Here is a 57,671-nt window from a genome sequence, read left to right as displayed (position 1 = left end):
CCCTAAGCCAAAAACAAAACCATTCCCCAATAATGTTTGCAAATACACCTGATTTACAAGGTCGTATGCTTCTACGTCCATACGGTTTAATTCAGAGCCTTCTATACGATAATTAGAGAGTCTATGTGCGTTTAGTTTACGTTCAAACTGCATAAACCTTGAGCGAACCCCATAGCTAATATAAAAACCTTTATCTACAAAATAATCAAATTGATAACGACTATTATCGCCTACTATAAGATCTAAAGATAAGAAATCACTACTTTGTAAGAAGTAATTACGGGTATAATTCATTAAAAAGCCCGTTTTTAACAAATTGTCATAATGTACGCCAAATTTTAGATAGGTGCGCTGAGGGCTTTCTTTTATAAAGAAATCTATGTATTCTCCCTGATCAGTATGTCTAAGTTGGTGACTAACAGAATGAAAGTTGTTAGTAGCCATTAGGTTATCTAATCCATCGTTTAACTCATCGAATGAAATCTTGCGGTCTAAATACTTCAGATGCATCTTACCGCGTAAGTAACTTCTCGAAAAGTGGTCATTGCCGTGAAAGTGTACTTCTTTCAGATAAAAAGAATCTATTTTTTGTATAGGTTCGCGTTTCTCTTCGTGTTTTTGATGGGCTGCTATTTCTTTTAAACGCGGGAAGAAAAGTGAGGCTGCTATTCGTCCATTATTGATAATTTCTTCTCCTTTATCAAAAGAAATAATATTAAAGCCGTCTATATTAGGCTTTATATAAATATCCGTCTCCTTTATTTTTCTGGGCATATTATCCGTCATCGGAAAAGTTGTTATCTGTGAAAAAATACTCAACACCGAATTTATTTCCTCACGTTTTGCTAACGGACTTTGCACATCTACCCCTATAATAATATCTACTCCTTTTTTCTTTATCTCATCTACAGGGTAATTATCCGCTATTCCCCCGTCTGTGAGTAGCTTACCATCTATTTCTACCAAATCAAACAATGAAGGAAAAGAACCACTAGCTTTAATAGCTTGTGGCAAAAATCCGTTTTCGAGCACTACTCCCTTCCCTGTCTCTATATCAGTAGCTACACAAAGAAAAGGAATAGGTAACTGCGAAAAATCATATATTTCATTTACAGGGTAAAGTAGCTTTACAAACTCATTATAAATACTTTGTCCTTTAGATACTGCACGAGGCAAACCTACTTTGAAGTTATTGAAAGGCAATGCCACCGCATATCGGTCGTAAAGATACCGCTCGTGAAGTGATTTCGAACGGCGTGATATTTTGTCTTGCAAAAGTTTATCAAAGTCTAAACTCCTAAAAATAGAGTCTAACTCATTAGCCGAATAGCCTGAGGCATACATAGCGCCTACCATTGCCCCCATACTAGTACCTCCTATGTAGTCTATGCGTATGCCTGCTTCCTCTAATACCTTTAGCACTCCTATATGTGCCAAACCTTTAGCCCCTCCCCCACTGAGTACCAAGCCTACTTTTAGGTCTTGCTTTACAGCAGGTTCTTGCGCTGATAGAAGGCTGCAAATCATACAAAATATGACAAAAAGATATAATTTCATTTAGTTATGAAGGCTTAAATTTGCTACAAAGATACAAAAGGTAATGGTAAATACAAAGAAATAATGTTTTTTTTTCAATACTAAAGTATCGTCTTGCTTATTAAGCTATTGGCTATCAACCAATCATTAGTGGGGGTCGGCTGATAGGTGTCACTGACTAAATCATCAGCTTGTGCAGCAAGAGCATAAAGTTCTTCTGAAATATTATGAACCCAGCAAGTGATAGGTATTTTTATTTCTTTCTGTTGAAGAATTCCTAAATGCGCCGAAATAGCTCTTAGGCTGCGTAGTTGTGCCATACTCTCAAATACATCTTGCTGAAAGTGCAATAATATACGCCATTGGTCACTAAAAGTAAAATGGGTGTATAACAGCTGCTGAGCTTCCTTTTCTAATAATGTTTCTGCTGCAAGATAAATATATTGTATATCAGCAAGTTTCACTATAGTAGGCAATAGATGCATATCACTGACAACAATTGATTTACAAGGCAGTGAAGCTAACTCAAAAGCCTCTATATCAGTAAAAAGCACTTCATTAGCTGCGGTTTCTATTTCCTTATTTGCGGCCCATACTACGATGCGCAAGAAAGGCGTATGTCGTAAATGCCCCATAGCGTGATAACCGCGCTCATAAGGAGGAAATCCTGCTATTGATTCGTCTTTTTCTGCCATTGTTGTCTTTGTTTTATCTCAAATGGTTCCCACAAGCGCTTAGGCATAAGGGTTCCTCTGTCAGCACTTTTCTTACTAAATGGATAAAGTTCCCATTCTTCTTTCTGATACCATTCTATCTTTCCTCTATTAGCCTCTAAAAAAGCTTCACATTGCTTATCAAAACGCTTTTGTGCTTCGTGAGCCTTAGCTATTATCCACTTTTGTAATATACACTGCTGCTTCATCATTTGTATTCCCCCTTCTTTTTCTATATAGCTAATAAAGCTCTGTGCCTTTTTGTACATCTCATAACTGAGTGCCTCAACAGCATATAGGTCATTTAGCAAAGAGGCTTTGCGTGTGGAACAAAGGGAACTAATGAGTGCTATTTGTGTCTTTTCACTATTTAAGTTGCTCTTCTTAAAGAAAAGGGGATTTTTAGGCAGTAGATAGTCGCTCCCCCCTAATATAGCCGCCTCGTATGCCAACTGCACATATTGCTCATTATGAAGCGTTTTCAGTAGTGATAATCCCCTATTTGACACTTCACTTATCAGTTGAAAAGTATGAGTAGGAAAAGTCTCATTCAGTAGCCAGCGAAGGGCTCTCAGCTTGGCTATTTCCAGCAGAAAAGCCTCACTTATAGCCATTTTCACACAGATAGAAGGCAATATTGTTGGCTGTTCTTTCAGCTCAGCTATTGTCAAAGCTATCTGTTGTGCCATCGTAGCACCTGCATTTTGGTAAAGTGTTGTATCTATCACTTCATCAGCAAATACAAATAGTGAGGTAGTAGGCAACCAACTCCTAACTTCTTCTTTTTTCAATTGTCTGTGCAGAGTAAGCAAGAAAAAACCTATATTTTTAGCTTGCCAAAAAGCGATACGCTTTAGGGTCTGCTCTTTATCCGACACAAATAAAGATATTGCAGCTTGCGTATCTGTAGTTATGTTAAAACTCCTTTTCACATTCTCAGCGGTATAGAAAGGCAATATGCTTATTTCTTCCTCTGTGGTGTAAATCAAGCTCTGATAGTCTTCTCCTTGTAGCTCATATTGTATTTGTTGTTTCCATCGTTTGGCTGCTGTGGGTATCATCCTTTTGCTTTTTCATTAGGGCGTAGCACCATTCGGTACGACTGGTCTTTGCTTATGTAGTAGCCTATCCAGTTGTATAGGGCTCTCATTTTATTGCGGAAATTCACAAGCGACATTATATGTATAAATGCCCAAATGGCCCACGCAAAAAATCCCTTTATAAATATATGCTTAGGTAGGTCTGCTACTGCTTGATTGCGTCCTATGATGGCCATAGAGCCTTTATCTACATAGCTAAAAGGCTGTGGATTTCTAAAGTCATTATTAAAATTTTTCCCTAAGTTAGCAGCTTGCTGTATTGCTACTTGTGCTAACTGAGGGTGTCCTTCTGGGTAGTTAGGATCTGTGGTCATAATCGAGGCATCTCCAATAGCATAGATATTATCAAATCCTTCCATTTTGTTATAAGCATCAGTTTTCATGCGCTTACCCCTTCCTAAGTAGGTTTTATCATCTATCCCTTTAAAAGTTTTAGCTGATACACCTGCCGCCCATATCAAGTTGCGTGCTTCCAAAGTAGTGCCATCTGATAAGTGTACCTCATCATTGATAAAGTTTGATACAAAAACACCCAATTTTAGCTTTACACCCTTTTTCAATAAACTTTTTTCAGTATATTCTTGCGCTTTTTTCGACATTGGTGCAAGCACTGTTTTTTGTCCGTCTATCAGATAAATATCGCCTAAATCATCATAGGTAAGCTCAGGATAGTCTTTGCGCATAATATTTTGCTTCATTTCCGCAAAAATTCCTGATAACTCTACTCCTGTAGGCCCTGCCCCTGCTATGGCGAATGATAGCAATTTACGGCGCTGTTCTTTATCTTGCGTACGGGTAGCACGTTCTAATCGGGTATAAACTAAGTTTCTGAGCATCAGTGCATCGCCCACTGTTTTCATTGGCATTGCTTTCTCTTCTACTTCTTTATTACCAAAAAAGTTTGATTCTGCTCCCGTAGCCATTACTAAAATATCGTACGAAAGTTCTCCATTGCTTAGTATAAGTTTGTTTTCTGCAGGTATTACTTCTTGCAGAGAAGCCATTCTGAAGCGTGCATTCTTATATTTGCGCAACAAACGGCGAAAAGGATAAGATATAGATGATGGCTCCATAAAGCCTGCTGCTAATTGGTATAAAAGAGGTGGAAAGAAGTTATAGTTGTTCATATCCACCAAGGTAATATGATATTTACCTAAGCGGTTTAACTCTTTTACAAGCTCCAACCCTGCAAAACCACCCCCTACTATTACGATATGTTTTTTATTTTCCACAATGATTATTTCTATTTTTTACTACTAATTTGCTAATTGACAAATTGACTAATTTTCTTCTTCTTTTGGGAAGATCTCTATTTGAGGTTCTTTAAAAGTTTCTTTATTTGAAATATGTCGCTCTAATGATAGTAATAAGCTCGGTAAAAGCAACAAGTTCGTCATCATAGCGAAGAGTAATGTAGCCGAGATAAGCCCTCCTAACGCTTTAGTGCCTCCAAAGCTAGAAAGCAAAAATACAGAGAAACCAGAAAGCAATACAATAGAAGTGTAGAACATACTCACACCTGTCTCCCTCAAAGCTGCATACACCGATTTGCTTATCTTCCAGTTGCGTGCTACAAGTTCCATTCGGTATTTAGCTAAGAAATGTATAGTATCATCTACCGAAATACCAAAGGCTATACTAAAAACTAATATAGTAGAAGGTTTAAGAGGTATACCCAAGTAGCCCATTAACCCTGCTGTGATAAGCAGTGGCAAAAGGTTAGGTATAAGCGAAATGATAATCATCTTCACTGAACGAAACATATAGGCCATTATAAGTGCGATAAGCACTATTGCCAAGGCAAGCGACCAAATTAGGTTGGTTGCCAAATAGCTCGTCCCTTTAGTAAACAAATAGGCTTTACCTGTTATTTTTAGCTCATATTTATCGCTGGGGAAAAGTTTTTGGGCTTTAGCATAGATATTCTCTTCTATCTGTTTGCATTTCTCAGTACCTATATCTTTCATAAAAGTAGTAATACGCGCCGTTTGGGCAGTACTATCTACATAGGCTGATAGCATACTCGCATTGCCTTTTGAATTTTTAATGTATGAAAGAATAAAATTCTGTTCCTGCGTAGTGGGCAGACTGTAGTATTTCGGATTACCATTGTAGTATGCCTGTTTAGCATACTTCACCAAATTCACTACTGATAGGGGCTTCGAAATCTCTGGTATCTCTTCTATATGCGCACAAAGCTCATCTATGCGTTTTAAGGTGGCAAGTTTGGTTACTCCGTTCTTTTGTTTAGTATCTACGGTTATTTCTAAAGGCATAATACCCCCGAAATTCTTCTCAAAATAACTTATATCATCAAAGAATGCCGCCGATTTAGGCATATCCTCTATCAAGCTACCCGATATTTTTATCTTATAAATACCTATAATACTGAGTATCAAGAGTACCAAAGCAGTGGTAAAAACAGCTATACGATGATGTTTTACGGTATTTTCAATAAATTTTATAAGCCCTCCTATCCAGTTGCGAGACAAATGGCGCAAGTGTTTTTCTTTAGGAATGCTCATATAACTATAGATAATAGGTATCAGCAGTAGTGAAATCAGAAATATAGAAAGCACATTAATAGAGGCTATAATACCAAACTGTTTCAGCAAAGTACTTTCTGTAAAAATAAAGGTAGCAAAACCGATAGCTGTAGTCAGATTTGTCAATAATGTAACATTGCCTACATTCCTAATCACTCTAATAAGCGATTTAGCTTGGTTGCCGTGTTTGCTAATTTCTTGTTGATATTTATTGATGAGGAATACGCAGTTGGGTATTCCTATCACTATCACCAAGGGTGGTATAAGCCCCGTAAGTATAGTGATTTCGTAGTCAAATAGCCCCAGAAAACCAAATACCCACATCACTGCTATCGACACCACTCCCATAGAGATAAACATCGCCCTAAAGGAACGGAAGAAAAAGAAGAATATAAGAGAGGTAGAAATTAGGGCAGCTGCTATAAAAAGCCCTATCTCATCCATTATATTTTGGGCACTTAGGGTGCGTATATATGGCATCCCTGAGGTGTGTACCTTTAGTCCTGTGCGTTGCTCAAATTTTTCAACTATCGGAATAAAGTCATTAAGAATGAAGTCTTTACGTGCTTTGGTATTTACAATTTTCTTGTTCATATACACCGCTGTCTGCAGTGTTTTGCTCTTAGCATTATAAATAAGTCTTTCGTAAAATGGCAGTTTTTCTATAAGTACTTGTCTTATGCTGTCTGCCTGTACTTGGTTTTTAACCTCTCCTTCTATAAGTTTATGAGTTACCAAGCGTTGTTGAGCAGTATCTTTAACTAATATAGGCAGATTGTTAATCGAAATAACTGCATCTATCTGCTTGTGTTTCTTAAGTTCATTACTGAGTTGTATCCACTCATTTAATATCTTTGGAGTATAAATTTTATCATCATCAATAGCCAATAATATCAAATTGCCTTCCTCTCCAAATTTAGATAGGAATCGCTTGTACTCCACATTCACAGGGTGGTCATCAGGCAACATGTTCGCTTCAGTAAATGTAAAGCGAATGTTTTTCCACTGTAATGCCAAAAAACCTGTAATTAAGGCTATTATGATTAAAAATGTGATTCTATTTCGCAATATTAAGCCAGCTACTGCATTCCAAAAGCTCGCTTTTACCCATTTAAACATTTATATTTTCACTTTAAATATTAGAGTGCAAAAGTACGAAATAATAAATAATTAACAAGAGAATATCTCACATTTTTTTATACCTTTCTATTCATCAATTCTAAAGCGAACTGCTTCAGATAAGCGCGGTTTTCATCACTTATAGTTATGTGCTCCAATAAGTTAAGAGCTTCATCAGTAGTGCGTGTTATCTCGTCTCTCACAGCCTCAGCAGCTCCTGTTTGCCTAAATAGTTGGGTCACTATAGCTATTTTTTCATCATTTTCTTCTGAGGTGGTATATTGTGCTATCAATGTGTTGCGTTGTGCCTCATCAGCTAAGGCTAAAGCTTTTAGATAGAGTATTGTTTTTTTATTTTCAAGTATATCTCCTCCTATTTTTTTACCAAAATCCTCATCACCAAAAGTATCTAAATAATCATCTTGCAGCTGAAAAGCAAGCCCTATAGTCACCCCAAAATCATATATAAGGCGCTGATTTTCGATAGAAGCTCCTGCTATAATAGCTCCCATCTGCAAAGCAGCTCCTACTAATACCGCTGTTTTATAACGTATCATTTGCAGGTATTGGGGTATACTCACTTGGGTTTGGGTCTCAAAATCCATATCCCATTGCTGCCCTTCACATACTTCTAAAGCTGTTTTAGAAAATAGTTTAGCGAGAGCTGCAAAGGTGTCTGGAGGATAACTTTCTAATAGACGGTAAGCACAAATCAGCATCGCATCGCCTGAGAGTATAGCTATATTGCTATTCCATTTTTGGTGTACAGTAGCCTTTCCTCTCCTCAGAGAAGCATTGTCCATTATATCATCGTGTACAAGCGAAAAATTGTGAAACACTTCTACCGCAGCAGCTGCCGGAAGTGCTTTGAGGTAATCGCTTCCAAAGAGGTCTGCTGCTATAAGTGTCAGTACAGGGCGCAAACGTTTTCCGCCTAATTGCAATATATAATCTATAGGTTCGTATAGATTTCGCGGTTCTTTTACAGCTATTGAAGTTTTCAGATGAGCTAAAAATTCTTCCCTATAATGATTGATACTGTTCATTTCTCGTCCTTTTTAAAGTTCTCCTACTTTTAGTTGTTGAATAACGGTTCTCACCGACACAAAACCTATCTGTTCTTCAGGTATTTCATTTAGTGGAAACCATTGCAGAGCTTTAATCTCATCAGGTGCCACTATACGCACTTGATCTCCAGCCAATCGGCATTCAAAAAATATATCCATTGTGCGGTAAGGCACTTCTTTATATAAATAATTATTAGGAAAAGTAGTAATAAAGCGCAATTGCGAAGGACTTATTTGCATTCCCATCTCTTCCAACACTTCCCGACAAGCAGCTTCTTGTGCAGTTTCATTAGGGTCTATAAAACCACCAGGTAAGTCTAATTTCCCTTTATCAGGCTCCATATTTCGTACTGTAAAAAGTACTTTATCCTCATACCTAAATACTACCGCAACAGCTGCAGCTATATTATGAAAGTAGGTAAACCCACAATCGTGACATAAAAATCGCACATTATTCGGGAATTCTGTATTTGTAGAAGTACAGTTAGGGCAATGCTTAAATATTTTTTCCATTGTATATTGTCTTTTTGATAATTTCTTCTATAGGAGTCTGGTAGTCAAACCATTGTATTCTCTCATCTCTATTAAACCACGTGTACTGACGCTTAGCAAAACGGCGTGTATTTTTCTTTATCTCTTCTATAGCAAATAGTAGAGAATGCTTTCCTTCCCAAAAATCAAATAGCTCTCGGTAACCTACTGTCTGTAGGGCATTCAAGTGTTTGTAAGGCAATAACTGCTGCGTCTCTATCAGCAGTCCTTCTGCTAACATTTGCTCTACCCTATCGTTTATTCGCTGATATACTATTTCTTTGTCAGCTGTTAGCCCTATCTGAAGAGTTTCAAAATCCCGACACACATTTTTCTGTTGCAAAAAAGATGAATAAGGCTTTCCGGTAGCTATACACACCTCCAAAGCACGTATCATACGGTGCGGATTTTGAGTATCTACCTTTGCGTAATGCTGTGGGTCTAATTCTTTTAACTGAGTCTGTAGTACCTCAATACCCTCTGACTGATACGCAGCGTTAAGCGTTTCTCTTATATGCTCATCTACTGTCGGAAAGTCATCTAATCCATCTATTACAGCCTTCACATACAAGCCGCTACCCCCGACCATCACTACCACCTCGTGTGTTTCAAAAAGGTTATGGAGAAGGGTAAGGGTATCTCGCTCAAAATCTCCTACCGAATAAGGCTCAAAAATACTCTTATGCTGAATAAAATGATGTTCAACCTGTGCTTGTTCTTCAGCTGTAGGCACTGCTGTACCTATTCGCATTTCTCTAAAAAACTGACGCGAGTCGCACGAAATAATTTCTGTGCCGAAATGCTGAGCTAAAGCTATAGCTAAGCGGGTTTTACCTATGGCAGTAGGTCCTACTATTGTCAGAAGTAATCGTTTTTTTCGGGACATTTGTCTATCTGTTTTTTTAATGGAGCTCCACAAGATGAACAGTAATTAGCTCCCTCTAAATGGCTCGAATTATTACATTGGTGGCAAATAACTTTTTCAGTATGCTTATCTGCTAAAAGTTCTTTTTGCTGACGGCACTGCTCTTCCTTTAGTATATTAGCTCTTGATACACTAGTATATTCTGCAGTCACTATACCCGTAGGCACAGCTATAATGCCATAACCCAATATCATTACTAACGAAGCTATCATTTGCCCCAAAGTAGTTGCAGGGCTTATATCACCATAACCTACCGTGGTAAGAGTTACTATACACCAGTAAATACTGCGTGGAATGCTAGTAAATCCGCTGTGTTCATTCTCTACCACATACATCAGCGAACCCAACAATATAGATATCACTGACACAAAATAGATAAAAACAATAATCTTCTTCCTGCTAGCACGAAGTGCCATTTTTAACTCTTCCCCTTGATTCATAAAGCTCACCAAATCTAATATCCTAAAAAGACGTAGTAATCTAAGGGCACGTACTACCGAAATAGCTTTAGTACTTGGGGTTATAAAAGATAAGTACATAGGCAAAATAGCTATCAAGTCTATAATGCCATACATACTGAATATGTAGCGATAAGGCTTTTTATTGCTAATAATACGCAATATATACTCCATTGTAAAGAATATTGTTATCACCCACTCCATAAATACTAATAATCCATGCAGTCGGTGGTCTATTCCTTTTACAGTTTCGAGCATTACCATCACTACACTTATAAAGATAAGTGCTAATAGTATAAGGTCAAAAAGCTTACCTAAGCGTGTGTTAGTACCATAAATAATAACATACGCTTTACGCTTAAAAAGCTCATACTTTTCCTTAAATTCTTTTTTATCCATAAATTACTGTTGGGTAAGCCACTCACGGAAAGAATAGAAATTTTGTGGCGAAACACCGTGCCCCACAGGGAACTCTTCATAACGGCACTTCACACCTATGCTATCAAGTATTACAGGGGTTTGTCGTGCCCATTCTACCGGAATTACTTGGTCACTTGAGCCGTGCGATATATAGAAATGAGTCATAGAGTGTTCTCTCTCATAACCTTCTTTTATAATATCTTTGTTCAGGTACCCACTTAAGGCTATTACATTGCGTATTTTTTTAGGATACGAAAGGGCTACCGCCATACTCAATATACTCCCCTGACTAAATCCTAATAGGGTAACATTGCGTGCATCTAAGTCATACACACGGCAGGCCTCTTCTATTGCTTGCATTATCAAATCTCTTGACTCTATTGCCTGCTGAGTATCACTCCAATTATTCTGATCTGCGTCAAAATTTATCATATACCAAGCATACCCAAAACTTGCTAAGTGATACGGAGCTCTAAACGAAATAATAGTGTATTCAGGTGGCAGTGCATTAGCAAACGAAAAAAGATCCTCTTCATTACTGCCATAACCGTGCAACATAAATATTACCGGAGAGCGTTTTATCTTTATCTGGGGTTCGCGAATGATGTATTCTAACGGAAGTTTCTTATTAGTGTCCATAACTACTATTTTTATTACTCATTCAATATCAATTGATTATTGGCTATTACCCCCAATACTTTCCCTTTCATAGTAGCTCCTATAAAGGCACTATTCTTAGAAGCCGAAAGTATGTCCTCTTTTGTGAATACTGAAGTACCTTCTGGGGTAAATAAGGTAAGGTCAGCCACTGTATTTACTGCTATAGGAGTAGTAGCTATACCGAAACGTTTACGGGCAGCTGTTAGCAGTGTTACCGCTCTTTCTACAGTAGTGTATTGGTTCAAAATACCCCATACGTTTTCCAGACCTATAGTACCAAAGTCAGCTAAGTCAAATTCTTTAAACTTAAGCTCTATATCTAACGGATTATGGTCTGAAGTCACAAAATCTATGACACCATTATCCACTGCTTTTCTCAGTGCAAGCACATTCTCTGCATCTCTTAGGGGGGGTAATACTTTATAATTAGTATCAAAACTATCGAGCACCTCATCTGTGAAGTGTAAATGGTGCATTGCTACACTGCAAGTTACATCTAAGCCTTTTGCCTTTGCTTCAGCTATAAGGGCTACCGACTTAGCTGTAGAAATGGTCGGAATATGCAATTTTCCTCCTGCATACTCTAATATCGATAAATCTCTCGCTACACATAATTCTTCTGCTAAAGCAGGAATACCTTTTAGCCCTAAGCGCGTACCCTCTATATGTTCGTTTACTACGCCTTTGCCCATTATCTTAGTATCGTTAGGAAACGAAATTACAATACCATCAAAGGGCTGAGTGTACTGTAGTGCTATTTTCAGCAGGTTGCTATTGCTTATAGGTTTCTTATAATCGCCAAAAGCCACTGCTCCAGCGCTTTGCATATCATATAACTCTGCCAAATATTCTCCTTTGCTCTCTACTGTCAGTGCCCCTATAGGGTAAGCTGTCGCTGCACAATAGCGTGTTTTATCTTTTATATAAGTTACGGCTGCCTTACTGTCAGTCACAGGGTGTGTAAGCGGATTAATAAGCAAATGTGTAAAGCCACTCTTCTCAGCAGTCAGCATACCATTAGCCAAGGTCTCTCTCTCTTCATAGCCTGGTTCGCCAAAGCATACACTACTGTCTGTCCAACCTTGCGACACATATGCATCGGCGATTACCTTATCTGCCTGCACTTCTCCAAGCTGGTCTGAAATATGTGTTATTGTTCCATCTGAAATCAATATGTCTTTCACTGTATTGTGAAATTCACTTTCTTTGTCAATAATTCTCGCTGACTTTAGGAGTATTTTCATAATGACTTTTACACTTTTAAATCTGAGGCAAATGTACAAAATAATTATGAATTACAACCCAAAAATTGCAATTAAAAATTATTTATTAAAAAAAGGCTCTCTGATTTTCTCAGAAAGCCCTTATCTTATCTCAAAAATTGACGTACTTCTTCTTTCAGATGGCTCAGTGCATTTGCCGAAGGGGTAGTCCTATCTATAAATTCCTTAAATACTGCCTCTACCATTTCAGGGGCATCTTTCACACTTTCATTATAAGCAGCCTTTCTTATCAGCTGTATGGTGGCTGCTTTAGCTGTGCGTATGATGTTCCACAAATTCGGACTTAAGTATATCTGCTGCGCCAAATTGTGCTCAAACTCTTGGTCTATAGTATTGGTGAGCAGTATTTCGTATTCTTTTTTAGTCAAATCACCAGGCGGAATACGCAAAAACAATTGTTGCGGAGTAATGCGCTCTAAGAATAGCGTCATTCGCTCATAGGCTTGCAGCTTAATAGGAAAAGTAAACTTATAAGTTTCCTGCTGAAGCAAAAACATCCGTTTGCGATCTTCATTCTCTATATGTATCCTGAAGAAGTAAAAAGCTACGGCTCCTACCACCAAGGCAGGAATACAATACATTACAAGAGTAATAATCTGGTCTATCATAGTTATGATTCTTTTGACAATAATATTTTTTCTAAGTTAGGACTAAAAATATCCTCAAATGCCGAGATAATACGTCCGTCTTTGTCTATTATTAGTGATTTATTGATGTTGTTTATCAAAATTTTCTGCGACAAGTCCATAAAGTTTATCGAATGATATTGGTCTGTCCAATCAGTATTCTGTACTTGTTTCTTCCACTGGGTCTTATCTTGCCCTATATCTATCCCTACAAACTTCACATCAGGAAAAAGTCGTTTGAGCTGCGAAATTCTATTAAATATTAAATTAGAAAGCTCTTGTTGGTTAACCGACCAAAAATAGTATATAGTGGTCACCTTAGGGTTCTGAATTTCCGAAAATTTAGTAGGTTCTCCTTTAGTGTTTATCAGGTCAAAATCTGGTGGCTGATTACCCGCTTGTAGAGCGATAACATTCCGAAATACTTTATCCAACTCTGCTTTGTGTTCGTTGTCTTTGTTGTACTTCGCAAATTTATTAAAGTAGTCTTTATATGCTCTATGTTCCTGTATATGAATATTAAAGATATAAGCGTATGCTGCATTGCGGTATAGGTTATCTCTCAAACTCCCTTTACTAAAAAGACTGTCTATAATTTTTATCTTCTCTAAATGAAAACCTAACTCTTGGCTTACATCTACTAAAGTATGTTTATTGTATGTATATTTAGTAAAAGCTAAGTTATTGATATACATTACCATATAGCGATAGTAGGGTCTGAAGTACTCTAAGAAAGTATCGTTATAATTAATACGCTTTCTGTAATCGTAAAAATCTTCTGGCAGTACACAATTCAGCGGTACATTATCTTCACTCTGATATACAAACGGATATATTTCCATTTCTTTGTAAAGAGGGAAAGTAGCACTCACTAAGGCTAAGTCTTTCGCTTTCTCCGAAAGTGTCGGATTCACTTTCACGAAAGCCTCATACTCATTTTTCTTTAGTTGGTACAGCGAATCAATTTTCTCTTTATAAAGGTTCGGCGGCAATGATTGGTATTTTTTAAAAAGATCTGCTTCTCTTCGTGCTTCGTTTGCTTGAACCAATATGAAGTTATTAATCGCTGCCCCTCTTCCTGAAAATGAGATACTCTCATCAAAATTATAAGCATTGGCATATACTACCAAGCTATCATTCGGCTCTATGAATACGTACTGAAATTTTCCTTTCGTTTCAAAATTGTACAGCTGACTCTCTTTTATTTTAAGATTAAAGATAAAATTCTTATCTTTATCTAAATAAACTGTGTCAATAGGTGTATCATTAGCATACAAAACGACAGAGGGATCTTTAGAGTTAGGAAAAAATCCTCTGAGCACAGTACATTCGATATTCTCTTCTTTACAAGAGATTACCACTAACATCGAGCTTAATATTAAGGGTAGTTTTCTAAACATCATTAATTTCAATTATCATTCACCGATGCAAAGGTACGAAAAAAATAATTCATATATGTTAAAATTTTGTTAAAAATATTCTGTTAGCAAAAAATTAACATTACATATCATTTTCTTTACTAGCTTCAAATAAGAATTTCTTCTCTTTATCAGTTAGGCTGGCATAGCCACTAGCATTTATTTTATCTAACAATTGGTTGATGCGGTGCTGCTTCACTTTTTGTCTTTCTGGTTTGTTAGGTTTCATTTCTGGCATCTCTACGCGCATACGCTTACGACTCCAAAGCTGGTATTTTGCGATTACTCCCACTATTATTCCTGCTATAATTCCTCCTAAATGAGCTATTTTTCCTCCCGAGTTAGCCGAAAAATCAAATAAGTCAAAAAGTATAATAGCCCCTAACAGATACAATACTTTTACTCTGAGCGTAAATATATACACTCCGTATGAAGGAGTTACGGTCGCTATAAAAGCAAAAACACTTATAATACCTGCTGAAGCGCCTAATAACATAGTATTACCAACTGAAGCGGACAAAAAATGACCTAAAACTAAAAAAGCAGCTCCTCCTACCAGTACCCCCCATATATAAGCAGCTAAAAATTGCTTTATATTGAATAGATTGAAGAATATGCGCCCCGTGAAAAACAGAAAAAGCATATTCCAAAATAGATGAGAGAGGCTTACGTGATAAAAAGCATATGAAAACAATGTCCAAGGGCGTTCTAAGTATAAACTTAGCGAATAAGGTACACATACCCAACTATTGAGTTCTGCCTCTTCTATCAACCCTGAAAGCGTGACGACTTTCGCTAAAGCAAATAACACCACATTTAGTAGGAGCAAAATATCTGCAATATTGATATAATAACCTTTCAGTCTCATTTCTTTACTATTAAGGCAGCGGTTTTTTCACTGGCTCCCTCTCCCCCTAATTTTTCACGCAGTAGTACATAGTCTTTAAATATCTCGTAGCGGCGCGTATAGGTAGAAAGTTTGTCAAGCTCTTTTTCTAAGTTCTTCTTAGTGAGGTCTCCTTGTATAAGCTCAGTAACTACAGGCTTATCCATTATTAGGTTTACTAACGAAATGTATTTCAGCTTAATAATCCGTTTAGCAATGTGGTAAGATAGCCAACTACCTTTGTAGCAAACTACTTCAGGCACGTTTAGTAAGGCTGTTTCTAAGGTGGCAGTACCGCTGGTTACTAAGGCAGCGTATGATACCGACAGCAGGTCGTAGGTCTTACCGCTTACGAAGTGTACATTTTCTTCTTTTATAAATTGCTGATAAAATTCATAATCTATTGAGGGGGCTCCTGCTATCACAAACTGATACTGATGATAATCATCTACTACCGAAAGCATTATTTTCAGCATCTTAGCTATCTCTTGCTTTCTACTACCGGGTAGCAAAGCTATAATAGGACGACTGTCTAAACCGTTTTCACTCTTAAATGTTTCTGCATCTACCTCTTCACGCTGCGCTATAGCATCTAATAGAGGGTGACCTACAAAATGTACAGGATATTGATGCTTTTGCTCGTAAAAGGCTTTTTCAAAAGGTAATATCACATACATAAAATCCACATCTCGTTTAATTGCCTTTATCCTATTCTCTTTCCAAGCCCATATTTGGGGCGATATATAGTAGTGGGTAGGGATATGCTGTTGCTTAGCCCATTTAGCTATGCGCATATTAAACCCTGGGTAATCTATAAAGATGAGTACATCGGGCTTAAAGTTAGCTATATCTTTTTTGCAGTAGTCTATATTCTTAAGTATGGTACGCAGATTAGTAAGCACCTCCCAAAACCCCATAAAAGCGAGTTCTCGATAGTGTTTTACCAATGTACCGCCTACCTTAGCCATTCGGTCACCTCCCCAAAAACGAAAATCAGCTGCTGGGTCTTTGTCAAGTAGGGCTTTCATAAGGTTTGCTCCGTGTAGGTCTCCCGATGCTTCTCCCGCTATAATATAATACTTCATAAGATATGCTATTTGTTAAGTATAATTACTTTCATCTTGATGTCTTTTTTAGGCCAGTCATCTCTGCCTTCAGTCTCTACCTGATTGATTTTATCAGCCACTTCCATACCCGCAATTACTCTTCCAAAAGCGGTATATTTACCATCTAAATGATAAGCACCTGGCTTCTGTACCACTATAAAAAATTCGTATGGCGAAGCAAACTGGTGTGGATTGTCTATATCACTGCTGGGCATCGACACAGTACCTCTGTGGTGCTTAAACCCTTTTTTAGTATCAGGGGGCAAAAGATAAGCCCCAATAGCGGCACGACGTCTGCTAATATCCCAACTTTCCGAATTACCTCCTTGTATTACAAAATTCTTTACCACTCGGTGAAAAACAGTCCCATCAAAGTATTTTTGCTTAGTTAGGAATATAAAATTCGCACGGTGATAAGGCGTTTCATTAAATAACTCAATATCAATATTGCCATAGTCAGTAATGATACGCACATAACGCTCTTTGTGTTGTTTTTCGTATTCGTACAAAAAGGGTATAGCCGTATCTGTGGTAAGGGTTTTAGTAAAAGTAGCAGCCTCTTCAGCAGCAGACTTTGCTTGAGTAGTATCCTTTTGTATAACGGCTGTAGTACTTTTTGCAGTCTGTGTCGATTGTTGGGTAGGCTCAGTACAAGCTATTATTAACACACTGATTAGTAATAAGAACGTTTTCATAATTAACTCATAAAGTGGCGCAAGGCCTCTAAGGTTTCTTGTTTGTTTTCTATATATGACAGATGTCCCCCTGACAGCAAACTATAGCTTGCCCCTACCCTATCGGCTATTGCTATCATAGCCTCATAAGGTATCAACGCATCATTTTCCCCCATAATAATATGCTTTTTAGCCTGCAATTGCTTAAAGACTTCTGTGCGGTCAGGACGTTCCTTCATTCCAAGCGAGGCAGCTGCTATACCCTCATTAGGGGTAGCCAAACCGATTGCCACCAATTTTTCTAAATCTGCTTGCATTGTTAGTCTATTGGTCTCGCTAAAAAGATTAGTTACAGCAGTGCGTACAAATAGGTCCTTCTGTTTCTCAATCACCTTTAGCACACGGTCTCTATTAGCTTTTTTCTCTTCTGAATCGGGTAGCGGAGTAGAGTTCATTAGTATCAAACCAGCTACTTTCTCAGCAAAAAGTTCTGCAAATGCAAGCGCTACATAACCTCCCATCGAGTGACCTACTAGCGTACAAGTACTTACGGCTTCCTTTTGCAGGATAGTATACACCTCTTCCGCCATACGCTCCATAGTATGTACTGGGGCGATAGTGGGCGTTTTGCCGTGCCCTAATAAGTCTATGGTTATCACACAATAATCATCTGATAGTCTATCAGCTAAATCTTTCCATATACTGTGGTCTTCTAAAAACCCGTGCAGAAAAACAATAACTTTAGCCTTACTATTTCCTTGCTTTGTATAAAAAAAATGTTCCTCTGTCATAACAAACCCAAATTACCTCCAATTTACATCCAAATCTTTGAAAAACATTTTAGTTCTAAATTTTCCATCTAATGAATAACTCTTGTCGCTATTATCAGCATTTATACGCACTAATTTAATCGTAGTAGGAGTTCCATTTTCAAAATTTTCATTATAAGTGAAAGCTATTTTCATTTTAGTTGGCACCTCAAAAGTTAGTTCTTTTTGTATTTCTGATTTAGTATAGTTTGTATTAATTGTATTTCCTTCTAAATCTACAATATTAGATTCGTGAACATAAAAACTTCTATCATTAACTTTAGCCTCAAACAAAAAAGTTACATAAATAGTCTTTTCTTCTAAAACACCTTCTATTTTAGTTATTTTTGCGTTAACACCATCTGCTTCTACTTCTTTTATAGGTTTGTTTACCTCTAAAACTTTTTTAAGGTAGTCTCTTTGCTCTTCTAAAGCTACTTTCTGAGCTTTTAAAGAACTATTCTCAGCCTTTACAGTTACCAATTCTTCCCTAACAGATAGAATTTCCTTTTTTAAATCATTACAATTCGTTTGTCCATAGCTTAAAGCTACACAAGATAGAGCTAAAGATAAAATTACTTTTTTCATTTCTAACTATTTTTTATTCCTATTTGTTTTTGACTTTTTAATCCGTGCATTCCGTGCTAGTATAAGACTTCTAAGACATCTTGCTGCCTTACCGCACAAAAAAGAAAAAAGACTAAAACAGGTATCCCCATTTTAGTCCATTTTTGCTATTCTGCGGAGAGAGAGGGATTCGAACCCCCGGAGGTGTTACCCTCAACGGTTTTCAAGACCGCCGCATTCAACCGCTCTGCCATCTCTCCAATTGCACAAACATATTGTTGTTTCATTTATGCGGGTGCAAAGGTACAACTATTTTTATTATCTGCAAATTTTTCAGCAATTATTTTTCAAATATTTTTTATAAAATTTTATAAACTACTGTATATCAATAATTTTTAATTATTCATTGTCGCCAAAAACTCTTGATTATTCCGCGTTTGTTTCATCTGTTTCTCCATAAACTCCATCGCTTCTATCGGATTCATCTCCGCCAAATACTTGCGCAACACCCACGTACGGTTCAGCGTATTTTCATCTAATAATAGGTCATCACGACGTGTAGAAGAAGCCATTAGGTCTATGGCAGGAAAAATACGGCGGTTAGCTATACGCCTATCTAACTGTAGTTCCATATTGCCAGTTCCTTTAAATTCTTCAAAAATCACCTCATCCATCTTCGAACCCGTATCCGTAAGAGCTGTAGCTATAATTGATAGCGACCCTCCGTTTTCTATATTACGCGCTGCCCCAAAAAAGCGTTTAGGTTTGTGTAGCGCATTGGCATCTACCCCTCCTGTAAGCACCTTACCCGAAGCCGGTTGCACCGTATTATAAGCACGTGCCAAGCGAGTTATCGAGTCGAGCAGAATTACCACATCGTGACCGCATTCTACCAATCGTTTTGCCTTTTCTAATACTATATTGGCTATTCTTACGTGTTCACTTGCCTCTTTATCAAAAGTTGATGAGATAATTTCTCCCCTTACACTGCGCTGCATATCAGTCACCTCCTCAGGGCGTTCGTCTATAAGGAGCACCATCAGGTACACTTCAGGGTGATTCTTACTGATAGCATTAGCGATGTCTTTTAGCAACATCGTTTTACCCGTTTTAGGTTGCGCCACTATCATACCGCGCTGCCCTTTTCCTATGGGGGCAAATAAGTCAATTAGGCGTGTTGAAATAGTTGAACCTCTACCTGCTAACTCAAATTTTTCATTAGGAAAAAGAGGCGTAAGATGCTCAAAAAGTACCCTATCACGCACCACTTGTGGGTCAAGACCGTTAATCTTAATCACTTTTAACAGCGGATAGTATTTTTCTCCTTCTTTAGGCGGACGTACCTCTCCGTGCACTGTATCACCGGTTTGCAACCCAAATAAGCGTATTTGCGAGGGCGAAACATAAATGTCATCTGGCGATGCTAAATAATTATAGTCCGAAGAACGCAAAAAGCCATACCCATCAGCTGTAATATCAAGTACTCCTTCGCAATCTACCACGCTATCAAACTCAAAATCAGGAGCTCTATAGCGATTTTTCTTCTCTTTGTCGAAGTTATCAGCATCAACTACATAATTATTGTTAGGATTGTAATTAGCAGCAGGAGCAGCTGCTTTAGGAGGGGTGTTAGTGTTTTGTGAAGTATTTTTCTTCTGAAAAGACGGTTTATAGTCCCCTTTATTTTCTTCTTCTGGTCTAACTGACTTACTAACAGTTGTTTTGACAAAATTCTCTTGATTAGAACTTCCTACTTTTTGCGGAACTTCTATTTTCTTTTTTCCACCTTTCTTTTTAGCTTCTGGTTGGGGTTTAGCCTCTGATTTAGGGGTAGGTTTAGATTCTGATTTGGCTTCCGGTTTGGCTTCTGATTTAGATGCTGACCTAGTTTCTGATTGACTATCAGCGGCTACTACAGTTTTCTTAGGGGTATCTTCCTGAGGAAAAGGCGTTTGTCCTCCTTTCTCCTGAAAGGCAATAATCTGATTTATAAGGTCTAACTTATTCAGATAGCGATACTTAGGTACATTTAGCTGCTGAGCTATAGCCTGTAGTTCAGGAAGCTTTTTTGTTTTTAACTCTACAAAGTTGAACATTTTATGTAAAAATAGTTGTTATTAAAGTAAATGATTTTTTAGTAGACATTTTTTATTTTGAAAGTATAAAGTAATGGTAAGAGGTATTAAAATCGGGCGCAAATATACAAATTAATTATGAAATAGCAACTAATAAGGCTATATTTTTCCACCATACCTTTACTTTAGATATACCTACACCGAAGGATGAGCGAAGGATAAGCGAAAAATAAGCGAAGGAAAGTCGGCGAGCAATATTTCTCAATTTACTAATTTGCTAATTTGCTAATTATATATTACCTTTGCGCCTAAATTGATTATCATTATTATAACAATGAAAAAATATATTGATACAGGAAAAAAAGATACCCGAAGTGGGTTCGGAGCTGGCTTAGCTGAGCTCGGTCGTACTAACCCCAATGTGGTAGCCCTCTGTGCCGACCTTATTGGCTCTCTCAAAATGGAAAAATTTATTGAAGAGAACCCTACACGCTTCTTCCAAATTGGCATTGCCGAAGCTAATATGATGGGCATTGCTGCCGGACTTACTATCGGAGGCAAAATCCCTTTCACAGGTACTTTTGCTGCCTTCTCTACCGGACGCGTATACGACCAAATACGCCAATCGATAGCCTATTCTAATAAAAATGTGAAAATATGTGCCTCTCACGCAGGTCTTACCTTGGGCGAAGACGGAGCTACTCACCAAATATTAGAAGACATCGGGCTGATGAAAATGCTTCCTAATATGGTGGTTATCAATCCTTGCGACTATAACCAAACCAAAGCAGCTACCCTTGCTATTGCCGATTATGTAGGGCCAGTTTACCTGCGTTTTGGCAGACCTGCAGTAGCCAACTTTACACCTGAAGACCAAAAGTTCGAAATAGGAAAAGGTATATTGCTCAATGAAGGTACTGATGTTACTATTATAGCTACCGGACACTTAGTGTGGGAGGCTCTATTAGCTTGTGAGGAGTTAGAGCAAAAAGGCATCTCTGCTGAAGTAATCAACATTCATACTATCAAGCCTTTAGATGAAGATATAATTCTTAAATCAGTAAAGAAAACCAAAGCAGTAGTTACCTGCGAAGAGCACAACTATTACGGAGGCTTAGGCGAAAGCGTAGCACGTGTACTCACCCAGCATTACCCTGTTCGTCAGGAGTTTGTTGCTGTAAACGATTCTTTCGGTGAAAGCGGCACCCCAGCTCAACTGATGCAAAAATACGGATTAGACAAAGATGGCATTATTAAAGCGGTACACAAAGTACTTCAAAAATAAGTATAAAAAAACGACAAACGATAAATCTTGAAGATTTATCGTTTGTCGTTTATCATTTGTTATCAATTATTACTCCTTGTTTTTCTGTTCTTTATTGAAATACACTAAGTAATAGTACATCTGCTTCTCTTCGTCCCAACCCTTCTCTATAAACTTATCTGCCGATTCAGGATTGATAAAATCCATACGTATCTGTATATTCGTATCCAAGTCTATCACATTTTTAATCTTCTTGCGCACATCCGATACGGCTTTATTAGCTATTGGAAAACTTGACACATCTTCTATCTGATACTTAGGCCCTTTCTCTACTTTATAGTGCTTAAACTCTGGTATAAACTCTGGATTGTCAAACACTTCATTTACAAATGAGGTTTCTTCAAAATCATCATTTTTAGCAAAGTAATTAATAGCCCTATTCATAAAAAGTACTTCTTCTTTCTTATCTTCTGCCGGTAGAATAACATCTTTAGCAAAATCCTGACTAAACTTCAAGTACTTTTTAGTATAAAAGTTATCATCGATTAGGGCATCTACATTCAGAAAGTTTTCAAGCCAATACTTAGTATCATAGCGATTACTATCTACTGATAGTATTTTATATCCTTCTTCCTTATTGGTGTTAAAAATAATACAGCCTTTGTCTAATTTCTGAATATTTACCCCTTCCTGAATAATAATTTCTAATTGGTTAGGTTGCTCTTCAAACTGAAAAAAGCTATTCTTCACTTCCGATTTGAAAATACCCACTGCTTTCACTTTTTCATTATCTAAGTAAGTATCGTGTAGTAGGGCTACATATACCTCTCCGCTCTTTATATGCGGGTGATTAGATTGGTTATAGAGGTGCTGTGCTATCTTTTTCGACTGCTGATGAATACAACTCTCATCTTCAAAAATAGGAGTCACCAACTGATAAAGTTCGTTAAACTCTACATCAGCATCGTGTACAAATCTAAAGTAATTTTCTTCTTTCTCTCTAAAAGGTTTAAAAAAATATTCTTTTAGCAAACCTATAATTTCATCATTCAGTGCATAAGGACTTTCTGATAAGAAAAGAGGTTCTCCCTTACTCTGATTACCTACTCTATGCACCGAAAGTGTTTCAATATTAGTGGTATATAAATTTAGCATAGTTTTTTACTTATTACCTATTAGCTTATTATCGATAGTAGTCATCTTCTGAAAAACTTTCGTAGTCTTCTTCGTCTATATCAAAGTCATTAAACTCATCGTCAAACTCATTAAAATCGTCAGCTACAAATGATTTTTCAGGAGCTTCAGCTGGAATAGTACCGTGGGCATACACTACTGTAGGGTATGATACCCCTGCTTCTTCTTCATCTACCTCTACTAATTCTACAAAAAATGTCCACATTTGCATAAAATCATAGACATATAGCAGTTTAGGTTCGTCTTCATTTACTACTGAATCAATAGTAGTCTCTTCCATTAAGCGTATTTCTCCACTCTCTGAAAGGTCAAAAAGGGTTATTTCCTCTCCTTGATTCCAATCCTCATCTGTAAGGTAAAAAGAAGCCATCTCATCTCCTGCAAAACCAAATGATTGGTTTATCACATTGTGAAAATCTTCTAAGGTAGCCTCTCCTTGAATCATAATGTCTCTAAAGACATCTTCTTTTACATCGAGTATTACTCTAAATTTGTATACCATTTTCTTCTTTTTTAGATAATTATATGGTTGATATATTAATTGTCAGATCAAAATTTTGTCTAATCTTCTAACTGTAGTCCAAGCTCTTCAGCGGCTATTTCGCGCATTTCTACCTTGCGTATTTTACCTGAGATAGTCATCGGAAACTCATTAACAAACTTCCAATAACGCGGCACTTTGTAGTGCGCAATACGGTCTTTGCAGAAGTTGCGTAACTCTTCTTCAGTTAGGGTAACCCCCTCATTAGGTTTTATCCATGCCATTACTTCCTCGCCAAACTTCTTACTTGGTACGCCAATTACTTGGGCATCCATCACTCCTTCATAAGTATATAAGAAGTCTTCTATCTCTTTAGGTGATATATTTTCTCCTCCCCTGATAATGAGGTCTTTTATACGTCCTGAAATGTGTATATAGCCGTCTTCATCCATCATTGCGAGGTCGCCTGAGTGCATCCATCGCTGTTCATCTATTACTTGTGCGGTAGCTTGCGGACTGTTCCAATACTTTAGCATCACCGAGTAACCTCGTGTACATAACTCACCGCTCTCGCCACGTGGTACAATAGCTTTAGTCTCTGGATTGATAATTTTTATCTCTAAGTGGTCTTGTATAGTACCTACTGAATGTATTTGTTTTTCAAAAGGCGCTCCTATTCTTGTTTGGGTAGAAACTGGTGAAGTTTCGGTCATTCCGTAGCATATTGTTATCTCGTGCATATTCATCTGCTCTTTCACTCGCTTCATAATCTCTGGCGGACATAAAGCTCCTGCCATCACACCTGTACGCAAACTCGACAGGTCATAAGGATGGCGATCTAAAGTATATAATTCTGAGATAAACATAGTAGGCACTCCGTACAAAGAAGTACAACGCTCGCGTTCTACTGCCTCAAGAGTTTTAGTAGCGTCAAAACTATCATTAGGAATAACCATTGTAGCACCGTGTGCCGTACAGCACAAGTTACCTATTACCATACCAAAACAATGATAGAAAGGTACTGGTATACACACCCTATCTTTATCAGTATAGTTCATTCTAACGCCTATAAAATAAGCATTGTTAAGTATATTGTGGTGTGTTAGCGTTACGCCTTTAGGGTTGCCCGTAGTACCCGAAGTATATTGTATATTTACAGGGTCGTCAAATTGTACTTTAGCTTCGTATGCCTGCAATTTTTCATCTGATACTTTCTTACCTTGAGCTAAAAAGTACTCCCAACTCTCTCCCCAATAGACTTCTTTGCGCAAAGTATCAGTAAACTCTCGCGCATCGTCTATCATCTTTTTATAATGGCTTGTCTTAAACTGTATAGCAGAAAATATGTATGACAAGCCAGATTGGTTAATAACATATATCAACTCACTGGTGCGATATGCGGGATTGATATTTACCATTATAGCACCTATTTTGGCCGTGGCATACTGTAGCAATGTCCATTCATAGCAGTTAGGCGACCAGATACCTACACGGTCTCCTGTCTTTACTCCTAAAGCTATTAATCCTTTAGCTACTGCAGTTACCTGCTCATAAAACTCTGTATAAGTGGCTCTATAATGCTGATACGCTGATATAAGTGCATCATTATTAGGAAACTTAGCCACTGTTTTCCGAAGATTTTCGTCAATAGTTTCTCCTAATAGCGGTATATTAGAAGCTCCATTCGTGTAAGATAGTTTTTTCATTGGTTGTGTCATTTTTTAATGTTTTTTATCTTTATTTCAGCAGGTCTGGCCTTCTTTCTTTAGTGCGCTGGTAAGCCATTTCTTCTCGCCATTGTTCTATTTTAGAAGTATTGCCACTCGTGAGTACCTCTGGCACTTCCCATCCTTTATAGTTCGCCGGACGTGTATAAACAGGTGGTGCTAATAGATTATCTTGAAAAGAGTCGGTAAGAGCTGAAGTCTCATCAGAAAGCACCCCTGGTATAAGTCTGATAACAGCATCGCACAATACTGCTGCTCCAAGTTCACCTCCTGAAAGCACATAATCGCCTATAGAGATTTCTTTGGTAATAAAATGGTCGCGTACGCGCTGGTCTACCCCTTTAAAGTGCCCACAAAGAATAATTAGGTTTTCTGATAGCGATAGCTTATTAGCTGTTTTCTGTTGCAGTGTTTCGCCATCAGGAGTCAGAAATATTACCTCATCATAATGGCGCTCTGTTTTTAGTGCCGTGATACATTTATCAATAGGCTCTATCATCATCACCATACCAGCGCCTCCACCAAACTGATAGTCATCTACTTGGCGATAAGCATTGTTAGCATAATCGTGCAAATTATGAAAATACACCTCTACCAACTGCTTATCTATAGCGCGCTTGATGATAGAATAGTCAAAAAAACCTTTTATCAGTTCGGGTACTACCGAAATAATATCAATGCGCATTAATTATCTGTGTTTGTTAATTTCGTCTTGCAATTGGCGGCGTACTTTCTGCTCGCGTTCAATAGCTGCTTTGCGGTAGTTCTCGTACTCCTCTTGCAATTCGTTTAGGTCATTTATAGATTTTTTTGTTACTACATTACCATTAGAGAATTTGTAGATATAAAGCACCAATAACGATGCCAAAGCCAATACGATACCCCACATAATAGTATTGTATAGCCCTTTAGATACTAAAGCACCAAAGAAACTCACACTGTCTTTTTGATCTTTAGTTTGGTCGAGAGCCGCTTGTATCTCTGTTATTTTATCGTTGAGCTCTTTTATGGTAGCTTCATTTTCTTTTACTTTTTGCTTTTCAGCTACTAATTGCGAACGCACTCCGTTGATGCTGTCAGTCATACTGCGCTGAAAGGCAGCCAATTTACCTCTGTCTAACATCTTGAAGTTCTGCCAAGCCCCCGATCTGTCTATCAGTTGCTGAAACACCCCTTCTAAGGTAGTAGGTTTAGCTTCTTCTACCGGAGCAACAGCGGTCTGGGCAGTATATGCATTTTGGTTAGTCTGTACTGATTGCGTTGTGCGTACGGACTGTTGTACGGGTTCTGATACAGTAGTTGTATTAGTCTCTTGTGCGTTGGCTGTGATAGCTACTAAAGCACCTAAAGCTATTATTATTTTCTTCATACACTTATTATTTTTCGGTTAAGATAGATTGCATTATAGCTATAAAATCATCTACGATAGTAGCCCCTTTATCTTGGTTGTACCATCTCTGAAGATTTTCTTTAAATTCAGGAGTCAGCTTGCCATTTTTGGCTTTTTCTTCAGCTACCATTTGGGTAGCCACTGAAGGACGAGACCCCCAACGAGCTAACACCTTATCCTGCAAATCTAAGAATATCACTATAGGGATAGCCTTACCTCCATTGGTCAGAAACTCATTCATTAACGCTTCATTTTCATCACGAAATACTATTTTCATCGTGATTTTAGGGTTCAACTCGGCTATCTTATGCACCACTGGCAAAATCTGTGCCGCATCACCACACCAAGTCTCTGTTATCACCAATAAGCAAATGCTATTAGGATAATTCTTAAAAAAAGCCGCTTTATCTTCTGCTATCTCAATAGTTTTATCAAGTCGTTTATAGCGTTTCTGGTTTAGAGCGGTATAGTGTATCAGTTCTTCAGTCTGTTCTACCCCACTGCTTTTGCCCTCAGCCTCATACTTGTCTATCAAATTCCGATAGGTTTCATAGCTGATAGCTTTTAGCATACTCTCGCGTATAATAGATGTTAGTTCCATAGTTGTTATTGTTATGAGGCAATTTGCAATGCCGATTTGTTTAGTTTCTCTTCTGCGTATTCCTTAGTAACGGTTAGATTTTTAACACCCGAATTAGGAAGTTCAAACATAGCATCAGTTAGGATATTCTCGCATAACGAACGCAAACCTCGTGCCCCTAATTTGTATTCTAAAGCTTTCTCTACTATAAAGTCAAGGGCTTCCTCTGTTATCTCAAATCTTATGCCGTCCATCTCAAACAGTTTTTGGTACTGTTTAATGATAGCATTCTTAGGTTCAGTAAGTATCATTCTAAGCGTGTGTCTATCTAACGGATTCATATAGGTAAGCACAGGCAAACGACCTATAATTTCAGGTATCAAACCAAAGTCTTTCAGATCTTTAGGAATGATATACTGCACTAAGTTTTTGCGGTCTATATGGGTGTTTTTAGAGGAGTTATAGCCTACTGCCTGCATATTCAGGCGCTTAGATATCACGCGCTCTATACCGTCAAAAGCTCCACCTGCTATAAAGAGAATATGCTCGGTATTTACCTCTATATACTTCTGGTCAGGGTGCTTGCGACCTCCTTTAGGGGGTACATTCACTACTGAACCCTCTAAAAGTTTAAGCAAAGCTTGCTGTACGCCCTCACCCGAAACATCACGGGTAATAGACGGATTATCGCTCTTGCGCGCTATCTTGTCTATTTCATCTATAAATACGATACCTCTTTCGGCTTTAGCTACATCATAGTCTGCAGCTTGTAGCAGACGGCTAAGAATGCTCTCTACATCTTCGCCTACATAGCCGGCCTCAGTCAGTACGGTAGCATCTACTATAGCAATAGGTACATTCAGCATTTTGGCAATAGTACGGGCTACAAGGGTTTTACCTGTACCGGTCTCTCCCACCATTATCACGTTGCTCTTCTGTATTTCTACCTCGTCATCTACGTTAGGCTGTTGCAAACGCTTGTAGTGGTTATACACCGCTACTGATAGTATTTTCTTAGTAAAATCTTGTCCTATAACATATTGGTCGAGAAAACGCTTAATTTCTTGAGGCGTTTTCAGAGATATTTCTACATTCGTAGCTTTTTTATCTTTGTTTTTTTCGTGTTTCAGAGCCTCCTCAATAATGATGTTAGCCTGATCTACACAAAAGTTGCATATATTACCCCCCATACCTCTGATAAGTATCTCGGTTTCGGGTTCAGAACGCCCACAGAATGAGCAAAATTCTATTTCTTCTTTCTTTTTAGCCATTATTTTCTTTCTAATACTTCATCTATCATACCATACTCTTTAGCCTCGCGTGCTATCATCCAGTAGTCGCGCTCTGAGTCTTTATACACCTTAGCAAAAGGCTGTTTGCTGTGTTTGGCTATGATTTCGTAAAGTTCATTTTTGAGCTTCAACATCTCTTTTAGGTTGATTTCCATATCGCTCGCTACCCCTTGCGCTCCTCCTGAGGGTTGGTGTATCATCACGCGCGAATGTGGCAAAGCAGAACGTTTGCCTTCAGCTCCTGCACATAGCAGTACTGCTGCCATCGAAGCGGCTATACCTGTACAGATAGTAGCTACATCGGGTTTGATAAACTGCATAGTATCATAGATACCTAAACCGGCGTATACACTACCACCGGGCGAGTTGATATATATCTGAATATCTTTGCCGCTATCTACACTCTCTAAGAAAAGAAGCTGAGCAGTTACTATATTGGCTACTTGGTCATTTACATCTGTACCAAGAAAGATGATTCTATCCATCATCAGACGCGAAAACACGTCCATTTGTGCTACATTTAGCTGGCGTTCCTCCATAATATAAGGCGTCATACTACCTACTATTTTATCGTAGTAAAGACTGTTCACACCGTGCTGTTTAATAGCATATTTTCTAAATTCGTCTGTTAAATTCACGTTCTTTTAATTATCAATTTAATTATTAAAAGTCCAAAATTGTCAATACAACAAAATACTCGGTGGTTACTGACAATTTTGGACTGGTAATAGTTTGTGTTTTTATGTATTATTCTGGGAATGCTAATTTGATAAACTCATCAAAAGTAACTTTCTTAGTATTAATAGCTGCATTTTCTTTGTAGAAAGCTATCAATTTCTTAAATACTACTTGTTGCTGAATGCGTTGTACTTCTTCGCGGTTTTTCAATATTCTATCCAAAATACTATCTACTTGAGCATCATCATCTGCTGGCATACCATATTGCAATAGTTGCGCTTTGATGTACTCTCTACCAAACTCTTTTATCTCTTCATTGGTAGGATGTAGATTGTTGTCGTTCATTATTTTAGATTCAATAAGCTGATAACGCAATCCTCTTTCTGAACGTTCGTATTCTTCATTAGCTTCTTGCTCAGTAAGTTCTTTTTCACCTGCTGTGCGTAGCCATTTTTTCAAGAAAGTAGCTGGCAAATCAAACTTAGTATTATCTACCAAATAATCAGTCACTGTGTTTAAGAAGTGCTGGTCTGCTTGTTCGTTAAACTGTAGTTCAGCACCTTCTTTTATCTTAGCGCGCAATTGCTCTTCAGTAGTTACACTACCGTCAGGGAATAGTTTAGAAAACAAATCAGCATCTAAAGCTGCTTTTTCGCGTTCGTTTATCTCTTCCAAAGTAAAAGTAACTTCTACATCTAAATGATGCGCCTCATCGTGCGATACTTTTAAGTAGTGCATTAGGCTGTGTGCATCTTCAAAAAGTCCTTTGGTTTGTAGTTGAAACTGATCGCCTACTTTTTTGCCTATAAAGGTTTTGCGCACTTCAGGACTTAGGTCAGTAAGTTTAAAAGTAGCTTGACTTTCAATATTCTTTTCTTCGTTGAAGAAAGTACCTGTTAGCTCTATATCTTCGCTATCGAGTACTTCGCCTTTTGATACCAATTTGCCGAATTGTTTCTGAATGCGCTCAATTTGTTTATCGATTTGTGGCTCATCTACCTCTATTTCATAGCGCAAAATACCTTCAGCTGGTTTTAAGTTTACTTCAAAAGTAGGAGCTAAGCCTATCTCAAACTGAAATTGGAAGTCATCAGCTTCTATATCGATGTCTTTTACTATCGGAAGAGGATTGCCGAGCATACCAATCTTTTCTTTGTATATATACTCGTTTAGGCTACGATTAGTGATTTCGTTTATTTCATCAAATTTGATAGCCTTGCCAAACTGTCTTTGAATCATACCCATTGGCACGTGTCCTTTTCTAAAACCAGGCACATTGGCTGTTTTGCGATAGCGATTAAGTGTTTTCTCTACATTTTCAGCATAATCACTCTTTACGATATCTATCGTAATCACGGCGTTTAAAGCATCTTTTTGCTCTCTACTTATGTTCATTTTTTAAAAAATATTTTATCTTAATTATTTCAGCTTGCAAAGATAATACTTTTAGCTGAAATATGCAACAATTCATTAATAATTAACATTTCACCCTTTAAAACTTAGGCAATTCCCAATGGTATTTTAGCGACAGCAAACGCACGCTAATCACTACCATTATTGTGATGAATACCACTAAGTTATGATTCATCAATCCATTGATTAGGAAATAGACAGTACCCCCTGCAATACAAGCGGTAGCGTAAATCTCTTTGTGGAAAAGGGCAGGCAGTTTGTTTGCCAATATATCGCGAATTACCCCTCCGAAGCTACCTGTCATAGTACCCAGAATTATAGCTATAGTAGGCGATAGCCCAAATCGCAAGGCTTTCTCTATCCCTATAATAGTAAATACCCCTAACCCAATCGTATCGAAGAGCATTAGCGATTTACTCCAGTGTTCAGAGAACTGTTTCCTGAAGATAACAGTTAGCACCACACTGATAATTATCATCAGTATATACGTTAGGTTGTTCATCCAGAATACAGGTATACTGCCTATCATAATATCGCGCAGAGTACCCCCTCCTACCCCTGTAACAAAGGCTAAGATAAGCATACCAAACACGTCCATACGGCGCTCTAAGCCTACTAATACCCCCGACACGCCAAAGACTGCTGTACCAATTAAATCCCACAGATATATCTGATCTATCTGCGATAAAGTGTCTATAAAATTATCCATATCAATTGTGATTTTTGAATTATCTATTATTGGTTACCACTTGTGTTAGCTGCCAAGTGTTGCCTACCGGCACAAATACCAATATTTGGTGGGTATCGGTATGCTCACAGCACACACTATCAGGGTAATAGGTAAATGTGTAGGTCTGCAATTCATCTATAGGCAGAGTGAGCAACTCCTCTTCAGTAGTGACTATACTACCGTCTTTTTCTACCGAAAAGCTCATCAGATACTCGCCCACGTGTTGCTGCCTAAAGGCTATATCAGCGGCAAACTGTTTAAAGAAAGCAGGAAACTGCCGTGGCTGTTTTGCTTGTTGCAGTCGTTGTTTTTCTACTTCTTTATAAGGCACAAGGCTATCGGCTTTTGCTTCTAAAAAGATAGCCTTACAATCGTTTTTATCTACCCAGAAAGTGTACAACTGCTTTTCTACAAAAGGTGCTTTAGTAAGAAGTCTAAAGCGATAGTAAGTCTTATCAGCCTGCTGCACACTGTCTTGCTCCCAATAAAGGCGATCTTTGCCCATAAGGCGCTCTACTTGCTTTATTTTCTCTTGTACTTCCACAAGAGCTTCTACTTTTTCCTTAGCTGCTTGTCTATCACAAGATTTTTTGAAGCTAACAATAGGGTTATTGCAAGAAAAAAGCAGCAGAGATAAGGTAATTGTTAAAAGAATTTTCATCTTTCAGATATTACTTTTACTTTATAATCCAACTTATCTACATCTATATTTTCAGGAATTATAGGCAAAGTATCCATCTTTTCAAAAAACAATTCATAGCCACACTTACTCTCAAAAATATCAGGTTCATTTACATCTAAGAAGCCTAATACTTTTACCCCGTAATTACCTGCTGGAATATCAAATCTATCTCCTGTGTCTCCATTTAATTCTACACCTTCTACAGGGGGTTGAGGATTTAGGCTCTTTCCTGTAGCAAAATCAGAATAATTACTTTCGTAATCCCAACTCATTATCATATAGATATCTTCTACAGCTAACCTTCCGCTTTTTACTTGTAGAGGTAATAAGACTTCATTTTTAAAAACTACCCATTCGGTAGGGATTTCACTTTTGGGAGTTGTATTTATGAGTATTTCATAATCAAAAGGTTCTATATTATAGATAGGTAGTAATATTCCTCGTTGGATACTTTCCTCACCTATTGCAGGGTTATTGATGAAGTATTTCAGTAAATCATCATCTTCTATACCTTTTTCGAGTAGGAACTCTTGTAGTACTACTGGATCGAAGAGTACAAACCCAGGGAATTCTAACATTAATTCTGTTTTATAGTGTGCCATTGTTGTTTTATTATTTTCTCATTCTTTTACTTTACACAAACTCAAACCGCACCATTCCATCAACATCAATTTTGGTAAGCTTTACTTTATGAAGGGTATTGACTAAAGCAGGATCCCACGGAGCTTTTACCTTTACGTAGTTCTCAGTAAAACCGTGTATATAGCCCTGCTTGTTGTCGCTTTCAAAAAGTACAGTCTTCTCTTTGCCTAACTGACTTTCGTAGAAAGCATTGCGTTTCTTTGCCGAAAGTCCGCGTAGCATCTTGCTGCGCTTAGCTCTTACCTCATCAGGTACAACTCCGTCCATAAGCACTGCCTCAGTGTTATCGCGCTCCGAATAAGTGAATACGTGCAAGTACGAAATATCTAAATCATTCAAAAAGTAATACGTCTCTAAGAAATGCTCATCGGTTTCCCCAGGGAAGCCGACTATCACATCTACCCCTATACAGGCATCAGGCATCACCTCGCGTATTTTGGCTACCCTACTCACATACAGTTCGCGTAAGTAGCGACGCTTCATTTTCTTAAGGATTTCATTGCTACCACTCTGCAGCGGAATATGAAAGTGTGGCACAAAACTATTCGATTGGGCTATAAAGTCGATTGTTTCGTCTTTGATGAGGTTAGGTTCTATAGACGAGATGCGCAGGCGCTCTATCCCTTCTACCTTATCAAGGGCTTGTACCAACTCCAAAAAGGTGTGTTCGTGCTTCTTATTACCAAACTCTCCTTTGCCGTAATCGCCTATATTTACCCCTGTGAGTACTATTTCTTTGATGCCTTTATCTGAAATCTTTTTGGCATTGCTCAATATATTCTCAATGGTATCACTGCGCGAAATACCCCTTGCCATCGGTATAGTACAATAGGTACACTTATAATCGCAGCCGTCTTGCACCTTCAGGAAAGCGCGTGTGCGGTCGCCAATAGAGTAACTCCCTACGTAGAAGTCGGTTTCGGCTATCTCGCAAGAATGCACTACCCCCTCGTTATTCTTCGTAAGGTCGTCTATATATTGGGTGATGTTAAACTTTTCTTTTGCGCCTAACACTAAGTCCACCCCGTCTACCGAGGCGAGCTCTTCGGGTTTGAGCTGGGCATAACAACCCACTGCCGCCAAAAACGCCTTGGGATTAGTTTTCAGCGCTTTGCGTACTATCTGCTTAAACTGTTTATCGGCATTTTCAGTTACCGAACAAGTATTTATAACGTATATATCGGCTGGGTCTTCAAAATCAACGCGTATGTAGCCGTCCTCTTCAAAGCTACGCGCTATGGTAGAGGTCTCGGCAAAGTTGAGTTTGCAACCCAAAGTGTAGAATGCTACTTTCTTCATCTAAAAAAAATCTCTATCTAAAAAGTATTGTACAATGGCTTTTTTCATCAGTATCGTCTGTTCGCCAGGTTTTAGGGGAGGCAACTCTTGTACTAAGCGGTAATGAGGCCATCCATCAGGGTCAGTAAACTCATAGCTGTAGTAGCCAAAAGGCTCTAAGAGTTTACAGATAGCTATATGCATAAGGTCTACTTTTTCGTCCTTTTGGTAGGTACGACCCAATTGCCCTAACTCTTGTACGCCAATAAGGTAAATAATAGTATCTACCTGAAGGGGTTCACCTTCTGAGAAAGTATCAGATAGGCGTTTGACTATCTCGTCCCAACGGGCTTTGAGCAAGTCGTGTTCTGTCATAATTCTTATTTTGGGCGCAAAGATACAAACTTTAGTCAATTTGTCAATCTTTTTCACTTTTCATTAAGTATTTCTCAATAATATCTTGAGTATAGATTGAATATAGAAAGAGTATAGGAAGAGTATAGACAAAACAAAAAATCATCGTTGTCAAATTGACAATAAAAAGAAAAAAACATTGCGAATAATGCAATTTCAATCTTTATAACTCACCTGCTGTTCATTGCTGATTTTGTTTATTGAGTAATTATTAGTATATTTGCCACGTTTTAGCTTTGGTTTTATTTGCAATAAAAGGTTCTTACTTTATTTATGAATTGCAGTAAAATAGCTAATGTTAATAATAAACAAATCAATAAATTCACTAATATGAGTACATCATTTAAAGAACAAATCGCTCCTTTTCGTTGGGTTGACCACGATAACAAAAGTTATTCGGTATGTTTAGACGTAGGGGGCTGGAAAGATGAGATTTTTGAAAGCCGAAGAGATGAGGGGTTTGAAGGGAATGGCTATGATTGGGGTTCATTAGCGTTAGTATTCCTCGAAGAAATGAAGCCTGCTTTAAAAGAGTTTATTAACTTCGACCCTGAGGGAAGTATGTTTTGTGCTTACTCATCGAATGCTGATGCTCTAAAGGAATTTGCCGTTTCGTTTAAAGAGGCTTGCGAAGATGAGGCTCTTATTAATGACCTTTTCTCGAGAGCTGAACTAGACTAAAGTCGATTTTATATGAGACAGAAATTAACCTTAATTACTTTAGGCGTTCGCAACTTTCAGAAAGCTCTTAGTTTTTATGAAGGGTTAGGTTGGCTTGCTTACAACCCTTTTTGGGAGTTTGACACAAATGGCAGTCTTAAATTATAGAAAATGAAAACACGTATTACAGAACTTTTTGGTATTCAATACCCTATTATTCAAGGAGGTATGATATGGGCAAGCGGTTGGCGGTTAGCGGCGGCTGTCAGCAATGCCGGCGGATTGGGTCTGTTAGGGGCTGGCTCTATGCACCCTAAAACCCTTACAGAGCATATACGCAAATGCAAAGCGGCTACTGATAAACCTTTTGGGGTAAATATTCCTATTATGTACCCCGAAATGGACAAGGCAATAGAGGTAATTTTGCGCGAGGGGGTAAAGGTTGTTTTTACCTCTGCAGGCAATCCGGCTACCTATACTTCGCTATTGCAAAAAGAGGGTATAAAAGTAGCGCACGTGGTGAGCAGTAGTAAGTTCGCCCTCAAAGCACAAGCGGCTGGCGTTGATGCTGTGGTTGCTGAAGGCTTTGAGGCTGGCGGACATAATGGTCGCGAAGAAACAACCACTATGGTGCTTATCCCTGCCGTGCGGCGAGTGCTAGACATTCCACTAATTGCTGCTGGCGGAATAGCTACCGGCAGTGCGATGTTGGCTGCTATGGCTTTAGGGGCTGAGGGCGTGCAAGTAGGGAGTCGGTTTGTAGCCACTGCCGAGGCGTCCGTACACCCTGCTTTCAAAGAAAAGGTGGTTGCTGCAGGAGAGGGCGATACTGAACTCACCCTGAAAGAGTTAGCCCCTGTGCGTTTACTAAAGAATGGCTTTTATCAGCAAGTAAAAGACCTTTATAACACCCAGCAAGCTACCATTGCTAACCTACAAGCCTTGGTGGGCAATAGGCGTACCAAGCGAGGAATGTTTGAGGGCGATATAGCTGAAGGAGAATTAGAGATAGGACAGGTAGCGGCACTAATAGACAAGGTGCAGACCGCTAAAGAGGTGATTGACGAGATGGTAGCCGAATACAAAGCCTCTTTAGCAAGGGTAAATACATTTTAATTTTGGTAATTAGCAAAAATGTAGTACCTTTGTGCCTTTCATTAATTGCCTACTCAAAAATCTACCCATTGACAAATTAACATTATGGCAGACGATAAAAAGATTATTTTCTCGATGAATAAGGTGAGCAAAACCTATTCATCTACTAATAAGCAAGTGCTTAAAGACATTTACCTGAGCTTCTTCTACGGGGCTAAGATTGGTATTTTGGGGCTTAACGGCTCTGGTAAGTCCTCTTTGCTAAAGATTATAGCTGGTATTGACAAGAACTACCAAGGCGAAGTGGTTTTTGCCCCTAACTACACGGTAGGATATTTGGAACAAGAACCGCATTTAGACGATAATAAGACTGTAATAGAAGTAGTGCGCGAAGGCGTAGCCGAAACCGTAAAACTACTCGATGAGTTTAACCATATTAACGACCTTTTCGGCTTGGAAGAAAACTATTCTGACCCCGATAAGATGCAAAAGCTGATGGATAAGCAAGCTGAGCTACAGGATAAGATTGATGCCCTAAATGCTTGGGAACTCGATAACCAGCTGGAAGTAGCTATGGAAGCCCTACGCACGCCCGAACCCGATACCCCTATTAAAGTGCTTTCGGGAGGGGAACGCCGCCGTGTAGCCTTGTGTCGCCTGCTCTTACAACAACCCGATGTACTCCTTTTAGACGAGCCTACGAACCACCTCGATGCCGAATCGGTATTGTGGTTAGAGCAGCACCTACAGCAGTACGCCGGTACGGTAATAGCTGTAACCCACGACCGTTATTTCTTGGACAATGTAGCAGGCTGGATATTAGAGCTTGACCGCGGTGAGGGTATCCCTTGGAAGGGTAACTACTCTTCTTGGCTCGACCAAAAAGCCAAACGCCTTGCCCAAGAACAGAAAACCGAAAGCAAACGCCAAAAGGTGTTAGAGCGTGAGCTGGAATGGGTACGCCAAGGGGCTAAAGGGCGACAAGCCAAACAAAAAGCGCGTTTGCAAAACTACGACCGTCTGCTGAATGAAGACCAAAAGCAATTAGAAGAAAAGCTTGAAATATACATTCCCAATGGCCCTCGCTTGGGTACTAATGTGATAGAGGCGCGCCACGTAGCAAAAGCCTTTGGCGATAAGCTGCTGTACGACGACCTTAACTTTGTACTGCCACAGGCAGGTATTGTGGGGGTGATAGGGCCTAATGGGGCAGGTAAATCTACCATTTTCCGTATGATTATGGGTGAAGAGCAGCCCGATAGTGGCGAATTTTTAGTAGGCGAAACCGTAAAGATTGCTTACGTAGACCAAACCCATAAACAGATAGACCCTGAAAAGTCTATTTGGGAGAACTTCTCGGGCGGACAAGACCTGATAATGATGGGCGGCAGGCAGGTGAACTCACGCGCTTACCTAAGTCGTTTTAACTTTGGCGGCAGTGAGCAGAACAAGAAAGTAGCAACCCTTTCGGGGGGCGAACGCAACCGCTTGCACCTTGCTATGACCCTAAAAGAAGAAGGCAACGTATTGCTGTTGGACGAGCCTACCAATGATTTGGACGTGAATACCCTCCGCGCCTTAGAAGAAGGCTTGGAAAACTTCGCTGGCTGTGCGGTAGTAATTTCGCACGACCGCTGGTTCTTAGACCGTATTTGTACGCACATCTTAGCCTTTGAAGGCGACTCACAAGTGTATTTCTTTGAAGGCAGCTTCTCAGAATACGAAGAGAACAAGAAAAAACGCCTTGGCAAAGAAGTAACCCCTACACGGATTAAGTATAAGAAATTAGTGAGGTAGTCGTTAGTCGTTTCCTTAGTTGTTAGTTGTAAGAGATGAAATCAGATATTGACACAAAAAAAGAATCACCCCTTATAGGTTATCAAACAAATGCTGAGCCTCATAAAAAAGGAAGTACCTTATTAGATAATACCCCAAATACTTTTGTTGGCATTATTATAGCGATTGTAATTATAACACTTTTAGTTTTTATATTCCTATAAAATGTCGAAAAAGAAGTATTATGTAGTGTGGGAAGGACACAAAACGGGTATCTTTAGTTCGTGGGACAAGTGCAAAAAAGCCGTTGAGGGCTATCCTTATGCTAAGTTCAAGAGTTTTGAGAGTCAGGCAATGGCTGAAAAAGCCTTTGGTGAGAGCTTTGAGCTATACAAGGGTAAAAACACCTCTGCTCCTCCTACTCTATCGCCCTTAGAGCGGCAACGCATTGGCAACCCGATACTGCCTTCAATAGCTGTTGATGCGGCTTGCAGTGGCAACCCTGGGGTAATGGAATACCGAGGGGTTGATACCCAGACCCAAGCCGAGATATTTAGGTTGCAGCCTATGAAAGACGGCACCAATAACATAGGCGAGTTTTTGGCTATCGTACACGCTTTAGCTTTCTTAAAGCAACGCAACCTTAGTCTGCCTATCTATTCCGACAGCAAAATAGCGATGAATTGGGTGCGCCAAAAGGTATGCAAAACCAAAGTACCCCATACCCCCCATAATGAAAAAATATTTGAGTTGATAGCCCGTGCCGAGAGGTGGCTACACCAAAACACTTACCCTAACCCTATCCTAAAATGGGAAACCCAAGCGTGGGGCGAAAATCCTGCCGATTTTGGGCGTAAAGACACATAAGAATGACAGCTATAACCCTAACAGTACAGCCCACCGCTAACCCCGACATCATAAAACTCGAAGCCAACAGACCTTTAGTAAAAGGCAGCTATGAATATAAAAATATTGATGAAGCTAAAAACGCTCCATTAGCCAAAGAGCTTTTTTATTTGCCTTTTGTCAAAACGGTTTATATATCAAGCAACTTCATCGCCCTAAAGCGTTTTCCTATCATCGAGTGGAAAGATGTACAAGAAGAGGTTGCCCAGCAGATAGCAGTCTATCTACAGTCAGGACGACCCTTAGTTAATAATGATAGTGGGCGCACCCCTGTAGAAATCAGCCTTTACACCGAAACTACTCCTAACCCTGCTGTGATGAAGTTTGTAGCTAACAAACGTTTAGTACCCACCATTATAGAGTACAAATCGGCTACTGAGGCAGCTGAAGCCCCTTTGGCACAAGCTCTTTTTCAGGCTTTCCCTTTTGTAACTGAAGTCTTTTTTGACAACGACTATATATCGGTTACCAAAACCGACACTGCCGACTGGGAAGAGGAAAGCCCGCGACTGAGAACTTTCATCAAAGACTATCTGGTAGCAGAGAGCCCTGTAATTAACACTACTGAAGTGAAGAAGTGGCAAGCAGCAGCACAAGCTCATTTGTTGTCAAAGGTAACAACTGACCCCATATCGCAGCAGATAGTAGCTATCATAGAAGAGCACGTAAAACCTGCTGTAGCCTCAGACGGAGGCAATATACAGTTTATATCATACGAGCCTAACAATCATCACGTAGAAGTGCTCTTGCAAGGTGCGTGCAGCGGCTGTCCGTCTTCTACACAAACGCTCAAAAAAGGGATAGAAGCAATACTGAAAAACAAGTTAGGCAATCCTGATATAAATGTAGAAGCAATCTAACTACCAAAAGTTTCGTATTTAAGTTTTTTTTATTACCTTTGCAGCGATTTTTATAAAGAAATGGCAATATCACTCATTCAGAAATACAATGTAGCAGGGCCTCGGTACACAAGTTATCCTACCGTACCTTATTGGGAAAATGATAGTTTTTCTACTGAAAAATGGTTAGATAGTTTAGTAACCTCATATAATGAAAGTAATGCGAATGAGGGGATTAGCTTATATATACATTTGCCTTTTTGTGAGAGTTTATGTACGTTCTGTGGTTGCCATAAGCGCATCACCAAGCGACACGAAGTAGAAGCTCCTTATATAGACGCTGTGCTAAAAGAATGGCAATTATATACTGATGTTTTAGTTGCACGTCCGCTGATAAAAGAAATACACTTAGGTGGTGGTACTCCTACTTTCTTCAAGCCTTCAGAACTAAGACGACTGATAGAAGGTATTTTTGAAAGAGCTGACATAGCAGAACAGCACGAATTTAGCTTCGAAGGGCACCCTAACAACACCTCTAAAGCGCATTTGCAATTGCTGTATGATTTAGGATTTAGGCGAGTAAGCTACGGCGTACAAGACTATTCTGAAAAAGTACAAAAAGCCATACACCGCCTACAACCTTTTGAGAATGTGAAGCGCGTAACCGATCAGGCACGCGAGATAGGGTATACCTCTGTAAGTCACGATTTAGTATTTGGGCTACCTTTTCAGACCTTAGACGATGTACTCTATACTATCGACAAGAGCAACTCCCTACGCCCTGACCGTATTGCTTTCTATAGCTATGCCCACGTACCCTGGATAAAAGGTAATGGGCAACGAGGTTTTAAAGATGAAGATGTACCAACCGGAGAAGTAAAGCGCCAGTTGTACGAAGAGGGTAAAGAGCGATTACTACAAGTAGGCTATACCGAAATAGGTATGGATCACTTTGCTCTACCTACTGACAGTATGTATCGCGCCTTTGAGCAGCACCAGCTACACCGCAACTTTATGGGCTATACCGCTTCTAAAACCCAAGTGATGATAGGCTTAGGTATGTCGGCTATCAGCGATAGTTGGTATGGTTTTGCACAAAACGAAAAGGACTTAGAAGCCTATTACGAGCGACTTGAAAAAAATGAAATACCGGTGTGCAAAGGGCATATCTTAAACCCTGAAGATTTAATCATCAGAAGGCATATACTCAACCTAATGTGCCAATTCACTACTTCGTGGGCACAACCCGAACTACAGTTTGCTGAAATAGACCAAGTGCTACAGCAACTCATCGAGATGGAAAAAGACGGACTACTGCACATAAGCAAAAAGCAGATAGATGTAACCGATGAAGGAAAGAAATTTATTAGAAACATTTGTATGGCATTTGACCTACGACTACAGCAAAAAATGCCAGAAACCAAAATATTCAGTATGACGGTATAAACCCCTAAAGTACTGAAAATAAGTATAGTGATTGAGTTTTTTAGTTAGTGATTGAAAAGGGACAGTTGTGAAATTCGTCCCTTTTCTCTTTGTTATTCAAAAAAAAAGTAGTATCTTTGCCCCTGAATTTTAAACAAGTAAACTAAAAATTAAAATCATTATGGGATTTTTAAAAGAATTTAAAGAGTTTGCCGTAAAGGGCAACGTAGTTGATTTAGCAATAGGTGTAATTATCGGTGCTGCTTTTGGTGCTATCGTATCATCATTAGTAAGCGATGTTATTACTCCTCTATTATTAACTCCAGCTTTAAAAGCTGCTAATGTTGATAAATTGGATGCCCTAATCTGGAATGGGGTAGCTTATGGTAAATTCCTTGCTGCTGTTATCAACTTCTTATTTGTAGCTTTTGTACTTTTTATGCTTGTAAAAGGTATCAACAAACTAAAGAAGAAACAAGAAGAAGCGCCAGCAGCACCAGCAGGTCCTACTCAAGAAGAGTTATTGGCTGAAATCAGAGATTTATTAAAAAATAAATAAGAAATAACGTGTGACCGCTACACAACACATTTCAATATCATTTTAACTTAAACCACGCCTTATAAAAAGAGGCGTGGTATTTTTTTGCTCATTTACTTGCTATTTAAAAAACGTTTTGTATTTTTGTGCCATTAACAAATAAATAATTCACTTATGGAGACAAAAGCAGATTTTAAAAACATTGTCCTTAAAAATGGACTTTTATTAGGAGGTATAGGTATCGCCTATCAAGTACTACTATATGCTACAGGGCTACTGTATTCAGGTAGCACTGGTATGAGTGTGCTTACTACGGTAATAAGTATAGCCATCTCAGTATGGTTTATAGCTGCTGCTATTCAGCAGTATAAGAACGAAAATGGAGGCTTCTTAACAGTAGGCGAAGCTATCAAAGTTGGGGCTGTAGTAGGCTTAATAGCTGGAGTAATTTTAGCTTTCTATCAAGTACTTTACACTACCGTAATAGACCCTGACTATTACCAAAGAACTATAGATCTTGTCGAACAAAAAATGAGTGCTATGGGCTTATCTGAAGAACAATTAAAGATATTCACAGATGAAATGGCTAAACACAAACCTTCACTCTTAAAGACTTTCCTTTCACCTCTTATTTCAGGGGGTATAGGTGGGCTTGTATTGGGGGCTATTATAGGAGCTATAAAGAAAAAAACAAGCCCTGCTCTTTAAAAAATTGACTCAAAAAATATCACTTTGCCAGAGTATCAGTACTTTGGCAAAGTTTTTTTATATAATAATTGGTCTATTATGAATAGTTTTGTACTTTTGCCGCGTGAATGATCATATTGATTTATGGAAAACGTAAAAAAATTCAGACTTGACTTTATAGATGTAATTCGTGCTTTTGCTATCTGTATGATGCTACAAGGGCACTTTGTAGGGGGGCTTTTAGCCGATCGTTATCGCGATGATAATAATTTTATCTACTGGCTTTGGCACTATTGCACCGGTATCACTGCCCCTGTTTTCTTCACCGTTTCGGGCTTTATCTTCACTTTCTTATTAGTAAAAGAGAGCGATGCTACCAAAATAGGCTGGCAAAATCCGCGTGTGAAGAAAGGTATCAGGCGCGGCTTGATGCTCATCGGTATAGCCTACTTCTTGCGTATGAGCTTCCAAAGTGTAGATGTATTGCACTGCATAGGGCTTTCGCTCTTGCTGCTCATCACCACTTACTTGTTATCGTATAACCGCAAGGCGTGGGTAATGCCTACCATACTGCTCAGCACTACCCTATTGGCTTTTACTTTCGAGCCTTTCTACAAAAGCCTCACTTTTGATTTTTTACCTTTACCTATTGCTAACTATTTCACCAGAGCACACGGCAGCTTCTTTCCTATCTTTCCGTGGTTTGGCTATGTAGCTTTTGGGGGTTTTATGGGCTATCTATTTCAGCGTTATAAAGCGCACCCTCATTTGTACCGTAACGCTATCCTGCTATTCTTAACAGTAGGGGCTTTCTTGTTGTGGGCTTCGCATTATATAGTAGAACAATTGTATTACATCAACCACGCTACTTTCTTTGCACGGCTAATGGAGGACTTTGCCTACCTACGCCTAGGCAATGTATTGTTAGTCTTTGGATTTTTTGCCCTTATGCGCAATGTGATAACCTCTAAACTCATCAAAACTATTGGGCAAAATACCCTTTCTATCTATGTGATACACTGCTTTGTACTCTACGGCAGTATTACTTCTCATGGGCTTTTACAGCACTTTGGTGGTAGTCTAAAACCTTACCAAGTGGTATTAGGAGCTCCTGCTTTTATAGCGGTATGTGTGTGGCTTTCTTTTATCTATAACCGTGTAAAACCTGTTATTAAATCAGGTATTGGCTTTGTATTAAAAGAAATCAGAGCATTTTTGGTAGAGAGTTATCAGTTTATTATGAAATTAGTATTTAGCCGTCAATACAATAAATAATATGAAAAAACATCTTATTACCTTAGCTACTATTATGACACTTAATGGCCTACAAGCGCAACAACCACTTACTCCCGAAAAGCTATGGCAACTACACCGCGTAAGTGCAGTAGGGCTCAGCCCCGATGCACAATACGTACTTCTAAGCGTGAGTACCCCTAATGTAGCAGAAAATACCTTTAGCAAAGAATACTACAAATTAGCTGTAAAAGGAGGCGTACCCATACCAATAAGTGAGGAGGAAGTAGAGCGTGCTACTGCCAAGTACAACCCTAACGAAAAAGAGAGTTTGGTAAAACTCATACATAAAGAAGTAAAAGTGGTCCCTGTATTAGGCAAAGACTTCTATGCTGACTTAGAAAAATCATCAGGGAGGCTATACAGTAGTTTAGACCATCGCCATTGGGATACGTGGAATGAGGGCAAATACAACCACGTGTTTATAGAAGATGCCGAAGGCAACCAAAGAGATTTAATGGAGGGACAGCCATTCTATTGTCCGCAAGTGCCTTTTGGAGGGGACGAAGACTATATATGGAGTCCTGATGGACAGAAAGTACTGTTTGTAACCAAAGCTAAAGCAGGCACAGAGTATGTGCTCAGTACTAATACCGACATATACGAGTATGACCTCAAAACAATGAAAACCCAAAACTTAACTGAGGGAATGATGGGGTACGACACCAACCCACAGTATAGTAAAGAAGGTGTACTAGCGTGGCTAAGTATGGCACACGATGGGAATGAATCTGACAAGAATGACTTGTATATATTAAAAGATGACAAGCGCATCAATCTTACTGCACAATGGGATAACACGGTATTCAGCTACCGCTGGAGCAATGACGGCAAACACATTTACCTAATAGTTCCTACTCAGGGCACCGAACAGCTGTTCGTAATAGATGTTTATGGCAAAGATACTACCCCTAAGCAACTTACTAAAGGGGTATATGATGTGGGTAGTATAGTAGGACAAAGTGGTAACCTATTAGTGATAATGCGCAATGATATGAACCACGCTAGCGAAGTGTATACCATCAATCTGAAAGAGAAGAAAAAAGGGTTTCTATCCCTCACACAGCTCTCGCACTTCAATGACGAAGCCTACCGACAAATAGCACAATGTCCTATAAAAGAACGTATTATTAAGACTACTGATGGCAAGGATATGCACGCTTGGGTGATTTACCCTCCTGATTTCGACCCTAATAAGAAATACCCTACCCTACTCTACTGCCAAGGGGGGCCACAATCAATTGTAAGCCAGTTTTATAGTTTCCGTTGGAACTTCCAACTAATGGCATCGCAAGGCTATATAGTAATTGCTCCTAACAGACGTGGCTTGCCAGGGTTTGGCGTAGAATGGAATGCCCAAATCAGTGGGGATTGGGGCGGACAACCTATGCGCGATTACTTATCAGCTATTGATGATATGGCTAAAGAACCTTATGTAGATAAAGACCGTTTAGGGGCTGTAGGGGCTAGTTATGGTGGTTATTCTATCTACTATTTAGCCGGTATTCATCAAAAACGATTTAAGAGCTTTATCGCCCATTGTGGGGTATTTAACTTGCAAAGTATGTATGGTACTACCGAAGAGCTTTTCTTTAACAACCACGAAATAGGTGGCCCTTATTGGGAAAAAGAGAATGCCGTAGCGCAAAAATCGTATAAGGAGTTTAATCCTATCGAGAAGATAAATAATTGGGATACTCCTATTCTTATCATTCACGGTGGCAAGGACTACCGCGTACCAGAAGAGCAAGGTTTTCAAGCCTTTACAGCTGCGCAATTGCGAGGTATCAAAAGTGAGTTTTTATACTTCCCTGATGAAAACCATTGGGTATTGCAACCACAAAACGGACTATTATGGCAGCGCACTTTCTTCAAATGGCTAAAAGAAACCCTTAAATAGTAAATATAAAACAATAAAAAAAGCTGGTTTGATACCAGCTTTTTTTATTTACTATTTGTATTTTATCATTAAAAAACATCTCCTTCTTTTAGTTTCTCAGCATTTTCAGCAAGTTGGAGTTCATCAATAAGACGCTGTACATCACCATTGATAACGTTTTGCAAATCGTAGAGGGTGAGCCCAATACGGTGGTCGGTAACACGCCCCTGTGGATAGTTGTAAGTACGTATCTTTGCCGAACGGTCACCACTTGATACCATAGACTTACGGCGTGCTGAGTCAGCCTCCATTTTCTTAGCAAGCTCCATTTCATAAAGGCGAGAGCGTAATACTTTTAAGGCTTTATCGAGGTTTTTATGCTGTGACTTTTCGTCTTGGCAACGCACCTCTATACCCGTAGGGATGTGTTGCAATTGTATAGCTGAGTAGGTAGTATTAACTGACTGTCCACCAGGTCCGGTAGAAGTAGTACGAATAATCTTTACATCAGCCATATCAAGCTCTACATCAAACTCTTCTGCCTCGGGAAGCACAATAACAGTAGCTGCTGAAGTGTGTACACGCCCTTGTGTTTCGGTCTGTGGCACGCGTTGCACACGGTGTACCCCTGCTTCAAACTTCAAAGTACCATATACATTATCGCCAGTAACCTCAAAAATAATCTCTTTATAGCCTCCTGCTGTACCTTCGTTGAAATCCATTACTGAGGTACTCCAGCCCTTGCTTTGGCAGTATTTTGTGTACATACGATAAAGGTCACCAGCAAAGATAGAAGCCTCATCACCCCCTGTACCTGCCCGTATTTCCATCACGGCATTTTTAGCGTCTTCAGGGTCTTTAGGGATAAGCATATATTTGATTTCCTCTTCGAGCTGTGGTAGGCGTTCTTTGCTTTCTTCGAGTTGCAGCTTAGCCATTTCTACCATTTCGGGGTCAGAACCATCGGCTATAATTTCTTCTGCTTCGCTCAAATTCCCCGTTACGGTGATGTATTCTTCACGCTTATCCATCAGCTCTTTAAGGTCTTTATACTCTTTGTTAAGCTGGATATAGCGTTTTTGGTCGGCGATGATATCAGGCTGAATAATCAGGTCTGAAATCTCATCAAATCGCTGTTTAACAATGTTTAATTTATCTAGCATATAGTTTATTTTCTGTTATTTAGGGTGCAAAGATAGTAAATTAATGGCAAATGACAAATGATAAATGACAAATACCTCTATAATTGTTAATTATTAATTGCTAATTGTTAATTATTTAACTATCTTTGCCGTCTAAAAAAAATCTTTTTTATGAAAACAGAAAAGCAATTACAAATCAGATACACTATATTTGAAAGCCTCGCTGACCTACCTGCTGAGGCACAAACTCTTATGGCTGAAGCAGTAGCAGCGCGTCATAACGCCTACGCTCCTTATTCGAAATTCAAAGTGGGAGCTGCTGTATTAGTAGGTAATGGTAAGATTTTTATCGGTTCAAACCAAGAAAATGCGGCTTTCCCCTCAGGTCTGTGCGCTGAGAGAGTGGCTATTTATCAGGCATCGACCCAATGCCCTGATGAGGTTATAAAGATGATTGCTATTTCGGGTAGTGCTGAAGACCCTACAGGGCAACCCGTTTCGCCTTGTGGTGCCTGTCGTCAGTCGCTTTCGGAGTATGAAACTAAACAGCAACAGCCTATTCCTGTTTATTTTATGGGGGCTAAAGGGTCTATCATTCGCACTGAGTCTATCAAGGATTTGCTACCTTTTTTATTTGACGGAAGCCTGTTGTAGAGACGAGAGAAGAGTGCTAATTCTTCGGTGATCCTTCGCTTATCCTTCGCTCATCCTCCGGTGGTTGTTCGGACGGATATGACAGGTGAGACGGGTGGGATAAAAGTTATTAAAAGAGTTTTACATCACTAATACTAATAATTATGTTTTTTTCAAAATTATTCAACAAAATAGAATTAACACCTGAAATGAAGTTAATGGCAGAAAGTTTGATTGATAATAAATGGTTTAGAAATTGTGGAAAAGTTAATAATTTCAATATACCCTTTAATTATCAATTTTCTTCAGGAATAGATGAAGTAGAAAAGCAGTTATCTTATCGGAATGATATAAAAGGTTTTGTAACTCTGGAAAATCTATTTATAGAAGTTGGATTCAGAGGACAGATTTTTTTATCTCTACACAACAAAAAAGAACATAATTCTTGGAATAGAGTAACCGATTTAATAGTAAAAAACTATATTAAAAATAAAAAATTTGATTTTTCTAAAATTGAATCTCTTTATTTTGGTTCTGTTTATAATATAAATACCAATCTATTTCTAAAAGAAGTTTTTATTACAACTTTAAGAGAAGTCTATTTCCAATCAAAAATTGAGAATTATCCCTTCTTTTTCACAAAAATTATTGATATCTATTTGAAAGGGAATATCATAACAGGATGGGGAGGAAAATTTAGCAATCATAATCAACAAATAAAAGAAATTTCTCCTATCTCAGCAGAAGAAGGTTTTCTTACTATTTGGTAATGCATCATTATTAGAAGTGTTTATTCGGACGAGTGGTACGAGTAGGAACAGATACACATCAAAGGCTCGGAACAAATTAGGCTTCTGTAATTGGCTATAGGTATTCTTTTTTCTTTGTTGGTTACTAATTATTTTGTAATTTTGCCAAAAATTAGAACAAAGATGATTTATGAAATATGTGCTAGCTCATTTGAGTCGGCAAGAAATGCACAGATAGCGGGAGCTACCCGTATAGAATTATGTAGCGAATTGGGCGTAGGGGGCATTACCCCCAGTTATGGGCTCATAAAAAAAGTAATGGACGAATTGAGTATAGGCAATTGTGTACTGATACGTCCGCGCAGTGGTGATTTTACCTATACTGAAGAGGAATTCGACGTAATGTTGCGTGATATTGTTCTCTGCAGGGAATTGGGTTGCCAAGGAGTAGTAACAGGTGTATTGCGCCGCGATAATACCATCGACGAGGCGCGTACCGCTCAGCTAATGGAAGCTGCTGGTACTATGGAATTTATTTACCACCGCGCTTTCGACTGTGCTCCAGACCCCATAGCTGCTATCCATACCCTGAAACGTTTAGGGGTGCATCGTATTTTAACTTCCGGTGGTAAAAAATCGGCTATAGAGGGGCTCGACCTACTAAAAGAATTAAACCGCATAGGAGGCGGACAACCTACTATTATGCCTGGTGGCGGTATCAATGCGAAAAGCATAGAACAGATAAAAGCAGCTGGTTTTACTGACGTACATTTTTCGGGTACGGTTTTTGAGGAACTGGGTACTACCCTACCTTTCTCATTTAAAACTGAGAGCTTTTTAGATGAAAGCAAAAGACCTATTTCTAACATTGAGGTTATAAGGGGGATAATTGGCTAATTAACCAATTCATCTATTTTACTAATTTTCAATTGATTATATGATTTTTGCTATACTTTTCAGTATCCTTACTTTTTATTTTTTACTGAGTTTCTACGCAAGTAGGAGTTTGAAGACACTTAAAGCTGCGCGATGGGTACATTGGCTGTTCTGGGGAGTGGCTATAGCGGTAGTACTATACTTACTTTACCAATGGTTTGGAAGAGGCAAAACAGTATGGAGCGCTCGACAACAGTACGCTGTGGCAGGACTTCTTACGTGGCTTATCATCTGCCTTTTTGTCAGTTTGCCGCTGTTGATAGAAGACCTTAGTCGCTTAGTGCGCGCTCTTTCTATCAAAAGAAGAGCAAATGCCCCACGTATTCCCTCACGACGCAAGTTCGTCAGCACCTTAGGATGGGGATTGGCGGCTATACCTTTCGCTTCGATACTCTACAGCATTTTCAAAGGAAAATATAACTACAAAGTGTGGAAGTATACGCTTTATTTCCCTAATCTACCTAAAGCGTTTGACGGCTATCGCATCACTCAAATATCTGATATTCACTGTGGTAGTTTTGACAATTACGACAAAATACGTTACGGAGTGGAACTTATCAACGCTCAGAAGAGCGATGTAATACTATTTACTGGCGATTTGGTAAATAACTTAGCTGAAGAGGTACGCGATTGGAAGCAACTATTTGCTACCCTACACGCCCCTGATGGGGTATTCTCGATTATGGGTAACCACGATTATGGTGATTATTCATCTTGGGAAAGTGTAGAAGCCAAACAGCAAAACATAGCAGAACTACACCGGCTACAGAAGGAAATGGGCTGGGATTTATTGCTAAACAATAACCGTTATTTGGAGCGCAATGGTGACAAGATTGCCCTTATAGGGGTAGAGAATTGGGGGCACGGGCGTTTTTCTAAATATGGTGACTTAAACAAAGCGATGGAAGGAGTAAGCGATGCTCATTTCAAGATACTTATGAGTCACGACCCCACCCACTGGCAAGAGAAAGTACTACCAGAGCAGAAGTCGATAGACCTAACCTTAAGCGGGCATACGCACGGAATGCAGTGCGGCATAGAGATACCTCAGTGGCGCTGGAGTCCTTCGCAATATATCTACAAATATTGGGGAGGTATGTATAAAGAAGGGGCACGATATTTGAATGTAAATAGAGGTTTTGGATACCACGCTTTCCCTGGTAGATTAGGTGTATGGCCTGAGATTACGGTGATAGAGCTGAAATGTGGAAGTCAGGCGTTAGAAGTTGATAAACAACAAAATAGCTAAGAAATAATGAAAAGATTTATCATATCAGGAGGAGGAACAGGAGGGCATATATTCCCTGCCATAGCCATTGCTGACGAGCTAAAAAGACGGCTACCCGATGCTGAAATCCTTTTCGTAGGGGCAAAAGACCGTATGGAAATGCAGAAAGTGCCTCAAGCAGGTTACCCCATTGAGGGCTTGTGGATTTCTGGTTTGCAGCGCAAACTCAGCTGGCAGAACCTACTTTTCCCCTTAAAATTTATCAGCAGCTTGCTAAAATCAAGGAGCATCATCAAACGTTTTAAGCCCGATGCTGTGATAGGCACTGGAGGTTTCGCTAGTGGTGCTGTAGTGAAAGTAGCAGGACAGATGGGCATTCCTACTTTTATACAAGAGCAAAATTCGTATGCTGGCATCACTAATAAGATGCTCGCTAAAAACGCTCACAAGATATGTGTAGCTTACGATGCTATGGAGCAATTTTTCCCGAAGGAGAAAATAGTAAAAACAGGAAATCCTATACGCGATGGCTTGCTAAACATAGGGGAGTATCGCTCTGAAGGGCTCTCTTATTTTCACTTAGACAGTGAGCGAAAAACTTTATTAGTGCTTGGAGGTAGCTTAGGTGCTCGCCGTATCAATCAGCTTATAGAGCAGCAATTGCCTCTTTTTGAGCAATTAGGGGTGCAGGTGTTATGGCAGTGTGGAAAGTTATATTACGAAGAATACAAAAAATACAATAGTGAACAAGTACGCGTATTGGCATTTATTGACCGAATGGAATTAGCGTACGCAGCAGCTGATGTGATTATCTCGCGCGCAGGAGCTAGTTCAGTGAGTGAGCTATGCATAGTGGGCAAGCCTGTGATTTTTATCCCCTCGCCTAACGTAGCCGAAGACCACCAGACCAAAAACGCACGTGCGATAGCCGACAAACAAGCAGCTATACTATTGCGTGAAAGTGAACTAAATGAGCAGTTTGCTAACACTTTTAGCAAGCTAATAGCCAATGAAGCACAACAAGAAGCCTTATCGGCACATATAAAAGCCTTGGCACAGCCCAACGCTACTAAAGATATAGTAAACCTCATACTCAACGATTAAAATCTGAATAGAATGACTAAGAAATTAATTTTTATAAGCATAATATGGTGGGCAGTTGCAGCAATAGGACAAACTACGCTGAAGCCTTCGGTTTTTATCGACACAAAAAGTGATGCTTTCAAGAAAGGTATTGTAGAGATTAAGGAATACACTAATTATGAAGTGTATGAGCAACTACAGCGACTGATGAAAAAGGGTAATGCTGGTGCTATCAACAGCGATATGATACGCCAAGCCTACATTACACGCAAGGTAAGTTTGGCAAAAGGGAGCTACATCATTGATAATGATGAACAACGATTTGAGTTTGAAATAGGTAACGGAGGAATACTGATAGGCGAAGGGAAGTTTCTCAACAAGAAACGCAACATAGCCTCTACTTATATTTTTGACAGCGGAAAGTTATCAGAAATACACCTATTCAACTCGGAAGGACGATTGCGAAAGAAAAATATCTTTAAAGGAAATATGATAGAGGGCTTGGTGTATGACCACGCAGGGAACATCGCACAAAAGATAGAGATATACACCAATCTAAAAGAGGGCGCAGACCAAATAGTGACTACTTATCACAAAAACGGCAACCCGAGTAAGGAGGTAAATAGCATCAAAAACATCACTAAGGAGTACTACCAAAATGGTAAGCTAAAAATAGAGATTATCGATAGTAAAGCCACTACTAAGTACGACCCTGAAGGCAAGCTGACTGAAAAGTGGTATATAACAGAAAGAGGTAACTGCCGTGAGTTATATGACAAAGGCGTTATCACCCAAAAGACCTGCGAAGACCGCAGTATAAAAGAAACAACAGTATCATATTACAAAGACGGAAAATTAGTAGAAACCAAAAAGTTATGAATTTAGCACCCATACAAAACGTTTATTTCATAGGTATAGGCGGCATAGGTATGTCAGCCCTTGCACGTTATTTTAATGCTAATGGCAAAGCTGTATGCGGTTACGACCGTACGCCTACTGAAATTACAGAAATGCTTGAAAAAGAAGGAATAGCAGTACACTTTACTGATAATGTTGCCGCTATTCCAGCCTCATTTAAAGACAAAGCTACTACTTTGGTAGTTTATACCCCTGCTATACCTAAAGACCATTCAGAACTGCTGTATTTTCAGCAAAATGGTTATGAGATAGTAAAACGCTCTGAAGTGTTAGGCTTTATCACGCAAAACAGTTTCTGTTTAGCGGTAGCAGGCACGCACGGAAAGACGACTACTTCAAGCATTCTCGCCCATATATTAGTAGAAAGTGGCGCTTCGGTAAGTGCTTTCTTAGGAGGCATAGCAGAAAACTTCAATAGCAACTTAGTACTACACGGTAATGAATACACGGTAGCTGAAGCTGATGAGTTTGACCGTTCTTTCTTGCGTCTATCGCCTAATATAGCGTGTATCACTTCTATGGACGCTGACCACCTCGATATTTATGGTGATGAGCAACACCTGATAGAAGGATTTCACCAATTTGCAGCCAAAATAAAAGAAGGAGGTAGCCTAATAGTGCGCAATGGACTGGCTATAGCAGGCGAAACTTTTGGATTAGAAGATGATTCTGACTATTCTTTTCAGCATATTCGCATAGTAGATGGTGTTTACCACTTCGATTTTAAATACAAAGGAGGTGTCTACAAAGATTACACTTTCTTAAAACCCGGAAGACACAATTTATTAAATGCTTTAGCTGCTGTTTCGATGGCAGTAAAGGCTGGATTTGCCCCAGAAGCCTTACTTCCTCATTTGGCAACTTTCAAAGGAGTAAAAAGACGTTTTTCGTATATCATAAAAGAGAAAAATAGGGTGTTTATAGATGATTACGCTCATCACCCTTCAGAAATTAATGCGCTTTATCAGGCTGTGAGTGAAATGTATCCTGATACCCCTAAAACTATTATCTTTCAGCCTCACCTCTTCAGTCGCACGCGTGACTTTATGAATGATTTTGCTAAAAGCTTATCGCAGTTTGATGAGGTTATCCTATTGGATATTTATCCTGCCAGAGAATTGCCTATTGAAGGCATTACCTCTGAAGTTTTGCTAAGCAAAATCACTACCCCACAAAAGACATTAGTAAGCAAGAAAGAGCTAATCCCTTTACTAGAGACTATGCAGCCCTCTCTACTATTAGCTGTAGGTGCTGGCGATATAGGTGCTGAAGTAGCCCATATAAAAGAGGCTATGAGTAGAAAATAAAGAAGAGATAAATATACAAAAAAACAGTCTGAGTGATAACACTCAGACTGTTTTTTTGTATAACAATTTTAAAAATATAACTAATAACTAATAACTAATAATGATGAACTCACTACGACGGTTGGCTTGATGTTGCTCTTCGGTACAAGGTACCCCATTGCTACATTCGTTTACTAACTGGGTTTCGCCATACCCTTTACCAGTAATACGGTTTTTCTTGATACCGTGAGAGGTAATCCACTTGATAGTAGACTTAGCACGGCGTTGTGAAAGGGCTAGGTTGTACTTATCAGAACCCCTACTATCAGTATGCAAGCGTACATCTACCGTCATTGTAGGGTGCTCTTGCATCACTTTTACGATTTTAGCTAACTGCTCAGCTGCATCTTTGCGAATGTTAGCTTTATTATAATCGAAGTAGATGTTTTCGATATTCAATATTTTGGCTAAATCGTTGCCTACCACTATTTCTTTAGGTTTCTTCTCTTCTACTACAGGAATAGGCGTCAATAATACTTCAGCTGTTACATCTTTATTGCTATTAAGCGCTAAAAGCTGCTGATTGCTGTTGTATTTTTCTTTCTCTGATTTAATCAACAGTTGTAAGTCGCCACAATCAGCTGTGTAATTGAAGGTGAATGCACCTTCTGCGTCGGCTGTAGTTTCCTCTAAAAGAGTATTGTTAGTACTCCAAAGAGCTACCTTAGCATTAGGGATAATAGCTGATGTAGCAGCATCTTTAACTACCCCCTTAAGGTTGTATTGACAAGTAAAACGAAGAGGGGTATGCTCATAGAAGCTATAGATATCATCGCTGCCTCTACCCTCTGGACGATTAGAGGTAAGATAACCTATGTGTGTATGACTGTTGATAACATAACAAAAATCATCATCTCCACTATTACCAGGACGGCCTATATTGATAGGCTTAGTAATAGGATTGCCCTCTGCATCTAATTTGACAGCAAAAATGTCTAAGCCTCCTAAGCCAGGGAAGCCGTCAGAAGAGAAATAGAGTATATTATCATCAGATATAAAAGGAAAAGACTCACGACCAGGTGTGTTGATACGCTCGCCTAAGTTCTCTGGTTTACCATAACCGTCTTTTAATATTTTAGAGCGGTAGATATCAGAAGCACCAATAGTACCTTTCATATCAGAAGTGTAATAGATGTATTTGCCATCAGGACTAAGGGCTGGGTGCGCTACGCTGTGAATATTGCTATTGAAAGGCATTTCTTGCACATTTCCCCATTTGCCACTTTTATCTTTAGTAGCCTTAAAAATCTTAAGCAATACGGTTTGGTCACCATTAGTTTTTACCTCGTTATTGATGAAGTTATTACGTGTAAAATACATCGTATTACCATCTTTAGTAAAGGCAGCTGTCGATTCATTAAACTTGGTATTAATACCGTTTAGTTTTGCTTTTTTTGAGGCTTGAAGGCTATCGGTATTAGCTTCATAGAGCGTATAAAAGTTATCGCCTGTCCATTCTGAACGACGTTTTAGGAAGCCACTTTTAGTAGTAGCATATACAATATTATCGCCATAGAAAGCGGTACCATACTCTGATTTTTTGGTATTGAGTTTGAGCAAATTGAGCTCTATTCTACCTGAATTACGTTTTACTTCAGCCTGATAATCTCTGTTTTTGAGAAATAGTACAGCACGCACATCGTTTTTACCTGTAAGTGCTACAAACTGATCCATTACTTTGTCGGAAGCATCGTAATCACCTTTGCTTTTGAGAGTTTGAGCATAGCGGTAATAATATTCTGGATTGATATTTAAAGGCTTATTAGTTTTAGGATCCTTAGCTTTGAAGAGTTTATCATACCATTTATGGGCTTGCTGATAATCAGCATTATAATAGTAAGCATTACCAAGGTTTTCTAAGAGTTCTTGAGGTTCAACTCCTTTGCGGGCTATACTTTCATAAGCATTGATAGCCGCAACATAATCTAAGTTCTTATAATATTTAGCTGCTTTTTGCAAAGCTTCTTTTTCATTTTGAGCAAAAGAGAATTGTAATATTAATAAGAAAGTTATAAAAAAAAGTTTTTTCATAAGATATAAATAAGAAAAAATTAAGAATTTAGGAAATGAATACTATATTTAAAGATTTTGCCAAAGAGGTAACTATAAATATTACCTCTTTGACAAAGCTATTATGAGAGATTATTACATCGCAACAATGATAAACTCGCTGCGACGGTTTTCTTGATGTTCTTCTTCAGTACAAGGCACTCCGTTAGAGCATCCGTTTACGAGACGTGTCTCACCATAACCTTTAGCTTTCAAACGTTTTCTATCAATACCTTGTTTAACTATCCATTCGAGGGTAGCTTTAGCACGGCGGTCAGAAAGTTTAAGGTTATATGAGTCAGCACCACGGCTATCGGTATGAGAACGAATATCTATCTTCATTTTTGGATACTCGCGCATTACCTCTACGATTTTAGTAAGCTCTACCTCAGCATCTGGACGGATATTGGCTTTGTTATAATCAAACTTAATTTCTTTGATTTCAAATACTTTAGCTAAGTCCATACCTTTTTTGATAGCTACTTGTCTTGGGTTGAGCAATATCTCGTATACTACCTCATCTTTTCCTACAGTAACATTCACCTCTGCTGTTTCGTATTTTTCTTTTTCACCACGTAAGTAGTAGTGAGAATCATTGCAATTTACTTTTTCAAAAGTGAAAGTACCATCAGTTTTTGACAGGTCTGTACTTACTTCTTTCATCACTTTATCAGATAAAATTACTTTTGCATCGGCAATAATAGCTTTAGTTTTAGCATCTTTTACTATCCCTTTGATATTTTTCTGACAAGAGAACAATAAAGGTTTATCTTCGTGGAAGCTGTAAATATCATCTTTACCTTTCCCTCCAGGGCGATTTGAGGTTAAGAAACCTATTTTGCTATCGCTATTGAACACAAAGCAGAAGTCATCATCTGCACTGTTACCAGGCATACCAATATTTACAGGTTTGGAAGTAGAACCATCGGCATTAAACTTCACAGCGAAAATATCTAACCCTCCAAGACCAGGTATACCATCAGAAGAATAGTAAAGTACATTATCTTTAGAGATATAAGGGAAAGACTCGCGTCCTGCTGTGTTAATGATATTTCCTAAGTTTTCTGGTGTACCATATTGATTATCACCCAAAATTTCTACTCGGAAGATATCAGAATTACCAAATGAGCCTGGCATATCAGAAGCAAAGTACAAATACTTTTCATCTGGACTAAGGGCAGGGTGTGCTACATTGTACTGGTCGCTATTGAAAGGAACTTCAATGATATTACCCCAATTGCCACTTTTATCTTTTGTAGCACGCAATATTTTGAGCAAAATAGTATTTTCAACATCAGTACCAAGCCTTCTATTTACATAGTTATTACGTGTAAAATACACTGTATTACCATCCTTAGTAAAAACAGGTGTAGACTCATTGAACTGTGTATTGATAGCAGAAGAGAAAGGTTTTCTATTGCCTAACTTCTGTTGATGATGTTCTGCCTCGTAAAGGTCATAGAAACTCTCGCCTGTCCATTGAGATACACCATGTTTAGCTTTTCTGGCATCGGTAGCCCCCGCAAAAACTATCTTATCACCATAAAAAGCGGTACCATATTCAGAATTTTCGGTATTGATAGAGGTATTATTGAGCTGAAACCTACCTGAGTTGTTCTTAATAACCGTTTGATAATCTTTGTTTTCTTCGAAAAGAGCTGCACGAGTATCGTTAGCATTAGTAAGTTCAACAAACTTAGCCATCATTTTATCGGCTTGGGTATAGTCGCCAACAGACTTAAGTGTTTGTGCATAACGATAATAATACTCAGGTTTTACCTTGTATTTACCTTCTTGAAAAAGTTGTTCGTACCAAGGAAGCGCCTTCTTGTACTCGGCATTGTAATAATAGGCATTGCCTAAACTTTGGAGCATTTCCTGATTTACAAAGCCTTTTTGAGCTATTCTTTCATAAATTTTAATCGCATCAACATACGAAAAGTTTTTATACATTTCATTTGCCTTTTCTAACTCTTTTTCTGGCTGAGCAAAAAGCAATGAAGTAGAGCTTAATAAAGCTACACTAAAAGTTAATAATCTCATTCTTAACAATTAACAATTACTATTAAATAATTTACAGGTAAAATGATTAATGGTTAAAAATATTATTTTAGAAGAATCGAGGTGATACGATTTTCTTATAGGTTTTAACAAGCTCGTAGCGCAAGAATATCTCGTGTGAGCCTGAGTTATATTTTGATAATT

At 38.8% G+C, this 57,671-nt stretch carries 55 protein-coding genes, 1 tRNA gene and 1 pseudogene (1 of these 57 running past the window's edge); 20 read left to right on the top strand and 37 right to left on the bottom strand.

Features of this window, described 5'->3' with window-relative positions; translation table 11 throughout:
* From C8P65_RS08715 to rho, 20 genes are all read right to left on the bottom strand, one after another.
* Positions 1-1,557: the 5' portion of a patatin-like phospholipase family protein gene (locus C8P65_RS08715; protein WP_107782468.1), read on the bottom strand. It extends 663 nt beyond the left edge of the window; the window shows 1,557 of its 2,220 coding nt (coding positions 1-1,557); its start codon is at positions 1,555-1,557; the stop codon falls past the left edge of the window.
* Positions 1,558-1,637: 80 nt separating this feature from the next.
* Positions 1,638-2,231, bottom strand: coding sequence for a hypothetical protein (locus C8P65_RS08710; protein WP_107782467.1), 594 nt, complete (start codon positions 2,229-2,231; stop codon positions 1,638-1,640).
* A complete protein-coding gene (locus tag C8P65_RS08705; protein WP_245887373.1) occupies positions 2,207-3,310 on the bottom strand; it encodes a methylmalonyl-CoA mutase family protein in 1,104 nt (367 codons plus the stop codon). Before C8P65_RS08705 ends, C8P65_RS08710 begins: the two co-directional genes overlap by 25 nt.
* Positions 3,307-4,581, bottom strand: coding sequence for an NAD(P)/FAD-dependent oxidoreductase (locus C8P65_RS08700; protein WP_107782466.1), 1,275 nt, complete (start codon positions 4,579-4,581; stop codon positions 3,307-3,309). The genes C8P65_RS08705 and C8P65_RS08700 overlap by 4 nt, the downstream gene beginning before the upstream one ends.
* A 48-nt stretch (positions 4,582-4,629) precedes the next feature.
* Positions 4,630-7,014, bottom strand: a complete 2,385-nt coding sequence (locus C8P65_RS08695) for an efflux RND transporter permease subunit (protein WP_107782465.1) — start codon at positions 7,012-7,014, stop codon at positions 4,630-4,632.
* 77 nt (positions 7,015-7,091) lie between these two features.
* Positions 7,092-8,060, bottom strand: coding sequence for a polyprenyl synthetase family protein (locus C8P65_RS08690; protein ID WP_107782464.1), 969 nt, complete (start codon positions 8,058-8,060; stop codon positions 7,092-7,094).
* Between the two features lie 12 nt (positions 8,061-8,072).
* Positions 8,073-8,594, bottom strand: a complete 522-nt coding sequence (locus C8P65_RS08685) for an NUDIX hydrolase (protein WP_107782463.1) — start codon at positions 8,592-8,594, stop codon at positions 8,073-8,075.
* Entirely contained in the window at positions 8,578-9,498 is a 921-nt protein-coding gene (gene miaA, locus C8P65_RS08680) for a tRNA (adenosine(37)-N6)-dimethylallyltransferase MiaA (protein ID WP_107782462.1), read from the bottom strand. Before miaA ends, C8P65_RS08685 begins: the two co-directional genes overlap by 17 nt.
* On the bottom strand, positions 9,471-10,394 hold the full coding sequence (locus C8P65_RS08675) for an ion transporter (protein ID WP_107782461.1): 924 nt from the start codon (positions 10,392-10,394) through the stop codon (positions 9,471-9,473). Before C8P65_RS08675 ends, miaA begins: the two co-directional genes overlap by 28 nt.
* A gap of 3 nt (positions 10,395-10,397) precedes the next feature.
* The gene (locus C8P65_RS08670; RefSeq protein ID WP_107782460.1) at positions 10,398-11,054 is read right to left on the bottom strand and encodes an alpha/beta hydrolase; all 657 of its coding nucleotides are present in this window, start codon (positions 11,052-11,054) and stop codon (positions 10,398-10,400) included.
* A 14-nt stretch (positions 11,055-11,068) separates the two neighbouring features.
* Positions 11,069-12,319: a dihydroorotase gene (locus tag C8P65_RS08665; RefSeq protein WP_107782459.1), complete on the bottom strand. Its 1,251-nt coding sequence runs from the start codon at positions 12,317-12,319 to the stop codon at positions 11,069-11,071.
* Positions 12,320-12,444: 125 nt separating this feature from the next.
* A complete protein-coding gene (locus tag C8P65_RS08660) occupies positions 12,445-12,966 on the bottom strand; it encodes a DUF7935 family protein (protein ID WP_107782458.1) in 522 nt (173 codons plus the stop codon).
* Between the two features lie 2 nt (positions 12,967-12,968).
* Complete coding sequence (locus C8P65_RS08655; RefSeq protein WP_314336400.1) at positions 12,969-14,384, bottom strand: TlpA family protein disulfide reductase; 1,416 nt, start codon at positions 14,382-14,384, stop codon at positions 12,969-12,971.
* A gap of 100 nt (positions 14,385-14,484) precedes the next feature.
* The gene (locus C8P65_RS08650; protein WP_107782456.1) at positions 14,485-15,270 is read right to left on the bottom strand and encodes a rhomboid family intramembrane serine protease; all 786 of its coding nucleotides are present in this window, start codon (positions 15,268-15,270) and stop codon (positions 14,485-14,487) included.
* Positions 15,267-16,373 carry a lipid-A-disaccharide synthase gene (lpxB, locus tag C8P65_RS08645; protein WP_095914761.1) on the bottom strand — a complete coding sequence of 369 codons (1,107 nt, stop codon included), beginning with the start codon at positions 16,371-16,373 and terminating at the stop codon, positions 15,267-15,269. Before lpxB ends, C8P65_RS08650 begins: the two co-directional genes overlap by 4 nt.
* An 8-nt stretch (positions 16,374-16,381) precedes the next feature.
* Entirely contained in the window at positions 16,382-17,089 is a 708-nt protein-coding gene (locus tag C8P65_RS08640; protein ID WP_107782455.1) for a peptidylprolyl isomerase, read from the bottom strand.
* Positions 17,090-17,091: 2 nt separating this feature from the next.
* Positions 17,092-17,859 carry an alpha/beta fold hydrolase gene (locus C8P65_RS08635; protein WP_107782454.1) on the bottom strand — a complete coding sequence of 256 codons (768 nt, stop codon included), beginning with the start codon at positions 17,857-17,859 and terminating at the stop codon, positions 17,092-17,094.
* Positions 17,860-17,871: 12 nt separating this feature from the next.
* Positions 17,872-18,465, bottom strand: coding sequence for a hypothetical protein (locus tag C8P65_RS08630; RefSeq protein WP_107782453.1), 594 nt, complete (start codon positions 18,463-18,465; stop codon positions 17,872-17,874).
* Positions 18,466-18,619: 154 nt separating this feature from the next.
* Positions 18,620-18,704, bottom strand: a tRNA-Ser gene (locus C8P65_RS08625).
* A 135-nt stretch (positions 18,705-18,839) separates the two neighbouring features.
* Positions 18,840-20,540 carry a transcription termination factor Rho gene (rho, locus tag C8P65_RS08620; RefSeq protein ID WP_107782452.1) on the bottom strand — a complete coding sequence of 567 codons (1,701 nt, stop codon included), beginning with the start codon at positions 20,538-20,540 and terminating at the stop codon, positions 18,840-18,842.
* Positions 20,541-20,853: 313 nt separating this feature from the next.
* Between rho and C8P65_RS08615 the strand changes: the two genes are divergently transcribed.
* The gene (locus C8P65_RS08615) at positions 20,854-21,804 is read left to right on the top strand and encodes a transketolase family protein (RefSeq protein WP_009393002.1); all 951 of its coding nucleotides are present in this window, start codon (positions 20,854-20,856) and stop codon (positions 21,802-21,804) included.
* A gap of 69 nt (positions 21,805-21,873) precedes the next feature.
* Here the strand turns inward: C8P65_RS08615 and C8P65_RS08610 are convergent, their stop codons facing one another.
* The 14 genes from C8P65_RS08610 to C8P65_RS08545 form a co-directional block, all read right to left on the bottom strand.
* The gene (locus tag C8P65_RS08610) at positions 21,874-22,938 is read right to left on the bottom strand and encodes a nucleoid-associated protein (RefSeq protein WP_009393004.1); all 1,065 of its coding nucleotides are present in this window, start codon (positions 22,936-22,938) and stop codon (positions 21,874-21,876) included.
* Positions 22,939-22,966: 28 nt separating this feature from the next.
* Positions 22,967-23,479 carry an IS1096 element passenger TnpR family protein gene (locus tag C8P65_RS08605; protein WP_107782451.1) on the bottom strand — a complete coding sequence of 171 codons (513 nt, stop codon included), beginning with the start codon at positions 23,477-23,479 and terminating at the stop codon, positions 22,967-22,969.
* A 59-nt stretch (positions 23,480-23,538) separates the two neighbouring features.
* On the bottom strand, positions 23,539-25,164 hold the full coding sequence (locus tag C8P65_RS08600) for an AMP-binding protein (RefSeq protein WP_107782450.1): 1,626 nt from the start codon (positions 25,162-25,164) through the stop codon (positions 23,539-23,541).
* A 31-nt stretch (positions 25,165-25,195) separates the two neighbouring features.
* A complete protein-coding gene (gene trmD / locus C8P65_RS08595) occupies positions 25,196-25,870 on the bottom strand; it encodes a tRNA (guanosine(37)-N1)-methyltransferase TrmD (protein WP_107782449.1) in 675 nt (224 codons plus the stop codon).
* A 3-nt stretch (positions 25,871-25,873) separates the two neighbouring features.
* Positions 25,874-26,554, bottom strand: coding sequence for a hypothetical protein (locus C8P65_RS08590; protein ID WP_107782448.1), 681 nt, complete (start codon positions 26,552-26,554; stop codon positions 25,874-25,876).
* Between the two features lie 7 nt (positions 26,555-26,561).
* Positions 26,562-27,176 carry a thioredoxin family protein gene (locus tag C8P65_RS08585; protein WP_107782447.1) on the bottom strand — a complete coding sequence of 205 codons (615 nt, stop codon included), beginning with the start codon at positions 27,174-27,176 and terminating at the stop codon, positions 26,562-26,564.
* Between the two features lie 11 nt (positions 27,177-27,187).
* Positions 27,188-28,426 (bottom strand): ATP-dependent Clp protease ATP-binding subunit ClpX, encoded by a 1,239-nt coding sequence (gene clpX / locus C8P65_RS08580; RefSeq protein WP_107782446.1) that lies wholly within the window; start codon positions 28,424-28,426, stop codon positions 27,188-27,190.
* Positions 28,426-29,085, bottom strand: a complete 660-nt coding sequence (clpP, locus tag C8P65_RS08575; RefSeq protein ID WP_009393020.1) for an ATP-dependent Clp endopeptidase proteolytic subunit ClpP — start codon at positions 29,083-29,085, stop codon at positions 28,426-28,428. The genes clpX and clpP overlap by 1 nt, the downstream gene beginning before the upstream one ends.
* A 109-nt stretch (positions 29,086-29,194) precedes the next feature.
* A complete protein-coding gene (gene tig / locus C8P65_RS08570; RefSeq protein WP_107782445.1) occupies positions 29,195-30,520 on the bottom strand; it encodes a trigger factor in 1,326 nt (441 codons plus the stop codon).
* A gap of 97 nt (positions 30,521-30,617) precedes the next feature.
* Positions 30,618-31,247 (bottom strand): trimeric intracellular cation channel family protein, encoded by a 630-nt coding sequence (locus C8P65_RS08565; protein ID WP_107782444.1) that lies wholly within the window; start codon positions 31,245-31,247, stop codon positions 30,618-30,620.
* Between the two features lie 19 nt (positions 31,248-31,266).
* The gene (locus C8P65_RS08560; RefSeq protein ID WP_107782443.1) at positions 31,267-31,929 is read right to left on the bottom strand and encodes a hypothetical protein; all 663 of its coding nucleotides are present in this window, start codon (positions 31,927-31,929) and stop codon (positions 31,267-31,269) included.
* Positions 31,926-32,552 (bottom strand): hypothetical protein, encoded by a 627-nt coding sequence (locus C8P65_RS08555; protein WP_107782442.1) that lies wholly within the window; start codon positions 32,550-32,552, stop codon positions 31,926-31,928. Before C8P65_RS08555 ends, C8P65_RS08560 begins: the two co-directional genes overlap by 4 nt.
* Before the next feature lie 31 nt (positions 32,553-32,583).
* Positions 32,584-33,891, bottom strand: a complete 1,308-nt coding sequence (mtaB, locus tag C8P65_RS08550) for a tRNA (N(6)-L-threonylcarbamoyladenosine(37)-C(2))-methylthiotransferase MtaB (protein WP_107782441.1) — start codon at positions 33,889-33,891, stop codon at positions 32,584-32,586.
* Positions 33,892-34,245, bottom strand: a complete 354-nt coding sequence (locus C8P65_RS08545) for a hypothetical protein (RefSeq protein ID WP_107782440.1) — start codon at positions 34,243-34,245, stop codon at positions 33,892-33,894.
* Between the two features lie 369 nt (positions 34,246-34,614).
* Here C8P65_RS08545 and C8P65_RS08540 point away from each other — a divergent pair, with 369 nt between their 5' ends.
* The 12 genes and pseudogenes from C8P65_RS08540 (at position 34,615) to C8P65_RS08495 (ending at position 45,403) form a co-directional block, all read left to right on the top strand.
* The gene (locus tag C8P65_RS08540; RefSeq protein ID WP_107782473.1) at positions 34,615-34,965 is read left to right on the top strand and encodes an immunity 51 family protein; all 351 of its coding nucleotides are present in this window, start codon (positions 34,615-34,617) and stop codon (positions 34,963-34,965) included.
* Positions 34,966-34,977: 12 nt separating this feature from the next.
* Positions 34,978-35,058, top strand: a pseudogene (locus C8P65_RS12410) (VOC family protein); the annotation flags it as partial.
* 57 nt (positions 35,059-35,115) lie between these two features.
* Positions 35,116-36,060, top strand: coding sequence for an NAD(P)H-dependent flavin oxidoreductase (locus C8P65_RS08535; RefSeq protein ID WP_107782439.1), 945 nt, complete (start codon positions 35,116-35,118; stop codon positions 36,058-36,060).
* An 84-nt stretch (positions 36,061-36,144) separates the two neighbouring features.
* Positions 36,145-37,836, top strand: coding sequence for an energy-dependent translational throttle protein EttA (ettA, locus tag C8P65_RS08530; RefSeq protein ID WP_107782438.1), 1,692 nt, complete (start codon positions 36,145-36,147; stop codon positions 37,834-37,836).
* 35 nt (positions 37,837-37,871) lie between these two features.
* Positions 37,872-38,039 carry a hypothetical protein gene (locus C8P65_RS12090; RefSeq protein ID WP_170069094.1) on the top strand — a complete coding sequence of 56 codons (168 nt, stop codon included), beginning with the start codon at positions 37,872-37,874 and terminating at the stop codon, positions 38,037-38,039.
* Between the two features lies 1 nt (position 38,040).
* Positions 38,041-38,682 (top strand): ribonuclease H1 domain-containing protein, encoded by a 642-nt coding sequence (locus tag C8P65_RS08525; protein WP_107782437.1) that lies wholly within the window; start codon positions 38,041-38,043, stop codon positions 38,680-38,682.
* 2 nt (positions 38,683-38,684) lie between these two features.
* Complete coding sequence (locus C8P65_RS08520; protein WP_107782436.1) at positions 38,685-39,581, top strand: NifU family protein; 897 nt, start codon at positions 38,685-38,687, stop codon at positions 39,579-39,581.
* Between the two features lie 60 nt (positions 39,582-39,641).
* A complete protein-coding gene (gene hemN, locus C8P65_RS08515) occupies positions 39,642-41,006 on the top strand; it encodes an oxygen-independent coproporphyrinogen III oxidase (protein ID WP_107782435.1) in 1,365 nt (454 codons plus the stop codon).
* Between the two features lie 160 nt (positions 41,007-41,166).
* Positions 41,167-41,544 (top strand): large conductance mechanosensitive channel protein MscL, encoded by a 378-nt coding sequence (mscL, locus tag C8P65_RS08510; protein WP_107782434.1) that lies wholly within the window; start codon positions 41,167-41,169, stop codon positions 41,542-41,544.
* A gap of 153 nt (positions 41,545-41,697) precedes the next feature.
* Positions 41,698-42,231, top strand: a complete 534-nt coding sequence (locus tag C8P65_RS08505) for a DUF4199 domain-containing protein (RefSeq protein ID WP_107782433.1) — start codon at positions 41,698-41,700, stop codon at positions 42,229-42,231.
* 123 nt (positions 42,232-42,354) lie between these two features.
* Positions 42,355-43,485: a heparan-alpha-glucosaminide N-acetyltransferase domain-containing protein gene (locus C8P65_RS08500; protein ID WP_107782432.1), complete on the top strand. Its 1,131-nt coding sequence runs from the start codon at positions 42,355-42,357 to the stop codon at positions 43,483-43,485.
* 1 nt (position 43,486) lies between these two features.
* Positions 43,487-45,403: a S9 family peptidase gene (locus tag C8P65_RS08495; RefSeq protein ID WP_107782431.1), complete on the top strand. Its 1,917-nt coding sequence runs from the start codon at positions 43,487-43,489 to the stop codon at positions 45,401-45,403.
* Between the two features lie 68 nt (positions 45,404-45,471).
* Here C8P65_RS08495 and prfA read toward each other — a convergent pair whose 3' ends face one another.
* Complete coding sequence (prfA, locus tag C8P65_RS08490) at positions 45,472-46,545, bottom strand: peptide chain release factor 1 (protein ID WP_009389156.1); 1,074 nt, start codon at positions 46,543-46,545, stop codon at positions 45,472-45,474.
* A 150-nt stretch (positions 46,546-46,695) separates the two neighbouring features.
* Here prfA and cdd point away from each other — a divergent pair, with 150 nt between their 5' ends.
* The 7 genes from cdd (at position 46,696) to murC (ending at position 53,378) form a co-directional block, all read left to right on the top strand.
* The gene (gene cdd / locus C8P65_RS08485) at positions 46,696-47,178 is read left to right on the top strand and encodes a cytidine deaminase (RefSeq protein ID WP_107782430.1); all 483 of its coding nucleotides are present in this window, start codon (positions 46,696-46,698) and stop codon (positions 47,176-47,178) included.
* A 143-nt stretch (positions 47,179-47,321) separates the two neighbouring features.
* Entirely contained in the window at positions 47,322-47,927 is a 606-nt protein-coding gene (locus C8P65_RS08480) for a hypothetical protein (RefSeq protein ID WP_107782429.1), read from the top strand.
* A 162-nt stretch (positions 47,928-48,089) separates the two neighbouring features.
* Complete coding sequence (locus C8P65_RS08475) at positions 48,090-48,803, top strand: copper homeostasis protein CutC (RefSeq protein WP_107782428.1); 714 nt, start codon at positions 48,090-48,092, stop codon at positions 48,801-48,803.
* 40 nt (positions 48,804-48,843) lie between these two features.
* Positions 48,844-50,091 (top strand): metallophosphoesterase, encoded by a 1,248-nt coding sequence (locus tag C8P65_RS08470; protein ID WP_107782427.1) that lies wholly within the window; start codon positions 48,844-48,846, stop codon positions 50,089-50,091.
* A gap of 6 nt (positions 50,092-50,097) precedes the next feature.
* The gene (gene murG / locus C8P65_RS08465) at positions 50,098-51,174 is read left to right on the top strand and encodes an undecaprenyldiphospho-muramoylpentapeptide beta-N-acetylglucosaminyltransferase (protein ID WP_107782426.1); all 1,077 of its coding nucleotides are present in this window, start codon (positions 50,098-50,100) and stop codon (positions 51,172-51,174) included.
* A gap of 12 nt (positions 51,175-51,186) precedes the next feature.
* Positions 51,187-52,032: a hypothetical protein gene (locus C8P65_RS08460; RefSeq protein ID WP_107782425.1), complete on the top strand. Its 846-nt coding sequence runs from the start codon at positions 51,187-51,189 to the stop codon at positions 52,030-52,032.
* Positions 52,029-53,378, top strand: coding sequence for a UDP-N-acetylmuramate--L-alanine ligase (gene murC / locus C8P65_RS08455; RefSeq protein WP_107782424.1), 1,350 nt, complete (start codon positions 52,029-52,031; stop codon positions 53,376-53,378). Before C8P65_RS08460 ends, murC begins: the two co-directional genes overlap by 4 nt.
* 87 nt (positions 53,379-53,465) lie before the next feature.
* On the opposite strand, the gene C8P65_RS08450 is transcribed toward murC, so the two are convergent.
* Both C8P65_RS08450 and C8P65_RS08445 read right to left on the bottom strand, forming a co-directional pair.
* The gene (locus tag C8P65_RS08450; RefSeq protein ID WP_107782423.1) at positions 53,466-55,448 is read right to left on the bottom strand and encodes an OmpA family protein; all 1,983 of its coding nucleotides are present in this window, start codon (positions 55,446-55,448) and stop codon (positions 53,466-53,468) included.
* A gap of 114 nt (positions 55,449-55,562) precedes the next feature.
* The gene (locus C8P65_RS08445; protein ID WP_107782422.1) at positions 55,563-57,509 is read right to left on the bottom strand and encodes an OmpA family protein; all 1,947 of its coding nucleotides are present in this window, start codon (positions 57,507-57,509) and stop codon (positions 55,563-55,565) included.
* Between the last annotated feature and the right edge of the window lie 162 nt (positions 57,510-57,671).

This window comes from Capnocytophaga leadbetteri (assembly GCF_003054025.1).
GTDB lineage: Bacteria > Bacteroidota > Bacteroidia > Flavobacteriales > Flavobacteriaceae > Capnocytophaga > Capnocytophaga leadbetteri.
The sequence above is the reverse complement of the archived record's forward strand: the minus strand, read 5'-3'. Positions and strand labels throughout refer to the sequence as shown.

Excerpts from the sequence above, each read along its gene's own strand:
- C8P65_RS08555 (WP_107782442.1), bottom strand. The coding sequence starts at position 32,552 with ATGGCACACTATAAAACAGAATTAATGTTAGAATTCCCTGGGTTTGTA.
- C8P65_RS08470 (WP_107782427.1), top strand. The coding sequence starts at position 48,844 with ATGATTTTTGCTATACTTTTCAGTATCCTTACTTTTTATTTTTTACTG.
- mtaB (WP_107782441.1), bottom strand. The coding sequence starts at position 33,891 with ATGAAGAAAGTAGCATTCTACACTTTGGGTTGCAAACTCAACTTTGCC.
- C8P65_RS08500 (WP_107782432.1), top strand. The coding sequence starts at position 42,355 with ATGGAAAACGTAAAAAAATTCAGACTTGACTTTATAGATGTAATTCGT.
- trmD (WP_107782449.1), bottom strand. The coding sequence starts at position 25,870 with ATGCGCATTGATATTATTTCGGTAGTACCCGAACTGATAAAAGGTTTT.
- C8P65_RS08705 (WP_245887373.1), bottom strand. The coding sequence starts at position 3,310 with ATGATACCCACAGCAGCCAAACGATGGAAACAACAAATACAATATGAG.
- C8P65_RS08690 (WP_107782464.1), bottom strand. The coding sequence starts at position 8,060 with ATGAACAGTATCAATCATTATAGGGAAGAATTTTTAGCTCATCTGAAA.
- hemN (WP_107782435.1), top strand. The coding sequence starts at position 39,642 with ATGGCAATATCACTCATTCAGAAATACAATGTAGCAGGGCCTCGGTAC.
- prfA (WP_009389156.1), bottom strand. The coding sequence starts at position 46,545 with ATGCTAGATAAATTAAACATTGTTAAACAGCGATTTGATGAGATTTCA.
- C8P65_RS08520 (WP_107782436.1), top strand. The coding sequence starts at position 38,685 with ATGACAGCTATAACCCTAACAGTACAGCCCACCGCTAACCCCGACATC.
- C8P65_RS08460 (WP_107782425.1), top strand. The coding sequence starts at position 51,187 with ATGACTAAGAAATTAATTTTTATAAGCATAATATGGTGGGCAGTTGCA.
- C8P65_RS08495 (WP_107782431.1), top strand. The coding sequence starts at position 43,487 with ATGAAAAAACATCTTATTACCTTAGCTACTATTATGACACTTAATGGC.
- C8P65_RS08650 (WP_107782456.1), bottom strand. The coding sequence starts at position 15,270 with ATGAGACTGAAAGGTTATTATATCAATATTGCAGATATTTTGCTCCTA.
- C8P65_RS08615 (WP_009393002.1), top strand. The coding sequence starts at position 20,854 with ATGAAAAAATATATTGATACAGGAAAAAAAGATACCCGAAGTGGGTTC.
- C8P65_RS08480 (WP_107782429.1), top strand. The coding sequence starts at position 47,322 with ATGTTTTTTTCAAAATTATTCAACAAAATAGAATTAACACCTGAAATG.
- C8P65_RS08475 (WP_107782428.1), top strand. The coding sequence starts at position 48,090 with ATGATTTATGAAATATGTGCTAGCTCATTTGAGTCGGCAAGAAATGCA.
- C8P65_RS12090 (WP_170069094.1), top strand. The coding sequence starts at position 37,872 with ATGAAATCAGATATTGACACAAAAAAAGAATCACCCCTTATAGGTTAT.
- C8P65_RS08565 (WP_107782444.1), bottom strand. The coding sequence starts at position 31,247 with ATGGATAATTTTATAGACACTTTATCGCAGATAGATCAGATATATCTG.
- C8P65_RS08590 (WP_107782448.1), bottom strand. The coding sequence starts at position 26,554 with ATGAAGAAAATAATAATAGCTTTAGGTGCTTTAGTAGCTATCACAGCC.
- C8P65_RS08605 (WP_107782451.1), bottom strand. The coding sequence starts at position 23,479 with ATGGTATACAAATTTAGAGTAATACTCGATGTAAAAGAAGATGTCTTT.
- lpxB (WP_095914761.1), bottom strand. The coding sequence starts at position 16,373 with ATGAAGTATTATATTATAGCGGGAGAAGCATCGGGAGACCTACACGGA.
- murC (WP_107782424.1), top strand. The coding sequence starts at position 52,029 with ATGAATTTAGCACCCATACAAAACGTTTATTTCATAGGTATAGGCGGC.
- C8P65_RS08635 (WP_107782454.1), bottom strand. The coding sequence starts at position 17,859 with ATGACAGAGGAACATTTTTTTTATACAAAGCAAGGAAATAGTAAGGCT.
- C8P65_RS08560 (WP_107782443.1), bottom strand. The coding sequence starts at position 31,929 with ATGAAAATTCTTTTAACAATTACCTTATCTCTGCTGCTTTTTTCTTGC.
- C8P65_RS08540 (WP_107782473.1), top strand. The coding sequence starts at position 34,615 with ATGAGTACATCATTTAAAGAACAAATCGCTCCTTTTCGTTGGGTTGAC.
- C8P65_RS08695 (WP_107782465.1), bottom strand. The coding sequence starts at position 7,014 with ATGTTTAAATGGGTAAAAGCGAGCTTTTGGAATGCAGTAGCTGGCTTA.
- mscL (WP_107782434.1), top strand. The coding sequence starts at position 41,167 with ATGGGATTTTTAAAAGAATTTAAAGAGTTTGCCGTAAAGGGCAACGTA.
- tig (WP_107782445.1), bottom strand. The coding sequence starts at position 30,520 with ATGAACATAAGTAGAGAGCAAAAAGATGCTTTAAACGCCGTGATTACG.
- C8P65_RS08525 (WP_107782437.1), top strand. The coding sequence starts at position 38,041 with ATGTCGAAAAAGAAGTATTATGTAGTGTGGGAAGGACACAAAACGGGT.
- C8P65_RS08505 (WP_107782433.1), top strand. The coding sequence starts at position 41,698 with ATGGAGACAAAAGCAGATTTTAAAAACATTGTCCTTAAAAATGGACTT.
- C8P65_RS08660 (WP_107782458.1), bottom strand. The coding sequence starts at position 12,966 with ATGATAGACCAGATTATTACTCTTGTAATGTATTGTATTCCTGCCTTG.
- C8P65_RS08665 (WP_107782459.1), bottom strand. The coding sequence starts at position 12,319 with ATGAAAATACTCCTAAAGTCAGCGAGAATTATTGACAAAGAAAGTGAA.
- C8P65_RS08655 (WP_314336400.1), bottom strand. The coding sequence starts at position 14,384 with ATGTTTAGAAAACTACCCTTAATATTAAGCTCGATGTTAGTGGTAATC.
- ettA (WP_107782438.1), top strand. The coding sequence starts at position 36,145 with ATGGCAGACGATAAAAAGATTATTTTCTCGATGAATAAGGTGAGCAAA.
- C8P65_RS08585 (WP_107782447.1), bottom strand. The coding sequence starts at position 27,176 with ATGGAACTAACATCTATTATACGCGAGAGTATGCTAAAAGCTATCAGC.
- C8P65_RS08710 (WP_107782467.1), bottom strand. The coding sequence starts at position 2,231 with ATGGCAGAAAAAGACGAATCAATAGCAGGATTTCCTCCTTATGAGCGC.
- C8P65_RS08640 (WP_107782455.1), bottom strand. The coding sequence starts at position 17,089 with ATGAAAACGTTCTTATTACTAATCAGTGTGTTAATAATAGCTTGTACT.
- cdd (WP_107782430.1), top strand. The coding sequence starts at position 46,696 with ATGAAAACAGAAAAGCAATTACAAATCAGATACACTATATTTGAAAGC.
- C8P65_RS08445 (WP_107782422.1), bottom strand. The coding sequence starts at position 57,509 with ATGAGATTATTAACTTTTAGTGTAGCTTTATTAAGCTCTACTTCATTG.
- C8P65_RS08600 (WP_107782450.1), bottom strand. The coding sequence starts at position 25,164 with ATGAAAAAACTATCTTACACGAATGGAGCTTCTAATATACCGCTATTA.
- C8P65_RS08610 (WP_009393004.1), bottom strand. The coding sequence starts at position 22,938 with ATGCTAAATTTATATACCACTAATATTGAAACACTTTCGGTGCATAGA.
- clpX (WP_107782446.1), bottom strand. The coding sequence starts at position 28,426 with ATGGCTAAAAAGAAAGAAGAAATAGAATTTTGCTCATTCTGTGGGCGT.
- C8P65_RS08670 (WP_107782460.1), bottom strand. The coding sequence starts at position 11,054 with ATGGACACTAATAAGAAACTTCCGTTAGAATACATCATTCGCGAACCC.
- C8P65_RS08450 (WP_107782423.1), bottom strand. The coding sequence starts at position 55,448 with ATGAAAAAACTTTTTTTTATAACTTTCTTATTAATATTACAATTCTCT.
- C8P65_RS08535 (WP_107782439.1), top strand. The coding sequence starts at position 35,116 with ATGAAAACACGTATTACAGAACTTTTTGGTATTCAATACCCTATTATT.
- C8P65_RS08675 (WP_107782461.1), bottom strand. The coding sequence starts at position 10,394 with ATGGATAAAAAAGAATTTAAGGAAAAGTATGAGCTTTTTAAGCGTAAA.
- rho (WP_107782452.1), bottom strand. The coding sequence starts at position 20,540 with ATGTTCAACTTTGTAGAGTTAAAAACAAAAAAGCTTCCTGAACTACAG.
- miaA (WP_107782462.1), bottom strand. The coding sequence starts at position 9,498 with ATGTCCCGAAAAAAACGATTACTTCTGACAATAGTAGGACCTACTGCC.
- C8P65_RS08685 (WP_107782463.1), bottom strand. The coding sequence starts at position 8,594 with ATGGAAAAAATATTTAAGCATTGCCCTAACTGTACTTCTACAAATACA.
- murG (WP_107782426.1), top strand. The coding sequence starts at position 50,098 with ATGAAAAGATTTATCATATCAGGAGGAGGAACAGGAGGGCATATATTC.
- C8P65_RS08545 (WP_107782440.1), bottom strand. The coding sequence starts at position 34,245 with ATGACAGAACACGACTTGCTCAAAGCCCGTTGGGACGAGATAGTCAAA.
- C8P65_RS08630 (WP_107782453.1), bottom strand. The coding sequence starts at position 18,465 with ATGAAAAAAGTAATTTTATCTTTAGCTCTATCTTGTGTAGCTTTAAGC.